Source organism: Gordonia sp. WA4-43 (genome assembly GCF_020520305.1).
Taxonomy (GTDB): Bacteria; Actinomycetota; Actinomycetes; order Mycobacteriales; family Mycobacteriaceae; genus Gordonia; species Gordonia hongkongensis.
This window is the reverse complement of the sequence record NZ_CP084736.1, coordinates 4,942,568-4,999,142: the sequence shown is the minus strand read 5'-3', so window position 1 is coordinate 4,999,142 and position 56,575 is coordinate 4,942,568. Positions and strand designations below refer to the sequence as shown.

The 56,575-nt window shown below is 66.7% G+C and carries 53 protein-coding genes, 1 tRNA gene and 2 pseudogenes (2 of these 56 cut by a window edge); 19 read left to right on the top strand and 37 right to left on the bottom strand.

Going from position 1 to position 56,575, the window contains the following annotated elements; all coding sequences use genetic code 11:
* Nucleotides 1-919, top strand: partial view of a beta-ketoacyl-ACP synthase 3 gene (locus LEL84_RS22630; protein WP_137808965.1) — the 3' portion only. 101 nt of this gene lie to the left of the window's left edge; only the last 919 of its 1,020 coding nucleotides appear in the window; its start codon lies beyond the left edge, outside the window; its stop codon occupies nt 917-919.
* Nucleotides 920-1,078: 159 nt separating this feature from the next.
* Here LEL84_RS22630 and LEL84_RS22625 read toward each other — a convergent pair whose 3' ends face one another.
* Both LEL84_RS22625 and LEL84_RS22620 read right to left on the bottom strand, forming a co-directional pair.
* The gene (locus tag LEL84_RS22625; RefSeq protein WP_058250851.1) at nt 1,079-1,843 is read right to left on the bottom strand and encodes an ABC transporter permease; all 765 of its coding nucleotides are present in this window, start codon (nt 1,841-1,843) and stop codon (nt 1,079-1,081) included.
* The gene (locus LEL84_RS22620) at nt 1,840-2,907 is read right to left on the bottom strand and encodes an ATP-binding cassette domain-containing protein (protein WP_226512814.1); all 1,068 of its coding nucleotides are present in this window, start codon (nt 2,905-2,907) and stop codon (nt 1,840-1,842) included. Before LEL84_RS22620 ends, LEL84_RS22625 begins: the two co-directional genes overlap by 4 nt.
* 291 nt (nt 2,908-3,198) lie before the next feature.
* Between LEL84_RS22620 and LEL84_RS22615 the strand changes: the two genes are divergently transcribed.
* Nucleotides 3,199-4,215, top strand: coding sequence for a beta-ketoacyl-ACP synthase III (locus LEL84_RS22615; RefSeq protein ID WP_226512813.1), 1,017 nt, complete (start codon nt 3,199-3,201; stop codon nt 4,213-4,215).
* Nucleotides 4,216-4,278: 63 nt separating this feature from the next.
* Here LEL84_RS22615 and LEL84_RS22610 read toward each other — a convergent pair whose 3' ends face one another.
* Nucleotides 4,279-5,166, bottom strand: coding sequence for a DUF559 domain-containing protein (locus LEL84_RS22610; protein ID WP_058250904.1), 888 nt, complete (start codon nt 5,164-5,166; stop codon nt 4,279-4,281).
* Nucleotides 5,167-5,309: 143 nt separating this feature from the next.
* Between LEL84_RS22610 and LEL84_RS22605 the strand changes: the two genes are divergently transcribed.
* Together LEL84_RS22605 and LEL84_RS22600 are read left to right on the top strand one after the other, a co-directional pair.
* Nucleotides 5,310-6,920, top strand: a complete 1,611-nt coding sequence (locus LEL84_RS22605; RefSeq protein ID WP_058250853.1) for a peptide chain release factor 3 — start codon at nt 5,310-5,312, stop codon at nt 6,918-6,920.
* A 28-nt stretch (nt 6,921-6,948) separates the two neighbouring features.
* Entirely contained in the window at nt 6,949-7,677 is a 729-nt protein-coding gene (locus LEL84_RS22600; RefSeq protein ID WP_226512812.1) for a hypothetical protein, read from the top strand.
* A 191-nt stretch (nt 7,678-7,868) separates the two neighbouring features.
* On the opposite strand, the gene LEL84_RS22595 is transcribed toward LEL84_RS22600, so the two are convergent.
* Nucleotides 7,869-8,879, bottom strand: coding sequence for an enoyl-CoA hydratase/isomerase family protein (locus LEL84_RS22595; protein ID WP_078112142.1), 1,011 nt, complete (start codon nt 8,877-8,879; stop codon nt 7,869-7,871).
* Between the two features lie 208 nt (nt 8,880-9,087).
* On the opposite strand from LEL84_RS22595, the gene LEL84_RS22590 reads away from it, so the two are divergent.
* From LEL84_RS22590 to LEL84_RS22565, 6 genes are all read left to right on the top strand, one after another.
* On the top strand, nt 9,088-10,692 hold the full coding sequence (locus LEL84_RS22590; protein WP_068972406.1) for an ABC-F family ATP-binding cassette domain-containing protein: 1,605 nt from the start codon (nt 9,088-9,090) through the stop codon (nt 10,690-10,692).
* 56 nt (nt 10,693-10,748) lie between these two features.
* Entirely contained in the window at nt 10,749-11,534 is a 786-nt protein-coding gene (locus LEL84_RS22585) for an alpha/beta fold hydrolase (RefSeq protein ID WP_226512811.1), read from the top strand.
* A gap of 126 nt (nt 11,535-11,660) precedes the next feature.
* The gene (locus LEL84_RS22580; protein WP_137808850.1) at nt 11,661-12,785 is read left to right on the top strand and encodes an MBL fold metallo-hydrolase; all 1,125 of its coding nucleotides are present in this window, start codon (nt 11,661-11,663) and stop codon (nt 12,783-12,785) included.
* A gap of 34 nt (nt 12,786-12,819) precedes the next feature.
* Nucleotides 12,820-13,581: a crotonase/enoyl-CoA hydratase family protein gene (locus LEL84_RS22575; RefSeq protein ID WP_226512810.1), complete on the top strand. Its 762-nt coding sequence runs from the start codon at nt 12,820-12,822 to the stop codon at nt 13,579-13,581.
* Nucleotides 13,582-13,647: 66 nt separating this feature from the next.
* The gene (locus tag LEL84_RS22570; protein WP_226512809.1) at nt 13,648-14,550 is read left to right on the top strand and encodes a LysR family transcriptional regulator; all 903 of its coding nucleotides are present in this window, start codon (nt 13,648-13,650) and stop codon (nt 14,548-14,550) included.
* Nucleotides 14,551-14,556: 6 nt separating this feature from the next.
* On the top strand, nt 14,557-15,429 hold the full coding sequence (locus LEL84_RS22565; RefSeq protein WP_058250859.1) for a LysR family transcriptional regulator: 873 nt from the start codon (nt 14,557-14,559) through the stop codon (nt 15,427-15,429).
* 58 nt (nt 15,430-15,487) lie between these two features.
* Here LEL84_RS22565 and LEL84_RS22560 read toward each other — a convergent pair whose 3' ends face one another.
* Together LEL84_RS22560 and fabG are read right to left on the bottom strand one after the other, a co-directional pair.
* Entirely contained in the window at nt 15,488-16,747 is a 1,260-nt protein-coding gene (locus LEL84_RS22560) for an acetyl-CoA C-acetyltransferase (protein ID WP_226512808.1), read from the bottom strand.
* A 45-nt stretch (nt 16,748-16,792) separates the two neighbouring features.
* Complete coding sequence (gene fabG, locus LEL84_RS22555) at nt 16,793-17,554, bottom strand: 3-oxoacyl-ACP reductase FabG (RefSeq protein ID WP_068972403.1); 762 nt, start codon at nt 17,552-17,554, stop codon at nt 16,793-16,795.
* A 200-nt stretch (nt 17,555-17,754) separates the two neighbouring features.
* Between fabG and LEL84_RS22550 the strand changes: the two genes are divergently transcribed.
* Nucleotides 17,755-18,945 (top strand): acyl-CoA dehydrogenase family protein, encoded by a 1,191-nt coding sequence (locus LEL84_RS22550; protein ID WP_226512807.1) that lies wholly within the window; start codon nt 17,755-17,757, stop codon nt 18,943-18,945.
* A gap of 45 nt (nt 18,946-18,990) precedes the next feature.
* Here LEL84_RS22550 and LEL84_RS22545 read toward each other — a convergent pair whose 3' ends face one another.
* The 4 genes and pseudogenes from LEL84_RS22545 to LEL84_RS22530 all read right to left on the bottom strand — a co-directional run bounded on the left by LEL84_RS22545 (nt 18,991) and on the right by LEL84_RS22530 (nt 24,524).
* Nucleotides 18,991-20,637 carry a class I adenylate-forming enzyme family protein gene (locus LEL84_RS22545; protein WP_226512806.1) on the bottom strand — a complete coding sequence of 549 codons (1,647 nt, stop codon included), beginning with the start codon at nt 20,635-20,637 and terminating at the stop codon, nt 18,991-18,993.
* 61 nt (nt 20,638-20,698) lie between these two features.
* Complete coding sequence (locus tag LEL84_RS22540; protein ID WP_226512805.1) at nt 20,699-21,463, bottom strand: SDR family NAD(P)-dependent oxidoreductase; 765 nt, start codon at nt 21,461-21,463, stop codon at nt 20,699-20,701.
* 351 nt (nt 21,464-21,814) lie between these two features.
* A complete protein-coding gene (locus LEL84_RS22535; protein ID WP_211538219.1) occupies nt 21,815-22,948 on the bottom strand; it encodes a thiolase family protein in 1,134 nt (377 codons plus the stop codon).
* Between the two features lie 161 nt (nt 22,949-23,109).
* A pseudogene (locus tag LEL84_RS22530) lies at nt 23,110-24,524 on the bottom strand (MFS transporter).
* Between the two features lie 370 nt (nt 24,525-24,894).
* Between LEL84_RS22530 and LEL84_RS22525 the strand changes: the two are divergent.
* Together LEL84_RS22525 and LEL84_RS22520 are read left to right on the top strand one after the other, a co-directional pair.
* On the top strand, nt 24,895-26,091 hold the full coding sequence (locus LEL84_RS22525) for an acyl-CoA dehydrogenase family protein (protein WP_068972399.1): 1,197 nt from the start codon (nt 24,895-24,897) through the stop codon (nt 26,089-26,091).
* 55 nt (nt 26,092-26,146) lie between these two features.
* Nucleotides 26,147-27,304 carry an acyl-CoA dehydrogenase family protein gene (locus LEL84_RS22520; protein WP_058251440.1) on the top strand — a complete coding sequence of 386 codons (1,158 nt, stop codon included), beginning with the start codon at nt 26,147-26,149 and terminating at the stop codon, nt 27,302-27,304.
* A gap of 74 nt (nt 27,305-27,378) precedes the next feature.
* Here the strand turns inward: LEL84_RS22520 and LEL84_RS22515 are convergent, their stop codons facing one another.
* Nucleotides 27,379-28,245: a type IV toxin-antitoxin system AbiEi family antitoxin domain-containing protein gene (locus LEL84_RS22515; RefSeq protein WP_226512804.1), complete on the bottom strand. Its 867-nt coding sequence runs from the start codon at nt 28,243-28,245 to the stop codon at nt 27,379-27,381.
* A 227-nt stretch (nt 28,246-28,472) separates the two neighbouring features.
* Here LEL84_RS22515 and LEL84_RS22510 point away from each other — a divergent pair, with 227 nt between their 5' ends.
* The 3 genes and pseudogenes from LEL84_RS22510 (at nt 28,473) to LEL84_RS22500 (ending at nt 32,592) form a co-directional block, all read left to right on the top strand.
* Nucleotides 28,473-29,285 (top strand): SGNH/GDSL hydrolase family protein, encoded by an 813-nt coding sequence (locus LEL84_RS22510; RefSeq protein ID WP_413466995.1) that lies wholly within the window; start codon nt 28,473-28,475, stop codon nt 29,283-29,285.
* 32 nt (nt 29,286-29,317) lie between these two features.
* A pseudogene (locus LEL84_RS22505) lies at nt 29,318-30,649 on the top strand (ABC-F family ATP-binding cassette domain-containing protein); the annotation flags it as partial.
* A 134-nt stretch (nt 30,650-30,783) separates the two neighbouring features.
* Nucleotides 30,784-32,592, top strand: a complete 1,809-nt coding sequence (locus LEL84_RS22500; protein ID WP_119297048.1) for an ABC-F family ATP-binding cassette domain-containing protein — start codon at nt 30,784-30,786, stop codon at nt 32,590-32,592.
* A gap of 90 nt (nt 32,593-32,682) precedes the next feature.
* Here LEL84_RS22500 and LEL84_RS22495 read toward each other — a convergent pair whose 3' ends face one another.
* The gene (locus LEL84_RS22495; RefSeq protein ID WP_119297042.1) at nt 32,683-32,919 is read right to left on the bottom strand and encodes a hypothetical protein; all 237 of its coding nucleotides are present in this window, start codon (nt 32,917-32,919) and stop codon (nt 32,683-32,685) included.
* A 9-nt stretch (nt 32,920-32,928) separates the two neighbouring features.
* Nucleotides 32,929-33,294, bottom strand: coding sequence for a sulfate permease (locus tag LEL84_RS22490; protein ID WP_119297043.1), 366 nt, complete (start codon nt 33,292-33,294; stop codon nt 32,929-32,931).
* 209 nt (nt 33,295-33,503) lie between these two features.
* Here LEL84_RS22490 and LEL84_RS22485 point away from each other — a divergent pair, with 209 nt between their 5' ends.
* Nucleotides 33,504-34,517, top strand: a complete 1,014-nt coding sequence (locus LEL84_RS22485; RefSeq protein ID WP_225984160.1) for a DNA-processing protein DprA — start codon at nt 33,504-33,506, stop codon at nt 34,515-34,517.
* A gap of 113 nt (nt 34,518-34,630) precedes the next feature.
* Here the strand turns inward: LEL84_RS22485 and LEL84_RS22480 are convergent, their stop codons facing one another.
* The 5 genes from LEL84_RS22480 to LEL84_RS22460 form a co-directional block, all read right to left on the bottom strand.
* Nucleotides 34,631-36,772, bottom strand: coding sequence for a DEAD/DEAH box helicase (locus LEL84_RS22480; RefSeq protein ID WP_119297044.1), 2,142 nt, complete (start codon nt 36,770-36,772; stop codon nt 34,631-34,633).
* A complete protein-coding gene (locus tag LEL84_RS22475; RefSeq protein ID WP_119297045.1) occupies nt 36,748-37,632 on the bottom strand; it encodes a DUF1837 domain-containing protein in 885 nt (294 codons plus the stop codon). Before LEL84_RS22475 ends, LEL84_RS22480 begins: the two co-directional genes overlap by 25 nt.
* Nucleotides 37,633-37,794: 162 nt before the next feature.
* Nucleotides 37,795-41,352, bottom strand: a complete 3,558-nt coding sequence (mobF, locus tag LEL84_RS22470; RefSeq protein WP_162909124.1) for a MobF family relaxase — start codon at nt 41,350-41,352, stop codon at nt 37,795-37,797.
* Between the two features lie 59 nt (nt 41,353-41,411).
* Nucleotides 41,412-41,759 (bottom strand): hypothetical protein, encoded by a 348-nt coding sequence (locus LEL84_RS22465; protein WP_040560571.1) that lies wholly within the window; start codon nt 41,757-41,759, stop codon nt 41,412-41,414.
* Entirely contained in the window at nt 41,741-41,998 is a 258-nt protein-coding gene (locus LEL84_RS22460) for a hypothetical protein (RefSeq protein ID WP_006214177.1), read from the bottom strand. The genes LEL84_RS22465 and LEL84_RS22460 overlap by 19 nt, the downstream gene beginning before the upstream one ends.
* Before the next feature lie 553 nt (nt 41,999-42,551).
* Between LEL84_RS22460 and LEL84_RS24950 the strand changes: the two genes are divergently transcribed.
* Nucleotides 42,552-42,887 (top strand): DNA cytosine methyltransferase, encoded by a 336-nt coding sequence (locus LEL84_RS24950; protein ID WP_225984242.1) that lies wholly within the window; start codon nt 42,552-42,554, stop codon nt 42,885-42,887.
* 744 nt (nt 42,888-43,631) lie between these two features.
* On the opposite strand, the gene trxA is transcribed toward LEL84_RS24950, so the two are convergent.
* The 12 genes from trxA to LEL84_RS22395 form a co-directional block, all read right to left on the bottom strand.
* Nucleotides 43,632-43,955 (bottom strand): thioredoxin, encoded by a 324-nt coding sequence (trxA, locus tag LEL84_RS22450; RefSeq protein ID WP_006214176.1) that lies wholly within the window; start codon nt 43,953-43,955, stop codon nt 43,632-43,634.
* Between the two features lie 94 nt (nt 43,956-44,049).
* Nucleotides 44,050-44,664 (bottom strand): CueP family metal-binding protein, encoded by a 615-nt coding sequence (locus LEL84_RS22445; RefSeq protein ID WP_179861205.1) that lies wholly within the window; start codon nt 44,662-44,664, stop codon nt 44,050-44,052.
* Nucleotides 44,665-44,778: 114 nt separating this feature from the next.
* Nucleotides 44,779-45,720 carry a cation diffusion facilitator family transporter gene (locus LEL84_RS22440; RefSeq protein ID WP_006214174.1) on the bottom strand — a complete coding sequence of 314 codons (942 nt, stop codon included), beginning with the start codon at nt 45,718-45,720 and terminating at the stop codon, nt 44,779-44,781.
* A gap of 2 nt (nt 45,721-45,722) precedes the next feature.
* A complete protein-coding gene (locus LEL84_RS22435; RefSeq protein WP_040560570.1) occupies nt 45,723-46,112 on the bottom strand; it encodes an ArsR/SmtB family transcription factor in 390 nt (129 codons plus the stop codon).
* A gap of 136 nt (nt 46,113-46,248) precedes the next feature.
* Nucleotides 46,249-46,839 (bottom strand): LysR substrate-binding domain-containing protein, encoded by a 591-nt coding sequence (locus LEL84_RS22430; protein WP_197464198.1) that lies wholly within the window; start codon nt 46,837-46,839, stop codon nt 46,249-46,251.
* Nucleotides 46,840-47,161: 322 nt separating this feature from the next.
* Nucleotides 47,162-47,308: a hypothetical protein gene (locus LEL84_RS22425; protein WP_156491183.1), complete on the bottom strand. Its 147-nt coding sequence runs from the start codon at nt 47,306-47,308 to the stop codon at nt 47,162-47,164.
* Nucleotides 47,309-47,352: 44 nt separating this feature from the next.
* Nucleotides 47,353-47,426, bottom strand: a tRNA-Cys gene (locus LEL84_RS22420).
* 15 nt (nt 47,427-47,441) lie between these two features.
* Entirely contained in the window at nt 47,442-47,960 is a 519-nt protein-coding gene (locus LEL84_RS22415) for a carboxymuconolactone decarboxylase family protein (protein ID WP_040560569.1), read from the bottom strand.
* Nucleotides 47,961-47,973: 13 nt separating this feature from the next.
* Entirely contained in the window at nt 47,974-48,339 is a 366-nt protein-coding gene (locus tag LEL84_RS22410; RefSeq protein WP_061873197.1) for an ArsR/SmtB family transcription factor, read from the bottom strand.
* Nucleotides 48,340-48,380: 41 nt separating this feature from the next.
* A complete protein-coding gene (locus LEL84_RS22405; protein ID WP_225984161.1) occupies nt 48,381-49,058 on the bottom strand; it encodes a hypothetical protein in 678 nt (225 codons plus the stop codon).
* A gap of 64 nt (nt 49,059-49,122) precedes the next feature.
* A complete protein-coding gene (locus LEL84_RS22400) occupies nt 49,123-49,428 on the bottom strand; it encodes a metal-sensitive transcriptional regulator (protein ID WP_006214168.1) in 306 nt (101 codons plus the stop codon).
* 10 nt (nt 49,429-49,438) lie between these two features.
* Nucleotides 49,439-51,340 carry a heavy metal translocating P-type ATPase gene (locus LEL84_RS22395; RefSeq protein WP_413466896.1) on the bottom strand — a complete coding sequence of 634 codons (1,902 nt, stop codon included), beginning with the start codon at nt 51,338-51,340 and terminating at the stop codon, nt 49,439-49,441.
* Nucleotides 51,341-51,508: 168 nt separating this feature from the next.
* Between LEL84_RS22395 and LEL84_RS22390 the strand changes: the two genes are divergently transcribed.
* Nucleotides 51,509-51,661: a hypothetical protein gene (locus LEL84_RS22390; protein ID WP_226514407.1), complete on the top strand. Its 153-nt coding sequence runs from the start codon at nt 51,509-51,511 to the stop codon at nt 51,659-51,661.
* 85 nt (nt 51,662-51,746) lie between these two features.
* Here the strand turns inward: LEL84_RS22390 and LEL84_RS22385 are convergent, their stop codons facing one another.
* The 7 genes from LEL84_RS22385 to LEL84_RS22355 form a co-directional block, all read right to left on the bottom strand.
* On the bottom strand, nt 51,747-52,346 hold the full coding sequence (locus LEL84_RS22385) for a YdhK family protein (protein WP_226512802.1): 600 nt from the start codon (nt 52,344-52,346) through the stop codon (nt 51,747-51,749).
* A gap of 97 nt (nt 52,347-52,443) precedes the next feature.
* Nucleotides 52,444-52,773, bottom strand: a complete 330-nt coding sequence (fdxA, locus tag LEL84_RS22380) for a ferredoxin (RefSeq protein ID WP_006214165.1) — start codon at nt 52,771-52,773, stop codon at nt 52,444-52,446.
* The gene (locus LEL84_RS22375) at nt 52,770-54,047 is read right to left on the bottom strand and encodes an MFS transporter (protein ID WP_100244661.1); all 1,278 of its coding nucleotides are present in this window, start codon (nt 54,045-54,047) and stop codon (nt 52,770-52,772) included. Before LEL84_RS22375 ends, fdxA begins: the two co-directional genes overlap by 4 nt.
* 3 nt (nt 54,048-54,050) lie before the next feature.
* A complete protein-coding gene (locus LEL84_RS22370) occupies nt 54,051-55,196 on the bottom strand; it encodes an FAD-dependent oxidoreductase (RefSeq protein ID WP_006214163.1) in 1,146 nt (381 codons plus the stop codon).
* 47 nt (nt 55,197-55,243) lie between these two features.
* A complete protein-coding gene (locus tag LEL84_RS22365) occupies nt 55,244-55,597 on the bottom strand; it encodes a metal-sensitive transcriptional regulator (RefSeq protein WP_006214162.1) in 354 nt (117 codons plus the stop codon).
* 66 nt (nt 55,598-55,663) lie between these two features.
* Nucleotides 55,664-55,915, bottom strand: a complete 252-nt coding sequence (locus LEL84_RS22360) for a YHS domain-containing protein (RefSeq protein WP_006213356.1) — start codon at nt 55,913-55,915, stop codon at nt 55,664-55,666.
* Between the two features lie 53 nt (nt 55,916-55,968).
* Nucleotides 55,969-56,575 carry the 3' portion of a heavy metal translocating P-type ATPase gene (locus tag LEL84_RS22355; protein WP_040560307.1) on the bottom strand. It continues 1,664 nt past the right edge of the window, so only the last 607 of its 2,271 coding nucleotides appear in the window; the start codon falls outside the window, past its right edge; the stop codon is at nt 55,969-55,971.

Here is a 56,575-nt window from a genome sequence, read left to right as displayed (position 1 = left end):
TATCCGCAACCGCCGATGGATCAGCGGCGACGAGTCGGCGCGTTCGATGGCCGCCGCGGCCGCCGAGCGGGCCATCGCGAACTCCGGGGTGGCGAAGGAGAAGATCGGTGCGCTGATCCTCGCCACCAACAGTTGGAAGACCAAGATCCCGCACGGTGGCCCGAGCGTCGCCTCCGACATCGGGCTCAACGGCATCCCCGCCTACGACGTCGCCGCCGGGTGCGGCGGCTTCGGCTACGGACTCGGCGTCGCCGCCGACACCGTCCGCGCCGGCAGCGCCGAGTACGTCCTGCTCGTCGGCGTCGAGACCATGTCGGTGGTCATGGATCCCACCGACCGCAACACCGCGTTCATCTTCGGCGACGGAGCCGGGGCCGTGGTCGTCGGGCCGAGCGCGGACAACGGCATCTCTCCGACCGTCTGGGGCAGCGACGGCGAGAACGCCGAGGCGATCGGCCAGAACTGGGACATCCCCGAGTACATGGACCGCGCGCAGGCCTACCAGGACAAAGACCCCGAGACCGACCCGGTCGGTCGGATGGTGGTGACGATGGCGGGGCCCAAGGTGTTCCGCTGGGCGGCCGTCACCCTGCCCCGGGCCCTCGCCACCGTGCTGGAGACCTCCGGCGTCGGCGTGGAGGACATCGAGGTGTTCGTGCCCCACCAGGCCAATGCCCGCATCAATGACCTGATGAAGAAGAACCTCGGCTTCCCCGACGACCTGCCGATGGCGAACGACATCGAGAACACCGGGAACACCTCGGCGGCCTCGATCCCGCTCGCCATGGAGGAGATGCTCGCCACCGGCAAGGCGAGGGGCGGACAGACCGCGCTGCTCCTCGGCTTCGGCGCCGGCCTGAGCTACGCGGGTGCGGTCGTCACCCTTCCCCCGGCCCCGGCGATCACCAGTTTCGACTGACCCCCGGCTCCCTAATCCGAAGGAACGACAAAGCCATTGCTCCCTGAGGTGCGAGGAGCGTTAGCGACGAGCCACGAAGGGCTTGGCGACGAATCTCACCAGGACCCTTCGTGACGCTCGCAAGCTCGCTCCTCAGGGAGCAGGGGGCGGGCTCACGCCTCAGGCGTTCTCCTTGCGGAACACCGAAGTGCCCCACAGGGTTCCGAGTCCGGCCAGGATGAGCGACGCGAGGACGCCCCAGAGGACCTGAGCACTGGCGAGGTCGCCGGAGAAGGTGTCGCGCACCGCGTCGACGATCCACCGGAACGGCATGAAGTCGCTGAGACTCTGCAGCCACGACGGCCCGAGGGTCATCGGAAGCAGGATGCCCGACAGCAACAGGACCGGCATCATGACCATGTTGATGAGCGGCGCCATCACGTCCTCGCTCTTCGTGGTCAGTGCCAGTGCGTTCGACGCCGCGGCGCACGCGCCACCGATCAGCATCGTGATGATGATGCCGAGGATCACGCCGATCACCGAACCGCGCATGCCCATCAGATAGCCCAGCACCACCAGGATCAGCGCCTGCACGAGAAGTTGCAGCATGTCGCGCATGAGTCGACCGGTGAGCAGGGCGGTGCGGCTGGCCGGGGTCACCCGTTCGGCCTCGATCACACCCTCGCGCCATTCCCCGATCAGGCTGAATCCGGCGAACAACGCGCCGAACAGACCGAGTTGCACGAGCAGACCGGGGACCAGGAACGTGTACGGATTGTCGGCGCCGCCCGGGAACTGCGCGACGAGGGGCTTCAGCAGCGGCCCGAAGAGGACGAGGTAGAGGACCGGTTGCATCACCCCGATGAGGACCCAGGCCGGGTTGCGCAGGTTCATGCGGATCTGTCGGCGGAACACGATGGTGCTCTCGCGGAGGAACGTGGTCATCGGCTGACTCCCTGCTGGTTGAGTTCGGCCGACGGGGCGTCGGCGCTCGTCGAATCGGTTTTTTCCGAACGGATCTCGTTGCCCCGCTCGGTCTCGGCGTCACGCAGCGACCGACCGGTGAGGGTGAGGAAGACGTCGTCGAGGGTCGGGCGGATCACCTCGATGGAGTCGAGGGTGATGCCCGCGGCGTCGAGGTCGCGCAGCAGTCCGGGGACGGCCCGGCCCGCGCGCGGCACCCGGCTCCGGACATGCCGGCCGTCGATCTCGATCCGGCCGTCCCCGCGGCCACCGGTGACCGAGGCCAGTTTGTCCGCGGCGGTGGACACGGCCGCGGAGTCGGCGACCTCGAGTGCCACCAGATCGCCGGACACCTGCGCCTTGAGGTTGTCGGCGGTGTCCGCGGCGACGATCCGGCCGTTGTCGATGATGATGATCCGATCGGACAGTTCGTCGGCCTCGTCGAGGTAGTGCGTCGTCAGGAAGACCGTCGCGCCGCGCTCGGTGCGCAGGCGCCGGATGTGGTCCCAGAGATTGGCCCTCGCCTGCGGGTCGAGGCCGGTGGTCGGCTCGTCGAGGAAGACCAGGGACGGTTCGTGGACCAATCCCATCACGATGTCGAGCCGGCGTTTCTGCCCGCCGGACATGTTCTTGGGCTGGCGTTCCCAAAGGCCGTCGAGCTGGAGCTGGGAGAACAGGGCATGGCCGCGGCGGGTCGCCTCGGCCCGGGACAGCCCGTAGAGCATGCCGTGATCGACGATCTCGTCGCCGGCCTGCGCCTGGCTGAAGGTGCCGCCGGCCTGCGAGACGTAACCGATGCTGCGGCGGACCGAGACCGGATCGGCCACGACGTCGTAACCGTTGACGGTCGCGGTTCCCGCCGTCGGCCGCAGGAGGGTCGTCAGCATGCGCAGGGTGGTGGTCTTGCCCGCGCCGTTGGGTCCGAGGAACCCGACCACCTCCCCTTCGGCGATGTCGAGGTCGACGCCGTCGACGGCCCTCACCTCGCGCTTCTTCTTTCCTTTCCCGGTGCTGAACACCTGGACCAAACCGCGTGCGTGGATCATGCGGACTCCCCTTCTCGATGCCGTCGAATGGTGTGCTGACTCGTGCGTTCGGCGTTGCGCGCACGTCATCGTGTGCTGATCGTCGTGACCGCGGGCCGCTTCCCGACGCCCCGGCGGTGTTCGATCGATCTGCGGACCAGCATTCCCCTCATGGAGGACGACTTCGGTCCGCATTCCGCGACTCCGTAACGATTGCGGGCGGGGTCCCGCTACTTCCCAGTAAGAGGCGGTGTGAGTACCGTCGTATGTCGGGTCACATATTCGCCGGGCACGTTTTGGGAAGGGTTCACCATGGCGGTCATCGCAGACACCACTGGCATCAACAACATCGGCATGCTCGGCATCGGCGCGTACCGCCCCGAACGCGTCGTCACCAACGAGGAGATCTGCCAGCACATCGACTCCTCCGACGAGTGGATCTACACCCGAACGGGAATCAAGACGCGCCGGTTCGCGCGTCGCGACGAGAGCGTCATGGAGATGTCGGTCAACGCCGGCCGCAAGGCGATCGCCAATGCGCTGCTGCAGGGCTCGGACATCGACGCCGTCATCCTCGCCACGAACACCCACCTGCTGCTGACCCCGGCCGGAGCCACCAAGGTCGCGACCGAACTCGGCTGCAACGGCGTGCCCGCCTTCGACGTCACGGTCGGCTGCGCCGGCTTCGGCTACGGCATGGCACTCGCGTCCGACATGATCCGCGGCGGCAGCGCCACCCACGTGCTGGTCATCGGCGCCGAGCAACTCTCGGTGACCATGGACATGACCGACCGCACCAACTGTTTCATCTTCGGCGACGGCGCCGGCGCAGTCGTCGTCGGACCCACCGAGCAGCAACAGCTCGGCCCGGTGATCTGGGGCTCGGACGGCTCCCAGTTCAACGCGATCCGCCAGGACTTCGACTGGGTCACCTTCCTCGACAGCGACCGCACCCAGCGTCCCTTCCTGCGCATGGAGGGCACCGCGGTGTTCCGCTGGGCCGCCTTCGAGATGGGCAAGGTCGCCCACCGCGCCCTCGAGGCCGCGAAGCTCGGTTCCGAGGACCTCGACGTCTTCGTGCCGCACCAGGCGAACGCCCGTATCAACGAACTCCTCGCCAAAAACCTCAAACTCCGCGACGACGCGGTCGTCGCCAAGGACATCGAGTACACCGGCAACACCAGCGCCGCCTCGATCCCGCTCGCCATGGAAGACCTGCTGTCCACCGGCAAGGCACAGCCTGGCCAGACCGCACTACTCCTCGGCTTCGGCGCCGGACTCTCCTACGCCGCGCAGGTCGTCACCATGCCGCCGGTTCCGTTCGAGTAGGGCGCCGTATCGAGTCCGGGGGCAATCTGATCCGCTCAGCGGCTCATGATGCCCCCGGATTTGTCATGCCGGCCGGTCGTGCTGCAAGCCGAGCGCCTGGCGGACACGTGCCACGACGTCGTCGGGCCGCTCCCGCAGATCACTCCACGTGAAGTTGAGGACGGTCCAACCCAAAGCGATGAGGTCGTTTCGGCGTCGGCGGTCTCGCTGGAACGTCTCCGCGTCGCGGTGGAACGCCATCCCGTCGATCTCCACCGCCAACAGCCGATCCGGGAACGCGAGGTCGATGAAGTACCCGCCGGCCGGGTGACCGCACGACCAACCGCTCACACCTCCGGCGCTCAACACGTCGACAGCCAGCCGCTCCGCCACCGAGCGCGCGCCGGATTCGACGCCGTCGACGAGGGCCGCGATCGCGGGTCCATCCTCCTTGCCACGTCGACGATCAGCGGCGACGCGCAGCTGGCGCAGCGAGACCTTGCGAACGAGCAGCGCGTTGTCGAGGACTCCACTGTCGCGCTCGAGTGCGGCTTCCAGCACGGACAGCGGCAAGGCTGTCACGAGCAAGTCCTTGCGGGTCACCACCTCCGCGTCCGCGAGGCAGCGGCGCCGGACCCGAACGCCCTCGACCGGAGTGCCATGCCGCGATCGCGGTGCGGTGACCGTGAACTTCTTCGGCGGCTCGTCGAGGAGCCCGTGCCACCACGCCGCTCCCGATCCGGACAGCGCCGCACCTCGGCCCACGCTCGCGACTGCCAGTCGCGCACGGGTGGCCGGCGTCGTCGGATGATCGGCGAGCGAATACACCCCGCGCGTGTGCGGCATCCAGTCTCCGCAATCGACTCGACGCCGGACCGCGGACCGCGTGAGGCCGAATTCGAGCGCATCCGCCATGGTCAGTACCCCGTCACGGGCGAGAACGCGGCGCCGAAGGCCCGGTGGAAGCTGCACGACCATCAGACGCACAGCAACGGTGACGGGTTCCCAGTTTTTGGGCGGGGGGCACAAGGTGCCGCATACCGGCACAACCTGCCCCGGCACTCCGCCGCGAGCGAGTTTGGCCGCCCCCTGCACGCCCGGTAGCCTGGAACCTCGTGAGTTCCGAGGTGATCAGTCGCGAAGTGACGCGTCGTCGTACCTTCGCCATCATCTCCCACCCCGATGCCGGCAAGTCGACGATGACCGAGGCGTTGGCGCTGCACGCGCGGATGATCAGCGAGGCCGGCGCCGTCCACGGCAAGGCCGGACGTAAGTCGACCGTCTCCGACTGGATGGAGATGGAGAAGGCGCGCGGCATCTCCGTCAGTTCGACGGCGCTGCAGTTCAACTACTCGGCCGCAGCCCAGGCCGACCCCGAGATCCCGAGCGTCATCAACCTCGTCGACACCCCGGGTCACGCCGACTTCTCCGAGGACACCTACCGCGTGCTGACCGCGGTCGACGCCGCGGTGATGCTCATCGACGCCGCCAAGGGACTCGAGCCGCAGACCCTCAAACTCTTTCAGGTGTGCCGCCACCGGGGCATCCCGGTCATCACGGTGATCAACAAGTGGGACCGGCCGGGTCAGAGCCCCCTCGAACTGATCGACGAGATCACCGAGCGCATCGGCCTCACCCCGACCCCGCTGTTCTTCCCGGTCGGCATCGCCGGCGACTTCCGTGGTCTCCTCGACCGGCGCACCGGCGAGTACGTGCACTTCACCCGTACCGCGGGCGGCGCGAAGATCGCGCCCGAGGAGATCATGTCCGCCGACGACGCGCTGGCTCGCGAGGGCGACGAGTGGACCTCGGCACTCGAGGAGAGCGAACTGCTCACCGAGATGGGCCAGGACCACGATCAGGAATTGTTCCTCGCCGGGCAGACCTCGCCGATGATCTTCGCGTCCGCGATGCTGAACTTCGGTGTGCGGCAACTCCTCGAGGTCCTCGTGGAGCTCGCTCCCCCGCCCGGGCCGCGGGCCGACGTCGAGGGCAATCCACGGCCGGTGACCGACCCGTTCAGCGCGGTGGTCTTCAAGGTGCAGGCCGGGATGGACTCCAGCCACCGGGATCGCCTGGCGTACATGCGGATCGTGTCCGGCGAGTTCGAACGCGGCATGGTCGTGACCCATGCGCAGACCGGAAAGCCGTTCGCCACCAAGTATGCCCAGGCCGTCTTCGGCCGCGACCGCTCGACGGTCGACACCGCCTACCCCGGTGACGTGGTCGGGCTGGTGAACGCGACCGCGCTCGCTCCCGGCGACACTCTCTACGACGGCCCCAAGGTGCAGTTCCCGCCGATCCCGTCCTTTGCGCCCGAACACTTCTCGACCCTGCGTGCCACCACCGCAGACAAGTACAAGCAGTTCCGCAAGGGCATGGACCAGCTCGAGAGCGAAGGCGTGGTCCAGGTCCTGCGCAACGACACCCGCGGTGATGCGTCGCCGGTGCTCGCCGCCGTCGGCCCGATGCAGTTCGAGGTCGTGACCGCGCGGATGAAGGCCGAGTACAACGTCGACACCATCATCGAGCCGCTCGGTTACACCCTCGCCCGTCGCACGGATGCCGACAGCGCGCCCGAACTGAATCGGCAACGCGGCGTCGAGGTCTTCACCCGCACCGACGGCGCCGTTCTCGCGCTCTTCAGCGACAAGTGGCGCCTGCAGTACATCGAGAAGGAACACCCCGACCTCACTCTCGAACCCCTTGTCGCGGCAGCGGACTGACCGGTCGACGAGCACACGGCGCCGGCCGGTGCGCGCCGCCGTGCTGATGTGCGCGGCGGTGGCGTCGCTCGTCACCGCCTGTGGCTCCGACGCCCCGCACCAGTCCACGCCCACCACCTCGACGCCGGTGCCGACCGCACGCCCGGTCGACTCGACGCTCTGCACCGAGAAACCACCGCAGGGCAACGTCGACCGCAGTGGCCAGAACTTCGAGTTCCGTCACGGCAACATCAGAATCGCGGTCGCGGACACGCCGGCGGACTCCCGGCGCGGACCCGCGGTGGGCGCCACCCCCGCCGACGAGCCCAACTGCTATGAGTTCGACCGGTGGGGCCCGGCGCGGCCCGACGTGCCGCCGGACTCGCTGCTCTTCGTGTTCAAGGACGCCGGCACCGGCGGCGCGCAGATCGAATTCCTGATCAGCGAACTGACCGGCGGCCTGTTGCCACCGGTGGGCGCGACACGTCCGACCGTCGGGCCGTTGACACGACCGATCAACGCCCAGATCGGGGTCTCGATCAACGGCGACTACCACCACTCGTCCGCGTGCCAACTCAGCGTGAGCGGCATGTCTGGCTCACTCGCCGCCGGCTCGTTCACCTGCCCGACGGCGACACGGGTCGAGGCCAACCCGCTCGCGCCCGACGACGACGTCCGCTACGACCTCGACGAGTCGTCGGCGACGAAACAGCCGGATTCCGAGGGCAACTCGACCGACAGCGTGTCGTTGTCGGGGTGGTTTCAGCTCACGCCCTGAGATCTGCCGGTCGAGCAGCGTGGACCGAGCGTAGTAAGGACGCCACCCCCCGCTGGTCGAGCAGCGTCGACCGAGCGTAGCGAGGACGCCGCGTCCGTCGAGGCCACCTCGGCAACCGACCTCGCAAACCCGACCAGTGGCTTCGACAAGCTCAACCAGCGGGGAGGCGACTCAACCAGCGGGGAGCCGGCTCAACCAGCGGTGGCACCGACGATCCGGGCCACGACGGCGGGATCGACGTCGTCGATGCGCGCCGGATCGAATTCGGGATTGCGATCCTTGTCGACGAGCACGGCCCGCACCCCCTCGCGGAAGTCGTGGGTCTTCGTGATCTCCTCTGCGGCATGCAGTTCCCGGTCGAAGCACTCGTCTATCCCCGACCTCGCCCCGGCGCTGATCATCGCCGCGGTGACCCACAGACTGGTGGGTGAGGCACCCTCGAGCAGACCGACCATCTCCTGGGCCCAGTCGTCGCCGACCGCGCCGCGCAGGCCGCCGAGGATGGCGTTGACGTTGTCGTCGGCGAAGTACTCGCCGATCTTGCGCAACGGCACGTCGCTGGTGTCCTCGGTCCCCGACGTGGCCAGCGCGTCGGCCAGCGGGGCACCGGAACGGATGCTGTCGGCGACCGCCGGCAGGTCGGCGGAGGACACGAAATGCGTTGCCAGTCCGACGGCGACCGCGTCCACACCGCGGATCCGGGCGCCGGTGAGTCCGAGCCACATGCCCACGCCCTCCGGGAGCCGCGGCAGGAAGTAGGTCGAACCGATGTCGGGGAAGAACCCGATCGCGGTCTCGGGCATGGCGATCATCGCCTTCTCGGTGACGACCCTGATCTCGCCGTGCACGCTGATCCCGAGACCCCCGCCCATGGCCGCCCCGTCGATCAGGCTGATGTAGGGCTTCGGGTAGTCGGCGACGAGCTGATCGAGCCGGTACTCGCCGGCGAAGTAGCGGCTGATCGAGGCGTGGTCGCCGTCGATGGCGTGCTCGCGGATCGCACGGATGTCGCCTCCGGCGCAGAACGCCCGGTCGCTCGCCGAGGTGACCAGGACGGTGTCGATCGCGTCGTCGTCACCCCATTCGCCGAGCGTGACGTACATGTCGTCGATCATGCTCTGGTCCAACGCATTGAGAGCCTTGGGCCGGTCCAGGACGATCTCGCCGACGCCGTTGGACACCGAGGTGCGGAGAAATGACATACCCCAACCGTAGCGGTGAGCCCGGAACCGACTCGTCGGCGGTTAATTCCGTTGGCAACTCCGAGCGCGTCCGCTACGGTGGTCACCACTTGCCCCCCAGACCCGCCAGGAGTGATCCACCGCGATGAAGAACTGAAGTGGCCCCGGCCGTCGGCACCGCCGACGGCCGGGGCCCTGTCGGTGTACCCGACCCACTTCAGGAGCGCTCATGCCGTCTTCCATCGTGCTGTCCGACGTCTCGTTCGCCTGGCCCGACGGGACAGTCGTCTTCGAACACCTCGACCTCGCCCTGGGCGCCGAGACCTACTCCCTCATCGGCGCGAACGGTGCGGGCAAGTCCACCCTCCTCGGCCTGATCGCCGGTCGATCACGCCCGGCGTCGGGCAGCATCACGATCGCAGGCGACACGTCGACGACCGATGTCGCTGTGGTCGTGCAGGACCCGCAGTCCGACCCGTCGTCGACCGTGGCGCAAGCGCTCGGCATCGACGAGATTCGTTGTGCGATACGACGAATCGAGAGCGGTTCGGTAGATCCGCAGGACTTCGACGCAGTCGGGGACGACTGGGGCGTCGAGGAGCGTGCCATCGGACTCCTCGAGCAGATGGGACTGCCGCCCGACCTCGACCGCACGGTCGGCGCCATGTCCGGCGGGGAGGCGACCCTGCTGGCGATCGTCGCCGCACTCATCGCCGACCCGACGATCCTGCTCCTCGACGAACCGACCAACAACCTGGACATCGACTCCCGCGCCCGGCTTTTCGACGCCATCGAGTCGTTCCCTGGCACGGTGGTCGTGGTCAGTCACGACCTCGAACTCCTCGAACGTGTCGATACGACAGTCGAGCTGTACCGAGGTCGGGTGCGGCTGTTCGGCGGCCCCTACTCCCGGTACCGCGAGATCATCGACGCCGAACAAGACGCCGCCGAGGCGGCGGTTGCCACCGCCGCCGGCGATCTGCGCAAGCAGCGCCGCGAGATGACCGAGGCGTTGATCAAACTCGATCGGCGGGCCCGGACGGGCGCGACGGCCGAACGCGAGAAGCGGGTGCCGAAGATCGTGGCACACAACCGCCGGAGCGAGGCGCAGGTGTCGGCGGGCAAACTGCGCAACGCCCATCGTGACGACGTGGCCTCTGCGGCAACACGTCTCGACGAGGCCCGCGAGGACATCCGCACCGACCGCACCGCGCGGATCGTCGTGCCGACGCCGGACGTGGCCCCGCGCGCCCAGATCGTCGTCGATGACCGCCTGCGCTTGGACGGACCCGAGCGGGTGGCTCTGGTGGGGCCCAACGGTTCCGGGAAATCGACACTGATCGCGGAGTTGATCGTCTCCGAATCCGTCGTCGTACCGTTCGCCTTCGTGCCGCAGCAGATCACCTTCCCCGACCCGACCGTCTCGATCGCGGAGCACCTCGCGCGGACTCACCCGGACATCTCGACGCAGGAGGTGCGGGCGCATCTCGCGCGGTTCCTGTTCCGGGGTGCGCGCGCCGATCGCGCACTCGCCGAACTGTCCGGCGGCGAACGGCTGCGCGTCGCACTGGCCGACGCACTGCTCGGTGACCCGACACCCAAGCTGCTGATCCTCGACGAGCCGACGAACAACCTCGATCTCGACACCGTCACGCAACTCGTGGACGCACTAGAGGCCTGGACCGGTGCACTGCTGGTCGTCTCCCACGACGCCGGTTTCCTCGACCGCATCGGCATCGGTCGGCGCGTGTCACCGGTGCCCCCACCGGGCGAACCGGCGGGAACGCCGGGGCAGATCGGTGCCGAACAAACCGACGTCGAAGCAGACCGCTGACGAACAGTCGGTGACGCCGGCGGCGTCGAGAACCGTTCGGCGGCATACTGCGTGCGATGGCCGAGCCCGCACCCGTTCCCGTCGACGCGCCGGTGGTCGAACCCACGCCCGTCGTCCTCGTCCACGGTTTGCGCGTGAGCGGCGCGACCCTGCACCGGGTCGCGGCGGCTGTGGCCGGTCCCGACCCGAGGCGCGCGGTCGCCACCCCCGACCTCCCTGGCCACGGGCAGCGCCGCGACGAGACGTTCACGATGTCCGGCGCGGTGGACGCCGTGCTCGCCGAGATCAGCGGGTTCGGCCGGCCGGCGGTCGTGGCCGGGATGTCGATGGGCGGCTACGTGGCGATGGCGGTCGCCGGACGCCATCCGGAAGCCGTCGCGGCCCTCGTCCCGATGTGCGCGACCGCGCAGCCCAGTCCGCTGCTGGCCGCGCCGTTCGAGACGTTCGGTGCGGTCACCGCGTTCCTGCCGCGTCAGGCGGCGATCATCAGTCAGGTGGCCACCCGCCTCGCCGTGGGACGTCAGGTGTCCGCCGACATGGAGATCGGCGGACTGGCACTGGGGTCGATCGCCGACGTCGTCGCCGAGATCAAGCGGTTCGACGCGCTCGGCGAGGTCCGGCGCTACCCCGGCCGAACGATGTTCGTCAACGGTAGCCAAGACCAGTTCCGGGTCCACGAACAACGTTTCGTCGAGGCAACACAGCACGCGTCGCTGACCATCGTCCCCGGGGCGAGCCATCTCTTCCCGCTCATCCAACCGGAACTCGCCGGGCGACTGGTTCACGACGTCGCGGCGAGCTGCGACGGCGCCGCGGCCGGACTCGCCGACCTGGATCCATAGGTCCTACCTCAGGATGTCTGAGCCGCCCCCAGCTTGAGCGCGATCGCCTCTCGTGATCGGATGACTGTTGATCACTGCAACGATCATCAGCGGTGTCACCACGCGACGGACCCGGCGGGAGGCTGGATGGGCACGATCGAGGTCACCGGCACGCTGCAGAAGCAGGCCTGGGCCGACAAGGTGTTGCCCCCGGTCGAGGAGGTCCGGCCGCAGCTGTGGTCGATCCCGGTCCCCATGGGATCCAATCCGTTGCGATACGTCCTGGTCTACGCCCTCGGATTGCCCGACGGCGGTCTCGCACTGATCGACGCCGGCTGGCCGTCCGACAAGTCGTGGGACATCCTCGTCGCAGGCATCCACTCCACCGGCCACGACCTCGCCGACATCAGGTCTGTCGGCGTGACCCATCTGCACCCCGACCATTTCGGGCTCGTGCCGCGTCTACTCGAGCACGTGGACGCCGAGCTGTGGATGCATCGCAACGATTCCCGGTACCTGCGCCACTACTCCGATGCCGAGGTGGAGACCCAACTCGGCCAGGCGCGATCCGAACTCCGCGCTCTCGGCGCACCGACCGAGGTCGCCGACGAGGGGCTGGTCGGTTTCATCCGCCTGCCCGACGGGCGGACCGTCGACCGCGAGCTGACCGGGGACGCCCCGCTCGACATCCCCGGCTGGGATCTCCGCGCCGTCTGGACCCCGGGCCACACCGCGGGGCACCTCTGCTTCGCCGACGACACCGCCGGCATCGTCTTCACCGGCGACCACCTGCTGCCGCGGATCAGTCCGAACATCTCGACCAATCCCATGCAGACCGACAGTCCCCTCGCCGACTACCTGATCTCGCTGGCCAACACCGAGAAGATGCGTGACCACGAGGCGCTGCCGTCCCACGAGTACCGGTTCCGAGGCCTCGGCGACCGTGTCACCGGTCTCCTCACGCATCACGAGGAGCGGCTCGATGAGATCGCCTCGACCGTGACCCGGTATCCGGAGAGCACGGCCTGGGAGATCACCCGGTCGGTGACGTGGTCGCGGCCGTTCGAGGAGCTGTCCCTCACCCTCAGCCGACTCGCGTTGCGGGAGACCCACGCCCATCTCGTCGTCCTGCAGGAACGCGGCGTCCTCGACGCCCACGTTCCCGATGAGACGGCGACCGATCCGACCACCCCGGAACCGATCCGCTGGTTTGCCGCCGGCGAGCCCACACCGGCTGAGCCGCAACAGATCTCCACATCCGAGAACACCTGACCGCCCGTCCCGTCCACCAACTCCAGGAGTCCCCATGAGTGCCGTGCTCACCGAGTTCGCCGACGGCGTCGCCGTCATCACGATCAACCGCCCCGAGGCGAAGAACGCCGTGAATCTCGAGGTGTCGGAGGGTATCGCCGCCGCGATCGACGAGCTCGAGTCGCGCGACGACCTCACCATCGGCATCATCACCGGTGCCGGTGGCACGTTCTGCGCCGGGATGGACCTCAAGGCCTTCGCCCGCGGCGAGAAGGTCGCGCTGGACGGACGCGGGTTCGGGGGCCTCACCGAGGCCCCGCCGACCAAGCCCCTCATCGCCGCCGTCGAGGGCTGGGCGCTGGCCGGCGGATGCGAACTCGCGTTGTCGGCGGACCTCGTCGTCGCAGCAAACGACTCCAAGTTCGGCATCCCCGAGGTCAAGCGCGGACTCGCCGCCGCCGCCGGTGGCCTCCTACGCCTCCCGAAGATCCTCCCCTACCAGCTCGCCATAGAACTCGCGCTCACCGGCGACCCGCTCACCGCGGCACGCGCCCACCAGTTCGGCCTGGTCAACCGGATCACCGAACCCGGCGAGGCACTCGCCGGGGCCCGCGAACTGGCCGCCGTCATCGCCGCCAACGGCCCCCTTGCCGTCCGCGCCACCAAACAGGTCACCTCCATGGCGATCCGCTACACCGATCCCGAACTCATCAAGAAGCAGTGGGACTTCCTCGGTCCGGTGTTCGTCTCCGACGACGCCAAGGAAGGTGCGGTCGCCTTCGCCGAGAAACGCGCGCCGCGATGGACCGGCAAGTGACAGATCCGGGCGCAGTACTCATTCGGCCCGCTCGCTCCGCTCCCGGCGCCGGATAGAGTGACCGGGGTGGACCTGCACCTCGTGACCTACTTCGTCGCCGTGGTCGACCACGGCGGCATCACGAAGGCCGCCCAGTCGCTCTACATCTCACAGCCGTCGCTGTCCCAGGCGATCCGCACGCTCGAGAGACGTCTCGGCGTCACCCTGTTCGACCGCACCGGACGACGCCTCGAACTCACCGAGGCCGGACGCAAACTCGACGTAGCCGCCCGGCGCATCCTGGCCGACGTCGACCGCGCCAAGGCCAAGGTCGACGCGGTTCGGGAACTGCGCGCCGGTCGCGTCGACATCGTGACCTACGCGGCGTTCAGTGTGGACCCGGTGGTCAACATCGTTCGACTGTTCCGGGAACGGTTCCCACGCTTGTCGGTTCGAGTCGTCTCCGCCGACAGTCCCACCGGGGTGTTGTCGGCGTTGCGATCCGGGGACGCCGAGATCGGGATCATGGACTCGGCCGCCGAGCACGCGACCTTCACCGCCATCCCGATGGCCGAGCAGGAACTCATCGTCGCGGCGCCGACGACGCTCGCCGACGTTCTGCCCGAACCGATACCGCAGTCTGCGGTGCGCTCGCTGCCACTCGTCGTCGATCACAGCGACCCGATCAGCGCGGAACTCCTCAGCGGACTCCTCGACGACAACGCCAAGAACGTAGTGGTCGACTGCCAGTTACCGTCCGCGGTGTGGAGTCTGGTCAAGAAGGGCACGGGCGCAACGGTTCTCCCACGCACCGTGGCCGACCGGCAGCTTGCCGGACTTCGTCGGCTCGCGCTCGACCCACCACTCACCCGACCGTGGGGTCTCGTGCTGCGATCCGGGCTCCCCTCGCCGGCCGCCCTCGCCTTCATCTCCGCGGCGAAGGTCCACTGCGGGATCGCGCCGGACCCCGCCGAACCACGGGATTGGTGACACGCCATGGAATTGCGACAGGTCGAGTACTTCCTGGCGGTGGTCGAGAACAAGGGCATCGGCGGGGCCGCGTCGGCTCTCGGTGTCGCGCAACCCACCGTGTCCCAAGCACTCCGGGCGCTCGAACGCGAACTCGGAGTCCAGCTGTTTCACCGCATCGGTCGCGGGATGGTCCTGTCGGCGGCCGGGCGCACGATGGTCGGTCCCGCGCGACAGATCGTGCGCGACATGGACGCCGTCGACGATCTGCTCTCCGCCTCGGCGGACGAACTCACCGGCCACCTCGAGATCCTGGCCTTCGCCGCGACCGCGGTCGGGCCCGTCGTCGATCTCGTCGCCCGGTTCCGGGCCGCCTATCCGCGGGTTTCGGTGCGACTCGGCGAGTTACGCGATGAGACCAGGGCCGCGTCGGCCATCGAGGACGGTCATTGCGAGTTCGCCGTCGCCCACCTACCCATCGCCGGCGACGACCTCGAGGTGATCGTGATCGGCGAACACGAACACGTGCTCGTCTACCCGCCGGGCACCGACGTACCCGAGGGCCCGATCCCGCTGAACAATCTGCCGGCGATCCCGATGGTGTTCGTGCCACGCGGCTACTCGGTGGCCGACGAGTTCGAGGAGGCGATCCGCGTCGGGGGCGTCCGCCCGCCGCTGGCCGTGCTGTCGGAGATCCGCGAGGAACGGCTCCCGATGGTGGAGTCCGGAATCGGTGGCACTCTACTCGAACGATCGGTGGCGGAGTCGGCCGATGAGCCGGTCGTGATCCGTGAGATCGAACCGAATGTGGTGCGACCCTTCGCCATCGCATTCCACCCGCCGTCGCTGTCGGCCGTCGGTCAGGCCTTCGTCGACCTCGTGCGCGAAACTGCGGGGTGACGGGTGGAACACCGGGCCCCACCGGTGCGGATCAGGTGGGGCCCGGTGAGTCTCGGGGTCAGCTGACGCGTTCGAAGACCGCGGCGAGGCCCTGGCCACCGCCGATGCACATGGTCTCCAGGCCGTAGCGGGCCTCGCGCCGGTGCAGTTCACGCGCCAGGGAGGCCAGCATGCGTCCGCCGGTGGCGCCGACCGGGTGGCCCAGCGAGATGCCCGAGCCGTTGACGTTGGTGCGGTCGAAATCGCCGCCGGCACCGAACCGGCCGAAACCCCACTCGCGGGTGACGGCGAGTGCCTGCGCGGCGAACGCCTCGTTGAGCTCGATCACGTCGATGTCGGCGAGCGTCAGACCGGCCTTGGCAAGCGCCTTCTCGGTCGCGGGGACCGGCCCGATCCCCATGGTGCGCGGCGGCACACCGGCCAGACCCCATGACACCAGCTTCACCAGCGGGCGTAGACCCAGCTTCTCGGCGACCTCGGGGGTGGTCACGAGCGCCATCGACGCGGCGTCGTTCTGACCGCTGGCGTTGCCCGCCGTCACCGTCGCGTCCGGATCCGTCTTGCCCATGATCGGCTTCAACTTCGACAGCGACTCGACCGAGACATCCGGGCGTGGATGCTCGTCGGTGTCGATGACCCGGTCACCAGACCGGGCGCCGGGAGCGGAGCGAGCGGGCCCACTCGCACCGGAAGCCACGGTGACCGGGATGATCTCCTCGGCCAGTACGCCATCCTTCTGGGCGCGGACCGCTCGTTCGTGCGATGCCACAGCCAGTTCGTCCTGTTCTTCCCGGGAGATCTCGTAGTCCTTGCGCAGGTTCTCGGCCGTCTCGATCATGCCGCCGGGCACCGGGTAGTTCTTGCCGCCGGCGGTCGAGCGCGCCCGGACGAGGCTGTCGTGCATGGCAATTCCGGTCCGGGCCCCACCCCACCGCATGTCCACCGAGTAGAACGACGCGTTGCTCATCGACTCGGCACCGCCGGCGACCACGACGTCGTTGTCCCCCGAGGACACCTGGTAGGCGGCCTGGATGACGGCCTGTAGTCCCGACCCGCAACGACGATCGATATGCATGCCGCCCACTGTGATCGGCAACCCGGCATCGAGTGCGATGACTCGTCCCAGGGCGGGCGCCTCGCTGTTCCCGTTACAGTGACCGAGGATGACGTCCTCGACCTTCTCCGAGTCGAGTCCGGTCCGGTCGAGCATCCCCGTCAGCGCGGCGACCCCGAGATCAACGGCGGTGAGATTCTTGAACATCCCGCCGTAACGGCCGATCGGGGTACGGACCGGTTCGCAGATGACGACGTCGCGCATGGGTGACCTTTCGGTGTCAGAGGAGGCGTGGAGCAGGGCCGGCGGTCACATGAAACGGCCGCCGGTCACCTCGAGGACGGTGCCCGTCATGTACGACGACATGTCACACGCCAGGAACAGCGCGACGCTCGCGACCTCACCGACCTCGCCGGCGCGCCGCATCGGGATCTCCGCCATCTTCTGGTCCCACGCTTTCTGCGGCATCGCCTCGGTCATCGCCGACCGGATGAGGCCGGGCTGGATCGCGTTGACCCGCACGCCGTGATGGGCCATCTCCTTGGCCGCGGCCTTGGTGAGGCCGACGATGCCCGCCTTGGCGGCCGAGTAGTTGGTCTGCCCGACCATGCCGACCTTGCCCGACAGCGACGAGATGTTCACGATCGCACCACGCTTGGCCTCGCGCATGATCGCCGCCGCCTTGCGTGTGCCGTTCCAGGTGCCTTTGAGATGCACCGAGATGACCTGATCGAAATCGTCTTCGGTCATGGTGCGCATCGTCGCGTCCCGGGTGATCCCGGCGTTGTTCACCAGCACATCGAGTGCCCCGAACCCGTCGACCGCGGCCGCGAGCAGCGCGTCGACCTCCCCCGCGTCGACGACGTCGCACCTCACCGCGCGGGCCACGTCGCGGCCGCCGAGCTCGTCCGCGGCCGCCTGCGCGGCGTCGAGGCTGAGGTCGCCGAGCACGACTCGCGCGCCGGCGTCGACGAACGAGCGGGCGATCTCGAAACCGATGCCCTGGGCTCCGCCGGTCACGACGGCGGTACGACCCTCCAGCAACGCGGCGGCGGGCGGGTGCGATGACATGTATCGGAGTCCTTTCGAGGGCGGCGGGGTGACGGTCGTCGGGCAACCGGTCGCGAAGCGCCGGGCCCGCGGGAGTGCCGCGGGGACAAATCTATCGAGGTTCCGCCCCGATCGTCCCCTCCGCGCTCATACGCAACGGCTATCGCAGCGATCCCGGTTTCGTATTGGACCCCTCGCCCGCCGGCCGCGAGAGTGACAGCATGACCGGAGTGATGCATTCAGCGCGGACGACCTCCTCCGAGGTGGGCGACGAGGACTTCGCCGACATCCTCGCCGCGACGCGCGAGTTCGTCCGCGAGGTGGTGGTCCCGCGGGAGCAGGAGATCCTCGACACCGACGCCATCCCCGACGACATCCGCCAGACAGCGAAGGGCATGGGCCTTTTCGGCTACGCCATCCCGCAGGAGTGGGGCGGTCTCGGACTCGATCTGACCCAGGACGTCGAACTCGCGATGGAGCTCGGGTACACCTCCCTGGCGCTGCGGTCGATGTTCGGCACCAACAACGGCATCGCCGGCCAGGTCCTCGTCCACTTCGGCACCGACGAGCAGAAGTCGGCGTGGCTGGAGAAGATCGCGTCCGGCGAGGTCGTCGCCTCGTTCGCGCTGACCGAACCGGGGGCCGGGTCCGATCCGGCCGGACTGCGCACGAAGGCCGTCCGCGACGGTGACGACTGGGTGATCACGGGCGAGAAGCGGTTCATCACCAACGCACCGCTGGCCGATCTGTTCGTCGTGTTCGCGCGTACCCGCCCGGCCGACGAGAACGGCACCGGAATCGCGGTGTTCCTCGTCCCCGCGGACGCCGCCGGCCTCAGCGTCGGCGCCAAGGATCGCAAGATGGGCCAGGAGGGCGCCTGGACCGCGGACGTGCACTTCGACGCCGTGCGGGTGCCGGCGTCGGCACTGGTCGGCGGCAGCGAGGACGTGGGCTACAAGGCCGCGATGATGAGCCTGGCCCGGGGCCGGGTGCACATCGCGGCTCTCTCGGTGGGCACCGCGCAGCGTGCGCTCGACGAGTCGGTCACCTGGGCCGCCACCGCCACCCAGGGCGGTACCGCGATCGGCGAGTTCCAACTGGTCCAGGCCATGCTCGCCGACCAGCAGGCCGGGGTGATGGCCGGGCGCGCACTGGTGCGCGAGGCCGCCCGGGCGTGGGTCGACGACACCGACCGCCGCATCGCCCCGTCGGCTGCCAAGCTGTTCTGCACCGAGATGGTCGGGAAGGTCGCCGATCTCGCCGTGCAGATCCACGGCGGCAGCGGTTACATGCGCGATGTCGCGGTGGAACGCATCTACCGCGAGGTGCGGTTGCTGCGCCTGTACGAGGGCACCAGCGAGATCCAGCGACTCATCATCGGGCGCAACCTGGTCAAGCGCGCGCAGCGCTGACCACACGCGCGTGCGCCGGCGCCTCGGGCGCCGGCGCTGACCCTGTCAGGCGTTCGCCAGGCGCTCCCGCAACGCCACCTTCTGGACCTTGCCGGCCGCCGAGGTGGGCAGCTCGTCGACCACGTACACGTCCCGGATCTTCTTGTAGGGCAACACCTGCGCGGCGACGAAGTCCGACACCGCATCGGCGTCGATGACGTGACCGTCCCGGGCGACGAGGAAGGCCACCGGCTCCTGCCCCACCGCACCCGCCTCCCGGGCGACGACCGCCGCCGCACCGACGTCCGGATGCGTCACCAGGATCTCCTCGAGCTCGCGTGGATACACGTTGTAGCCCTTGTAGATCAGCATGTCCTTCGCACGGTCGCAGATGTAGAGGTACCCGTCGGCGTCGCGGTAGGCGATGTCACCGGTGTCGAGCCACCCGTCGACGAACTGCTCGGCCGTCTTCTCAGGGTGATCGAGATAGCCGTCGGTGACCTGCGGTCCGCGCACCCACAACTGTCCCTTCTCCCCCGGCGCGAGGACCACGGCCGGATCGTCGACGGCGCGGATCTCGATCTCGGTGTCGAACGTTGGCAGGCCCACACTCCCGAGCCGGTATCGACCCCCGGACGTCAGGGGCGCCGAGGACACCAGGCACGTCGCCTCGGTGAGGCCGTATCCCTCCACGATCGCCGCTGCCGGGAACGCCTTCTCGAGCTGCTCCAGGGTCACGTGATCGATCGGCGCCGCGCCGGAGGAGACCACCCGCACCGAGGTCAGGTCCCGTGTGGAGACGTCGGGGTGCACGGCGAGCGCATGCCACATCGCGGGACTCCCGGTCACGTACGACGCCCGATGCGCCTCGATGAGGGCCAGCATCCGCCCGGGCTCGAAACGACCGGCGAACACGTGCGTGGCGCCGCACAGCAGGAGGAACGACATGTTGATGAGGGCGTGCGCGTGGAACAGCGGGGACACGACGACCGTCGCCGCATGCCCGGGGACCACCCCCGGGTTCTCCGACGACCGGGGAGTGAGGGTCAGGAGACCGTCGGTTCCCACCGCCACGGAATGACCTGCCCGCCAGGCGATCATCTGCGTGACGTTGCCGAGCACGTTGCGGTGCAGGACCCGAACGCCCTTCGAGACACCCGTGGTGCCGCCGGTGAAGGCGAGGTGCGCGACATCGTCGCTCGTGGTCGAGACCGGCGGGGCCGTCTCCTGCCCGACGACGAACTCCGCCAGGGAGACGGAGTCGATGCCCTCCGGCGCATCCGCGGCCCCGTCCACCGTCACCACCGTCGTCAGCGCCGTCCCGACGGCGGCGGACAGAAGACGTGCGGACTGCTCGACCTGCGTGAAACCCACCACCGCACCGGTTTCCGCGATCTGACGCCGCAGACCCGGTACGGGCTGCAACGGATTGACCAGGGTCACCGTCGCACCGGCCCGCAGTGATCCGTAGTAGGCGACGACGAACTCGATGCTGTTGGTCAAGTACAGCAGGACCACATCGCGATCGCTCACTCCGACCGCACGCAGGGCCGACGCCACGGCGGCCGAGCGCACGTCGAGCTCGGTGAACGTGAGCGTCGTCGCGCCGTCGACGACGGCCGCGCGCTCGCCGTAGAGGGCGGCCATACTCGCCGGCAGCACCGCCATCGTGGCGTCGGGATAGCTGAGAGTGGTGGGCGCCGTGTCAGACATCGCGATGAATCCTCTCGAAAGGCGTTGTGGGGGACGCAGAACGGACGTGCCGGGGTTCGGGTTACCGCGGCGCCATCCGGATCGCCCCGTCGAGGCGAATGGTCTCGCCGTTGAGATAGGTGTTCTCCAGGATCGACGCGGCGAGTTGACCGAACTCCTCCGGCCTACCGAGCCGCGCCGGACTGGGAATGCTCGCGGCGAGCGCATCGCGCACGTCGTCGCGCAGCCGGGCGAGCAACGGCGTGTCCATCGTGCCCGGCGCGATGGTGTTGACGCGGATGAGCTTGCTGGCCAGGTCCCGTGCGGCGACCAGCGTCATCCCGACGATGCCCGCCTTCGACGCCGAGTAGTTGATCTGCCCGATCTGTCCCTCGTACGCCGCGACCGACGCGGTCATGATGATGGCGCCCCGCTCCCCGTCGACGGGCTCCTGTCGAGCGATACGTTCCGCGCCGAGCGAGAGCGCATGGAACGACCCGACGAGGTTGAGCTTGATGACGAACTCGAAGTCCTCCACCGAACCCGCCTTGCCCTCCTTGTCCAGGATGCGCATGCGCCGGCCCGCGCCGGCACAGTGCACGAGTCCGCGCAGGCCACCTCGGTCGTCGGCGGCATCGAGTGCGGCGGCGAACTGTTCACGATCGGTGATGTCGGCGGCCGCGAACGACGCTGCGGCGCCGAGTCCGTCGGCCACGGCCTGACCGTCCGAGGTCGGCAGATCGATCAGGGTGACCAGGCCACCGGCGTCGACGACGCGCTGAGCAGTTGCGAGCCCGAGACCGGATGCGCCGCCGGTGATCGCGACCGACAGTCCATTGAGTTTCATTGTTATTCAGTACCTTTCGATGAAATTGTTCCGTGCCCCCTGAGGGGCGAGCTTGCGAGCCCGGCCCCGGCTCCCTGAGGTGCGAGCGAAGCGAGCCCCCGTTGCTCCCTGAGGTGCGAGCGAAGCGAGCCCCCGTTGCTCCCTGAGGTGCGAGCGAAGCGAGCCACGAAGGGCTTCGCAACGTGTCTCACCAGGCCCTTCGTGGCTCGTCGACCTCGACGCGCTCCTTCGTCGCTTGCTCGGCCCGGCGGCTATCGCTCCTCACACCTCAGGGAGCAATGGGATGGGGTCGCTTCTTTCGGATCAGGGAGCAGGGAGCAGGAGGGCCAGCGGTGCTGCGCTTCTTTCGAATCAGAGCAGTTCGAGGATGGTGGTGTTGGCCATGCCACCGGCCTCGCACATCGACTGCAGTCCGTACCGGATTCCGTTGTCGCGCATGTGGTGGACGAGCCGGGTCATGAGGATGGCGCCCGAGCCGCCGAGCGGGTGACCGACGGCGATCGCACCGCCGAGCGGGTTGAGACGCTCGATGTCGGCACCCGTCTCTGCCTGCCACGCAAGCGGAACCGGGGCGAACGCCTCGTTGATCTCGAAGGCCCCGATGTCGTCGATCGACAATCCCGAGCGCTTGAGCGCCTTGGCCGTGGCCGGGATCGGCCCGGTCAGCATGATCACCGGGTCATCGGCGGCGACGACCGCGGTGTGGATGCGGACGATCGGCGTGAGACCGTGCGACTTCGCGGTCTCGCCGGACATGATCAGCAGGGCACCCGACCCGTCGGAGATCTGCGAGGAGTTGCCGGCGTGGATCACGCCGTCCTCGCTGAAGGCCGGCTTGAGCTTGGCGAGCGATTCGAGCGTCCCACCGCGGCGGATGCCCTCGTCCCCCTCGAGTACCCCCGGGATCGGCGCCAATTGGGCGTCGAACGCACCGCGGTCGGCCGCCTGCGCAGCGAGTTCGTGCGAGCGCAGCGAGTACTCGTCGAGGCGGGTGCGGTCCAATCCCCATTTCGCGGCGACCATCTCGGCGCCGATCCCCTGGCTGAACTTGTCGACGCCGTAACGGTCGAGGACCGTGGGCGGCTGATGCTCGCCATTCGGTGCGGCGCTGCCCATCGGGACCCGGCTCATCGACTCGACCCCGCCGGCGATCACGACATCCTGCTGGCCGGACACCACCGCCGCGGCCGCCATGCTGACCGCCTGCTGGCTGGACCCGCAGGCGCGCGTCACGGTGGTTCCGGGGACGCTCTCGGGCCAGCCGGCGGCGAGCACGGCCGTCCGGGCGACATTGCCCGCCTGCTCGGCGGCTTGGCTGACACATCCCCAGACGACGTCGTCGACGACGGCCGGATCGATGCCGGTCCGCTCGACGAGCGCCTCCAGTACATGGGCGGACAGGTCGGCGGGATGGATACCGGACAGGGCGCCGCGGCGGCGGCCGATGGGCGCGCGGACCGCGTCGACGATCACTGCATCACGCATGGGGACTCCTCGATGTCAGGGCAAGGGATGAAGTTGTGTCCGACGTGCACCACGCCGGCGGACGCCGATCGCCCGTTGTGACGAGCCGACCACCGGGGCGCTTGGCAGACAAGTCGATTCACACTCACAGTCGATGAGGCCCTACCTATGGGACGCGCACGTCACGAGGTGGCGCCTTCGACGGCCGGCGCGTGCGGACGCAACCGAGCACGATCGCGCTCGGGATCGGCGAAGACCAGCGCGAGCACCGCGCACACCGCGGCGACGATTCCGAGCACCTGGAACGCGGTGGCGTAACCCTCGGCCGGCGTGGCGGCCGCGTCGACGATGACACCCGTCGCGTACGGCGCGACGAGACCGCCGATCGCCATGATCGCCAGGAAGACACCCAGCGTTCCGGCGGTCTGCCGGGGCGGGCAGATCTCGGCGACGGCCGCGTTGAACAGCGGGAACACCGTGGCCGCGAATCCATAACCGATCGACAGGATCGCGACCGCGACGATCGGTGTGCCGACCGAGGGCAGCAGGAACAGCAGGACGCCGGAGACGAGAACCCCGACCGACGGCACGACGATGCGCAGCATCCGCGAGGTCGCCCCTTTCGAGATCATCCGGTCACTCGTGATCGAACTCAGCACCATCAGGAGCAGGCCGACGATCGAGGGGAACGCGAACATCGACCCGGACTGCAGGCGGCTGTAGCCCAGCCCCTCTTCGAAGTACGACGGCAACCACGTGAGCACGACACTGACCAGCGCATATACGCTCATCACGACGAGCGCGCCGGTGACGAAGGTGCGTGAGCGGAAGATCGAGATCCACGGCGTCGCGGGTTCGGCGTCGGCGCTCGCGGTGGTCTTCCCACTAGCGATGTACGGGCCGTTGCGCCACGTCGAGAGCCAGATGACACACCAGATAAGACCACCGGCGGCGAGGGCGATCAGTGCCCAGCGCCACCCGAAGCTCACTGTGATCACGGCGAGCAGCGGAGCGATCGCGATCTTCGAGATTGACGCGGCACCGGCGAGGAGGGCACCGGGCAAGGCGCGCCGGGCCGGCGGATGCCAGGAGTAGGCCGCGGTGTGCAGGAGCGCCGAGCTCGGACCTTCGGCGAGACCGAGGAACAGCCGACTGAGGACGAGGACCGCGAACGACGCCACGACCACCATGGGGAGCATGGCCGCGGCCCAGCACAGGGCCAGGAGGACCAGCGACCAGCGACCAGCGCAGGGTCATCCAGCGGTTGAGCAGTCCCGCGAAGAAGCCGCCGATCGTGAACGTGAGGAAGAACAGGCTGCCGACGAGACCGATCTGCGAGGAGCTCAGACCCAGCTCCTCGCGAGGGTTGCGCGATGATGCCCAGCACCGCCTTGTCGGCGTAGTTGATCACGTAGAGGCTGACCAGCAGAGCCGTGAGACCCCAGGCGCCGGCGCGTGATTCGCCGCGCGGGCCGAGACCACGCGGCGTCTGGGCCGCTTCGAAGTCGACGGTGTGGGCGGGACCATCGGGTCCCGTGCGCGCCGCTGACCCGGGCTTGTCGCCGGCTCCTGATCCGGAGGCGGTGGAGACCGTCATGGCATTACCTCTTCCAGCCGAGTGATCTGGGTTGCGATGCGCTCCGTCAGTGTTATGGCTCACATCCGTTCCGATTCAAACCAGGGTCGAACCCCTCTGACAACGTTCGCTCGGCGAACGACCTGACTGTCGCTGCCTATGTGTTGAGGACACGGCGATGCGAGAGGGGTCATCGGCGATGGCTATCGGATCGATAGGCGCCGGTGGCGCACCCGAGAGCCATTGGCTCGCGCTATCGCTCCCTTAGTTCACCGCGACTACTTCGCCGGGCCGCCGCCGGGCATGCTGTGAGACGGACGCGTGGCGAGTCGCGCACCACGTCCGCCCGACGGTGCGAGCGCACCCCGACCGACTTCGGAGAACAGCCACCATGACCCGCCTCGCGCAGACCCTGGGCCTCACCGAGATCCAGACGGAGATCCTGGCCAACGTCCGCTCGTTCGTCGACAAGCAGATCATCCCCACCGCTCAGGAACTCGAGCACGCCGACGAGTATCCGCAAGCCATCGTCGACGGCATGGCCGAGATGGGCCTCTTCGGCCTGATGATCCCCGAGGAGTACGGCGGACTCGGCGAGTCGCTGCTGACCTACGCGCTGTGCGTCGAAGAGCTCGCACGTGGATGGATGAGCGTCTCGGGGGTGATCAACACCCACTTCATCGTGGCGTACATGATCCGCCAGCACGGGACCGACGAGCAGAAACAGCGCTTCCTCCCCCGCATGGCGACGGGCGAGGTGCGCGGCGCGTTCTCGATGTCCGAACCGGAACTGGGGTCCGACGTCGCGGCGATCAAGACCAGCGCGAAGCGGGACGGAGACGACGGATACGTCATCAACGGCCAGAAGATGTGGCTGACCAACGGCGGGTCGTCGACTCTCGTTGCCGCTCTTGTCCGTACCGAGGAGGGCAACGAGAAGCCGCACAAGAACCTCACGACGTTCCTGGTGGAGAAGCCGGCCGGCTTCGGCGAGGTACTCCCAGGCCTGACCATCCCGCGCAAGCTGGACAAGATGGGCTACAAGGGCATCGACACCACCGAACTGATCTTCGACGGTTACCGCGCGCCCGCCACCGACATCCTCGGCGGCGAACCGGGCCGCGGTTTCGCGCACATGATGGACGGCGTCGAGGTCGGGCGCGTCAACGTGTCGGCCCGCGCCTGCGGAATCGCCCAGCGCGCCTTCGAACTCGCGGTGAAGTACGCGCAGCAGCGGTCCACCTTCGGCAAACCCATCGCCGAGCACCAGGCCGTTGCGTTCTCGCTGGCCGAGATGGCGACGAAGGTCGAGGCGGCACACCTGATGATGGTCAATGCGGCACGACTGAAAGACTCCGGCGAGCGCAACGACGTCGCCGCCGGGATGGCCAAGTACTTGTGCAGTGAGTACTGCGCCGAGGTCACCCAGGCCAGCTTCCGCATCCACGGCGGTTACGGCTACTCGAAGGAATTCGAGATCGAGCGCCTCATGCGCGACGCGCCCTTCCTGCTGATCGGCGAGGGCACCAGCGAGATCCAGAAACAGATCATCTCCAAGGGGCTCCTACGCGAATATCAGGAGCGATGACCACTTGAGGTGAATGTCGTCAGACCCGTCCGCCCACAACAGTTTCGAGGGACCAATGCAGCGTCGCATCTTCACCGAGGACCATGAGTCCTTCCGCAAGACCATCCGTGACTTCATCGCCAAAGAGGTCGCGCCGGTGTACCACGATTGGGAGAAGCAGGGCCATCCGCCGCGTGAGTTCTACAACAGGCTGGGCGAACTCGGCGTCCTGGGCATCGAGGCACCCGAGGAGTTCGGGGGCGGTGGCGTCTCGGACTTCACCTATTCGATGGTGATCGCGGAGGAGACATCGGCGGCCGGTGTCACCTTCGGCAGTTACTCGGTGCACTCGAACCTGATCCTCCCCTACCTCGTCGAGTACGCCACCGACGAGCAGAAGCAGCGGTGGTTGCCCGGATTCTGTTCCGGCGAACTCATGTTCGCGATCGCCATGACCGAACCCGGCACCGGGTCGGACCTCGCCAACATCTCGACCACCGCCAAGCTGTCCGAGGACGGGTCGCACTACGTGCTCGACGGCGCGAAAACGTTCATCACCGGCGGCGCCTTGGCCGACCGCATCCTGGTCGTCGCCCGGACCGCACCGTTCGACGAGTCGAATCGTCGTGCGGGCCTGTCGATCCTGGTGGTCGACACCTCGTCGGAGGGTTTCGCCGTCGGACGCAGGATCGAGAAGATCGGCCTCAAGGCCTCCGACACCGCCGAGCTCTCGTTCAGCTCGGTCAAGGTGCCGGTCGAGGACCGGCTCGGCGAGGAGGGTGCCGGCTTCTCGTACCTGGCGCACAATCTCGCGCAGGAACGACTCACCATCGCCATCGGGGCGTCGGCCACCGCCGCCGCGGCCGTCCAGCACGCGATCGCCTACACCAAGGAGCGCGACGTCTTCGGCAAACCCGTTGCGGCGTTCCAGAACACCAAGTTCGTCCTCGCCGAGTGCTCCGCCGAGGTCGAGGCCATCCGGCAGTTCGTCGACCGCGCACTCGAACTCCACAACGAGGGTGAGCTCACCGTCCCCGATGCTGCTCGCGCGAAACTGTTCGCCACCGAGACCGCCGGCAAGGTCATCGACAAGTGCCTGCAGTTGCACGGCGGGTACGGCTATGTCCTGGAGTACCCCATCGCCCGGCTCTACGCCGACACCCGCGTCACGCGGATCTACGGCGGCACCAGCGAGGTCATGAAGACGATCATCGCCAAGGATCTCGGCCTGTAGGTGGTCCAGAGCTCTTCCAAAGTGCGGGATTCGTAACGGTTTCCAGTACGAATCCCGCACTTTGCGGAGGGTGATCAGACGGTCGCTCGTCGCACCTGCGACGCGACGTATCCCGGGCGTTCCACGAGATCCGCCCAGGTGAAGTTCAACACCGTCCAGCCCAGGGCGATGAGGGTGTTGCGGCGGGTGCGGTCGTGCTGGAACGCTTCGGCGTCCCGGTGATGAGCCATACCGTCGATCTCGACCGCCACCTTCCTCCCGACGAAGGCGAAGTCGATTTCGTAACCGGACACCGGGTGGTTGGCGACCCAACCCGCTATGTCGTGCTCGGCGAACAGTTTCACGGTCAGCCGTTCGGCAGCCGAACGGGCACCAGAACCGACGAGCACGAGCATCTTCGCCATCTCGGTTGCACCACGGCAGCGGCGCCGCCGCTGGTAGGTCTCGAGGAGAGCGTCAACCGTGACCTTCTTGTTCTGAAGTGCCCGGTCGAGTACGTCCATCTTTCCTTCAACGGCGCCTTCGAGGACGGACAACGGCACCGCGGTCACCGTGAGTCCCTTCTCGACCACGACGTCGGCCGCGTCGAGGGATCTCCGGATGACCACCGTCCCCTTCTCCGGCGAACCGTGCCAGCTTCGGGGAGCGGTGACGGTGATCGTCGTCGGCCGCTTGGTCACGAGGCCGTGCCACCACGCCGCCGCGAGTCCGCTGAGAACGGCGTCCGCGGAGACCTGCAGGGTCGCCAGTCGGGTCCGGGTCCGTGCGGTCACCGGATGATCGGCCAGGCGATAGACGCCGGAACTCGCACGAACCCACTCACCGGACTTCACCCGCCGGGCCACCGAGGCACGACTGAGACCGTGCTCGCGGGCCTGCGCCGCGGTGATCACGCCGTCGCGCGTGAGGATGAAGGTCCGCAACGCAGGTGCAGTAGCCATGTGGTTGTAGACGCACCCGGGATCGCGCCGGTTCCACTTCCCGCAGAGTGCGGGATTCGTGCCGGTTTCCAATACGGATCCCGCACTCTGTCGTCGGACCCGAGGTCGTGCCTTAAGATTCCCTGAGCAAACTCGGTGGGCAGTGGAAGCGGTGTTCGGTGGTAGGCAGGTTTCGGGGCGGGGTCCAGATCTTGGCGACGGTGCTGGTCACCGCGTTCGTGGTGTCGATGATGGCGGCGGTGGCCGCGCCCGCGCAGGCGGCCCCGACGCGCTACACCGGCGGTACCTACGTCGCTCTCGGTGATTCGCGTGCGTCCGGCAGCTTCTACACCCCGACGCCCGCCTACTTCGGCGGATGCAAGCGGTCGGCGTTCAACTACCCCACCCTCGTCGCCGCCGCGACCCTGCCGCGACGCTTCATCGACGCCTCGTGTGCGGGCGCGCAGTCGGCACACCTGCACCGGGCCCCGCAGCACACCAGCGGTGGCACGAAACCCATTCAGCTGCACCTGGTTCCGCGCGACGCCCAGCTGATCACCGTGAGCATCGGCGGCAACGACATGCGGTGGGGCGCGATCTTCGGCCAGTGCCGTACCCCGGCGTTCACCGACCGGCGCTGCCGCCACAACCGTGCCCTCGAGAACGAGGTCCGGTGGCGGATCGAACTCATGGAGAACCGCGTCACCCCCGCTCTGCGCGCGATCCGGAACAAGGCGCCGCACGCCCAGATCATCGTCGTCGGCCTGGGCGGCTTCATCGGGTTCACCGGGTGCTGGCCGCTGGTCCCGCTGAGTGACCCCGACGCCCGGTGGATGCGCAAGGTCTTCAACCGCGCCAACGGCGCGCTCTGGCGGGCGTCGACCAAGGTCGGCGGCACCTTCATCGACGCCAACCGAGGATCGGCGGGACACGATGCCTGCAACCTCATCAACCCCTGGTACGAGAGCGCGCTGTCGAATCGGATCGCGCTGCCCTTCCACGTCAACCAGGCCGGCGCCGTCGCGTTCGCGGCCATGATCAACGGGGCCATCCGCCGTTAGGCCGAGACCGGTCACCCACTAGCGTTTGTCGGGTGGCTCATCTACTCGGCGCGGAAACCCTAGGCCTCGAATACCCGACCACCAAGGTCTTCGAGTCGGTGTCCCTCGGGGTCAACGAGGGCGACCGGATCGGCATCGTGGGCCGAAACGGCGACGGTAAGTCGAGCCTGCTGGCGATGCTCGCCGGACGGATGCAACCCGATTCCGGTCGCGTCACCGTCCGCGGCGGCGTCCGCATCGGCGTGCTGGACCAGGTCGACGTCTTCGACGACGACGAGACCGTCGGGCACGCCGTCGTCGGCGACCGTCCCGAACACGAATGGGCGGGTGACGCGAAGGTCCGCGACGTCATTGGCGGGTTGCTCGGCGACGTCGAATGGACAGCGCCCACCAGTTCGTTGTCGGGTGGTCAGCGCCGCCGCGTGTCGCTGGCACGCCTCCTCGCGGGCGAGCATGACGTCCTCGCGCTCGACGAGCCGACCAACCACCTCGACGTCGAGGCCATCACCTGGCTCGCCGACCACCTGAAGCGACGCTGGCCGGCCAACGCCGGCGGACTGCTGGTGGTCACCCACGACCGGTGGTTCCTCGACGAGGTGTGCACGGTCACCTGGGAGGTCCACGACCGCATCGTCGAACCCTTCGAGGGTGGCTACGCGGCGTACATCCTGCAGCGGGTGGAACGGGACCGGCAGGCCGCCGCCATCGAGGCACGACGACAGAATCTCGCCCGCAAGGAACTGGCCTGGCTCCGCCGCGGCGCGCCGGCCCGGACGTCGAAGCCGAAGTTCCGCATCGACGCGGCCAATGCCCTCATCGCCGATGTCCCACCGGTCCGCGACACGGTCGCCCTGCAGTCACTGGCCACCGCTCGTCTGGGCAAGGACGTCGTCGACCTGCTCGACGTGTCGGTCTCCTACGGTGACCGCAACGTCCTCGACGGCGTCGAGTGGCGGCTGGCGCCCGGTGAGCGCACCGGCATCCTCGGGGTCAACGGCGCGGGCAAGTCGACGCTGCTCGGCCTCATCGCCGGAACCGTGGAACCGACCGGCGGCCGGGTCAAACGCGGCAAGACGGTCAAGGTCGCCACCCTGACCCAACGCCTCGACGACCTCGACCGGTACCTCGACGACCCGGTGCGGGTGGTCATCGCGCAGTTGCAGACCACGTACACCTTCGGTTCCGGATCGAAGGCACAGGAGCTGTCGCCGTCACAGCTGCTCGAACGGCTCGGCTTCGACGGCGCGCAACTCTCGACCCCGGTCCGCGACCTCTCGGGCGGGCAGAAGCGGCGGCTGCAGTTGCTGCTCATCCTGCTCGACGCGCCGAACGTGCTGATCCTCGACGAACCCAACAATTCGATGGGTTGTTCGTTCCGGACACCTCGATTCTACCGTCGTGGCAGGGCAACGTCACGCCCTGATGCTCGACGTCGGCTCCTTGGGAGACGGTATGGCGTGCCGTGTCGCACCGCGCCGGTCGGGAGGGGTGGTCGCTGATGGCTACACCGCTTCTGGGGGCCGAAGGGCTGCACTTGGAGTACCCGACGCGGGTGGTCTTCGACTCGCTCTCGGTCGGGATCGAGGAGGGCGACCGGATCGGGATCGTCGGTCGCAACGGTGACGGCAAGTCGAGCCTGCTGGGGATGCTCTCGGGGCAGATCGAGCCGCAGGCGGGTCGGGTGACCCGGCGCGGCGGCGTGCGGTTCGGCGTGCTCGGTCAGAGTGACGACCTCGATCCGGAGGCCACGGTCGGGTACTCGATCGCCGGCGACGCGCCGGAGCATGAGTGGGCCAGCGATGCCCGCATCCGCGATGTGATCGGCGGGCTGGTCTCGGATATCTCCTGGGATGCGGTGATCGGCCGACTCAGCGGAGGGCAACGGCGGCGCGTGGCCCTCGCCGCCTTGTTGGTGGGTGACTACGAGCTCATCGCGCTAGATGAGCCTACGAACCATCTTGATGTGGAGGGTATCGCTTGGCTGGCTGAGCACATGAAGCGACGCTGGCCCAAGAACAGCGGCGGACTGCTGGTCATCACGCACGATCGCTGGTTCCTCGATGAGGTCTGCACCGAGACGTGGGAGGTGCACGACGGCACGGTCGAGCCGTTCGAGGGCGGCTACGCCGCCTACGTGCTCCAGCGGGTCGAGCGAGATCGGATGGCCGCTGCGGCCGAGAGCAAGCGGCAGAACCTGATGCGCAAGGAGCTGGCGTGGCTGCGGCGAGGCGCTCCGGCGCGCACGTCGAAGCCGAAGTTCCGGATCGACGCGGCCAACGAGCTGATCGCTGACGTGCCGCCGGTGCGCAACCCCATCGAGTTGCAGCGGGTCGCTGTCGCACGTTTGGGCAAGCAGGTCGTGGACCTGGAAGACGCGAGCGTGAGCTTCGGGGACCGGACGATCCTCGATGACGTGACCTGGCGGATCGCCCCTGGTGAGCGCACCGGCATCTTGGGCGCGAACGGTGCGGGCAAGTCGACGCTGCTCGGACTGATCTGCGGCACCCTGGAGCCGACCGAGGGACGGGTCAAGCGGGGTAAGACGGTGCAGGTCGGCATCCTCGATCAGCAGTTCTCCCAGCTCGCCGATATCGGCGGTGACCGGGTGCGCGAGGTCCTGGCCCGCACCAAGACCACGTTCCAGATCGACGGGAAAGACCTCACCCCGGCGCAGCTGCTGGAACGGCTCGGCTTCGCCCGCGAACACCTCTCGGCACGCGTCGATGACCTCTCCGGCGGGCAGAAGCGGCGGCTGCAGCTGCTGATGCTGCTGCTCAGTGAGCCGAACTTGCTGCTACTAGACGAGCCTACGAACGACGTTGATGCGGACATGCTCGCCGCGTTGGAAGACCTACTGGACTCCTGGCCGGGCACGCTGATCGTGGTCTCGCACGACCGCTACCTGCTGGAGCGGGTCACGGACCAGCAGTACGCCATCTTGGACGACGGGCTGCGGCATGTGCCGGGCGGGGTGGATGAGTACCTGCGGCTGCGAGCCGCGCAGGAGCAGCAGGCCGTGACCCCGTCGCCGATGAGCGCCCAGGCCGCCGAACAGAAACCATCGTCGCCTTCGTCTTCGGAGTTGTCGGGTGCGGAGCGCCGGGCGGTGCAGAAGGAGATCGGCGCGATCGAACGCCGGCTGGAGAAGCTGTCGGGAAGCATCGACCGCATCCATCAGCGTCTCGCCGACCACGATCAGAGCGACTACGGGGGCCTGCAAGGCCATACCGATGAGCTGCGCGAGGCGGAGGGCGAGGTCGCCGAGCTCGAAGAGCGGTGGCTGGAGCTGTCCGAGTCGATCAGCTGACGGGCCAGGGCTCCCGCCCCGCAGACAGAGGTTCGCGCCTGCCGCTTCGTGAGCGACAGGCGCGAATGCTGATCCCGATGACCGGGGTGATCAGGCCTGCGGCGGTCTGTGCTCGTTTCTTGTTTCGGCGGGGGTGGGTTCTCGGTAGGTCTCGGGAACCTCTTCGGCGCGACGACTGGCTCGTGATTCTCCGATCTCCTGCAACGTGAGACGGATCAGCATCTCCGACAGCTTGTGCAGATCGGGTGGTTCGCGATGCACCGCCCTGATAGAGAAATGTCGTTCGTCGTACCGACGCCGCGAGGTCTTCTTCACGTACTTACCCATCGTGCACTCCTACGCCGAGACCGTCGGTTCGGCGATAACGTGCTCCCGAGAGTTACGCTCCGTGCGCCGCTCGGTGTGCTCGTGGATGCGCACGCGGGCAAGCAGAACCAGGCTGACGGGGCCGATCCAGAGCAACTTGAGCCCCGACCAGATCGCGACCAGCACGATGAGGTTGAGCCAGCCCGGCCCGCCGTCACGGATGATGACGGTCAGTAGGCTCGCGGCGTAGAGGTACGGGATCGCGAGCAGCATCGCCGGGATGCCCCACTTGAGGCCGCGACGGGTGCGGACCTTGTCGAGCACGATGTTGGTCGGCATCCGGCGGCGCATGAAGACGCGGATATGGATGCTGGCGAACCAGATGAGTCGGAACATGATGCCTCCAAGCACGCAACTGTGATGAGGCAGTACGTGTGGAGTGTCCCGAAGGACGGCCCCAAAAGGGGGCCTACATGGTGAGGGGCGAATCTGCCTCTGTGCTTCTCACTCTACGCCGCGCGTACGACGCGCGGTAGCCCCCGCGGGCCGTGCTCGGTCGCTGGCGGTGCACCTTGCCGGTGACCGTCTGGGAAGGGACACAGATCATGGCGAAGCTGGCAGAGCAGGCGAAGGGTGAGCGGCAGGCACGGATGATGCTGTCGATGATCGCCGAGCCTGACGACGCGGCCACCGGCCGCATCCTGCACCGACTCGGCGGGGTCGAGACGCTCCGGCTGCTCGAAGACGACCAGGCCGCGGTGCCGGAGATGAACCGCGCCGATGCGATCGCCTGGCTCAACCGCGTCGCCCCGCGCATTGAGGGCGACATCTCGGCACGAGTTGCGGAGGCGGAACGAGCCGGTATGTCCACGCTCATCCCGACCGATACGGACTGGCCGCACGCGCTCAACGACCTCGGCTCCCGCGCCCCGTACCTGCTGTGGACACGCGGGGCGACCTCCTTCCTCGCAGGCGCTCTCACGGATCGGGTCACGATGACCGGCTCCCGGGCGGCCAGCGAGTACGGCGTCCAGGTCGCCGGGCATCTCGCCGGAGACCTGGCCCAACAGGAGCGCACCATCGTCGCCGGCGGCGCCTACGGCATCGACGCCGCAGCACACCGGTCGGCACTCGCCGACGGTGGAGGCACGATCGCGGTACTGGCCGGCGGCATTGACCGTCCCTACCCGCGCGGGAACTCGGACCTGCTGGCCCGGATCGGCGATCTGGGGGTGCTGGCCAGCGAGGCTCCTCCGGGGGCGACGCCGACCCGGTGGCGGTTCATGGCCCGCGCCCGTCTGCTGGGTGCGCTCTCGGGCGCGACGGTGATCCCAGAGGCAGGCTTCCGGTCGGGATCGCTGCTGGTGGCAACAGAAGCCCACCGGCATAGCCGCGCCGTCGGAGCGGTCCCCGGCCCGGTCACGTCGGCGGCGAGTGCGGGTCCGCATGAGCTCATCAAGCGCGGACGCGCCGAGATCATCACCGATACCGCGGACGTGACCGCCCTGCTGGATTCGCTGGATGATCCAGGCCGGCTGCTGAACCGCCAGGCAGCCTATCGGCCGTTCGAGACTCAGGAGCCCGCTTCTTTCGGGTTGCCGACAATTCGTCAGTTCTAGGATCGCCACGCTGAAAACGTCGAGACCACACGGGCGAGAAGCCGTCTCTGTGGAGCGCAGTCATCCCGGCAGAGGTGCCCTTCACTCGGTTGATGGGTTGAGTGCAGCGGAAACTAAATCGTTGCCACTACTTCTCCGAGAAGCGAACGTTCAAAACTAGTAAGCGGTATTCTCTCTGTGCCACGCAACGCCTGAATTGCTTCAAGCATCTCATCGAGACTTCGGGAGTTCCCAAGTCCGCGTACCAACTGTCGCGATATCTCAAGAGGCAGGCCGTACTCCTCCAACGTAGTGAGATGCGGAGCGGAGAACATGCTCTCAACTCGGGCCGCGAAACCGTCGAATGACCCAGATTCCAATCCGCGCTCCTCAAGAATCTCGCTCACGACTACATCGAGCGCCCTCAACGCAGTGGGAAAATTGTGGTCTAGCCAGTACCGCACGAAATCGAACGCCGCCTCAATCTTCTCGTCAACGCTGGAAGATTGATCATGTTCGTTCTCAACAAACCCCGCGATAATGTCCTTCATTCGGCCTTCAACGAGAGACGCTTGATTGACTTGATAAGCGAGTTGCTGCGCGCTGTATGCGCCGTGCCCACGATGATACGAAGGAGGAATGTAGTTCCATATCAGTTCGCAGACTGCCCGAAGCTCCGCCCATTTTGGGTAGGAAGTAGACCACTGCAGCGGCTGAAGCCGTGACGTGGGCAGCGTGCGAATATGCTTCGCAAGCTCGGTTGCAGCTTCCGGTTCCACACCCTTTATCGAGCGCAGAACCTTCAGGCTAAGGCCCGACTCTTCTAATACAGGTGACACCCGCTCCCTGGTCTCGTCGCTCCAATCTCCTTCGTCGATCTGCACGAGTAGTGAACTCGGGGCAATATCGCTTTGGCTGACTCCAGGAATGTCAATCTCGGGAAACTCTCTCGTCGGGGCATCATGAAAGAGCACGATCTCACCCACGAAATGCTTAAACATTCTGCCAACACGGCCACGTATGTTGGCGAATGTGAAGTAGTTGTATGCCCTATTAGCAACTTTGCGATCAAGAATTATGATGCGTTTTGCTCGGGTATTGACTCCTTCGATCAGAGAGTTCGTGCAGACAAGCGTGTCAAGATCACCGTCTTCGAATCCCTGTACCATCTTTTGTGCGAGCCAACGAGGAAGGCGTCCATGATGCACACCCACTCCACGTCGCAGCGCTCTTGAGACAATCCAATCCGGATGGTAGTTCTCTTCGATCCACTCGGCTACTTCCGGTAAGCCCCGACTAACGGTCGCGCCACTTGACCGCTGTTCGATCAGCGCTTCCAAAACCTTTCGCGTCTTTGCTGGGCTTTGGCAATATACCAATGTGGGGTCACAGGACGAACCAATCAGTTCGGCTACTATCGCGAGGCGTTCTTCGTCGTTTGAAGCCTTGAGTTTTCTGGTGTCAGCAGCAACGGTGGAGAAATCAGTTCTGATGAAAGAAGCACGAAGGTTAGAAGGGAGGACTGATGCGAGGCCCTCCACGACTGGACCCGCAAAGTAAAACTGGGCGCCAGTCTTAGCGAGTCGCAAGAATGCCTGATTCAACATTGATGCGCGTTGTTCTAGAGTGCCTTCGCTCTCCTCCGCAAGCTTGTAGAACTCGTCAATGAAGAAGAAATCAACCGCAGGGAGTTGAGGAACCGCGAGCAACCGCTCCTGTGTCATGACCAGGATGTTGCGTTCACTCAACTCCTGGTTCGGGTGGGTGACAATCTTGTACTCACGAAATTGGGAGAGGCGTCGGCGGGTCTCATCCAGAAGTGCGATTGTAGGAACCACGAGTACCAGGTTCTTGTACCTGCCAGTTTGAACTAGTGCATCTATAACCACACTCTTTCCAAAGCTGGTTGGCGCCGAGAGAATTACATTCTCTCCTTCAACCAGGCGGTGAAATACTTGAGACTGAATGCGGTGGAAGACGGTCTCAGAGGCTGGGTTGGGTCGGTTCATTTCCATGATGACCGCATCCCGAAGAGAGTCATGGTCTGCACCTTGAACGGCATAGGGGTACAGTCCGTGCAGCATTGCTAAACTTCGAAGGATTTCGCCCTCGGGTCCCGTCCTACTGATTTTCTCAAGCGCTCGAATTACAAGATCCGTGCTTTCAGATCCGATGCCATTAATTGAAGTGAAAGCAGCAATATCGGATAGGATCTCAAACGCGTCGTCAACCTCACCGCGTAGCAGAGATGTCAGTTCTGCGTGAGAGCCTGCCATGCTTTCAACCTCCCATCGAAAGCGGACGTGAGTTCGGCCTTGGTGTCCATTGGGAAGAAAAACACGTGTGCCCTGATCTGACGAGGAAGTGTCCAGTTCTCGTACCTGTCTCGCAGACTCTTCCAGTTGTTCATGACCTCGGTTCGTAGATCAGCGAGGTACTCCTCAGTGCTCTCCTTGTGCCTGCCCGCAGCTTCGCTGTCATAGGAAATGAAGATAGGAACTACGACACTCTTGAATGTTCTGTCCAACGAGGTCTTTCGAGACAACAGCGCGGTGATCTTGTCCCGGTGAGGATAGTCGTCAGGAATCTTGTCGGTTATGGCGGCAAATTCGTACCGCAGGTAGTCGCGACTGAGATGTAGCTTCAGCTCATCATATATTGCGCTGGCTGCACCGTAGCTGTCTTTATAGAGCTTCGATTCGCCAAGCCAGAGTTCCAGTTCCCCGGAGGCTCCTGTATCGACAATGTGGGCACAGTCGAAACCTTTGACAGTGTCGTTGGCAGCGTCTTTGAAGTAGATCCGGGATATAAGTCTCGAACTTCCATAGAACTTGCGCAGAATCATGTGAAGGAGGAGTTCACCAATTTCTCCTCTTCTCTCAAAGTCAATGGTGGCGTAGACACGACTGAGAGCCTTCCCGAGCAGTGCTGTGCCAGTAGCGTGGTTGTACCCTTCCAGTTCTTGCGTAGGAAGAATCCAATCTGCTGCCCAATTGATCAGATCGACGCTGAGGTCATCGGAGCGCCATGTTCCATCTTCGAAACCGGCGCAAAACGTTGCAGATGGTAAGAGACTGTCGGTGTGATCTACGACGAGTTCAAGGATCGTCTCAGGAACTGGGAGCTTCGTAGCCATTGCCGACAGTTACCTCCGTGGATAGCTGAAGACGCTCAACGGAGGTGCCCATGAGGTCGAAGTTGCTGTCATAGCTACGCGTGCCGCAGCCATGCGGTTGAGTCACATCCTATCCTCTTCGGCTGTAGCCAAGAGGTCCTCTGGCGTGAGTGTCACCAGATGTCACAGGGATCGTTCTTGCCTCCTGACGCTGACAGAACGTTGGGCGACAGAGTCTCCGGTCTGAGGAGTATCCGCAGCTACCCGACGTATGGCTGCCGCTGCGCGGGCGCGGTCAATCTTCTGCGCCGCGCTCTGGGGTGCCGGGCCGAGTGGGGTGTCGTCGCTGATTTGATAGCGGTCGCGGTAGGCCGCGATGGTCCGGGCGTCACGTCGCCAGCGTGCCTGTTCGCGGTCACCGGACGGCGGGTCACCGAGCGGCTGGGTCCACGGTTCGCCGGTCTGGCGGGCGGTGTCGAGGATCGCGTCGGCGCGGGTCTCGATCAGCTCTCGTCGCTCGGTCAAGGCCTGGAGCATGTCTGCCGCGATCGGGCCCTGCACGTGCGGGATGAGGCCGGCGATCAGCCGCGGGGTCTTCCTCATGCGCCCCGACCCGGCCGGCTGGGCGGTGGCGCGTGCGAGACGGTAATGCATGACCTTGGCGATGTCCTCGGCGTCATCGAAGCCGCGAGCAGCCACCAGGCGCGGGAAGAGCGTATCGACGTCGTGGTGGTTGGCCTCGGCGCGGCGCAGCTCGGCAGTCAGCGCTCCGAACGCGACCGAGCCCAGCGTGGCGTCGGCCTGTTCTTCGGTCAGGCCCGAGTCGCGGATGAGGGCGGCCCAGCGGTCGTGTTGGGCGGCTGCGGCGATGGTTTCGTACTCGGCGGCGAGCTGGGCGATCGAGCCCCACTGGTCCTGCTCGGCGGTGATCGTCTCGTGCGCGGAGAGCTCGGCTCCCGAGTGCTGCAGCACTCCGTAGAGGACCGAGCGGCCGGTGGCTTCCTCGTTGTCCGAGGGGTGCGGTGCGGCGTGGTCGTCGGGGCGGTCGAGGACGACGTAGGCGTGGTTGGACTCGCGGCCGCGGGTCATCGCGACGTAGACGTTCTCACGGGTCGAGGACGGCTCGACCAGCACATGCGCGGTATCGACGGTGATGCCCTGCGCCCTATGCGCAGTGACGGCGTATCCCAGATCGACGTGCTCGGCCACGTAGTCGGCCGGCAGCACGATCGACCCGAACCTGCGGCCGGGCTTGCGGATCGTGATCGACCCGTCATCGCGCACGTCGGTGACCTGCCACCGCGCGCCGTTGCGCACCCATCCCCGGCCCGTGCCGGTGCGCAGGCGTCGATCGTTGCGGCGGGTGATGACCGTGTCCCCGACGCCAGCGGACGTGCCCTCGGCCAGTGCGACCTCCCGGCCGGGTTTGATCTTCCCGGCCAGGATGAGATCGGCGCGGGCCCTCGCGTTGAGCGCGGTCACGTCTTCACGGGTCTCGGCGATCAGCACCGAGGCCCGTCTGGCGTCGCGGTCGGCACGCCAAGCGGTGTAGGCGGCATCGATCATGTCCTCGGCATCGCCGTCGCTGATGCGGCCGTGACCTGCGTAGGTGTCGATCACGCGGGTGCGGCCGTGGCGCAGATCGAGGGAGGCGGTCTTCTCCCATTCGTGGACGAAGCGGTGCACGTCCACGAGCTCGGGGGCGTCGTCGCGGTCGGCCACGAGCATCCCGAAGCTCCCGCCCGCATCGACGGATTGGAGCTGTCCGTAGTCGCCGACCAGCAGCACTTTCGCGCCCGTCTCGGCTGCGAGGCCGGTGATGCGCTCCAGCGACAGAGTGCCCGCGAGGCTGGCTTCGTCGATGATGACGAGCTGCCCGGCCTGGAACGTCTCCCCGCGGAGAAGGTGGTTCTGCCACCACTTCGCCGTGTTCTCGGTCGCGATCCCGAGATCATCGCCGAGGACCTGCGCCGCCACGGCAGAGGGAGCCAGCCCGACCACGGTCCCGTGGCCGTGCTGCTTCTCCCATGCCCGCCGCAATGCCGACATGGCGGTGGTCTTCCCGGCACCTGCCGGGCCGACCAGCACGTCGAGAACACGGCCGGAGACCGCGATCTGGGTGAGCGCTGCGGCCTGGTCGTCGCCGAGCAGGCGCCCTTCCTGGTCGGGCTTCGCGGTGATCTTCTCGACCGTCTCGACCTCGACGGTCGGGCCGGTCAGGGTGCGGGAGCGTTCCAGGAGACGGTCTTCGGCCTCCAGCAGCACCGTGGAGGAGAACACGGTCGAGTGGCGGGGCCGGAACACGCTGGTGCCGTCTGGGCGGCGGAACGCGGCCGGGCTGGTGGCGAGCTCGGGCGGCGTCAGCCGCAGTGAGGCCTGCTCGGCGGCATCGGCGATCATCCCCACGATCGCCTCCCGGTCGCTGGCGGTCGCGAATCGCCATGCCATCGACTGCCGGCTCGCTTCGGAGTGCAGGTTCCATCGCCGCCAGGTCGAGCGTTTCTCGCCGACGACCTCGACCACCGCCTGCCCGAGCTCGGAGATCACCTCCAATGGCACATCATCTGCCCGCAACGGCCGCACCTGCTGCGCCTCGGCGAGAAGGCTGCCGGCCCAGCCGGTCGCGTCCTCACCCAGCAGTTGGCCGGCCCGGTCGCGCCAGCCAGCGGTCAGGTCGGCCAGGGAATGGACCTGCTTCTCGGGCCGGGTGGCGAGAGTGGCCTGGGCGCGCAGGCGCACGATCGTCCGTGCGGAGGGCCGGCGGCCGTGCTCGGCGGTGTAGGCGGCGATGAGCCGGTCGGTTTCGGCGTCGATATCGCGGGCGCGGGAGGAGAACTCCTCGACCAGCTCCTCGCTGACCCCGGTGATCTCCCACGCCGGGTTGCGGTCCCGGCCCCGATCCCGTGCCTCCCACTCCACGCCGAGCGTGCCGGTGAGGCGGTCGGCCAGGACCGCGTTGTAATGCTCCGAGAGCGCGACGACCGCCGCGTGCATCGGGCGGCCATCCAGTGACCGCCATCGTCCGTCCAACGCGGTCTGGACCTTGTTGGAGATCACGACGTGAGTGTGCAGCTGCGGGTCCCCGGAGCGGCTGTCGTAGTGATCGAAGGCCGTGGCGATCAGTCCGGTCACGTCGACCTGGGCGACCGCGCCGTCGGCGGCGGTGTAGCCGGTGCGGGTCGCGGCGACCTCGCGCTCCATGAAGTTCACGACCTCGGCGATCGCCTCGTGATGCGCCTGGGCGATCAGGGCCTGCGTGCCGGCGTCGGCCACGCCCCACAGCACGGAGACGGACTTCGGCACCGAGAACGTGTAGTCGAACCCCGCGACCGCACGGCGGTTGCCCCGCTCGATCTCCTCGGCCTCGATCTGGCTGATCTGCTCGGCACGCTCACCCATCCCCAGGCCGGGGTCGAGGTCGGCGGCGCGCTTCTCGATCCGGTCGGCGACCGAGACGTACCGTGGGAAGGCCCGCCCGAGCGGGTCGCCGCTGACGGGATCGCGGCCCATCCCGATCAGCAACTGCAACTGCGACTCCGAGACCTCATCGCCGAGAGCGATCCGCCCGTCTCCGAGGCCGCGAAGGGCCGACCCGATCCAAGTGCCCGGTGGTGTTCCCTCTTCCGTGTAATACCTGGTCAACGGGGTCGAGAGGGAGCGGTCGCCGTCGGCGGCGGCGATCGTGCGCATCAGGTACTTGTACCCGTCGCCCGCGCTCATCACCCGCATCGAGACCGTCATGCAGACCAGGTGGACAGACTCACCACGGCATCGGTGTGAGCCTCAATGCCGGAGGTTGGCTACAGGGCCGGCCCGTCGTCGGACGGGCCGCGCCGCCGGGGAGCCTGCACGGTGGGCTCGAAGGTCGAGCGAAAGGGGTTCGGGAGCTGTCGGCGTGTTGCACTGGGGTTGCGCAACTGGTCGATCTCGCGCCGTTGCGCCTGGAGTTGCTCGTTCAGACCGTCCATGCTTGTGCGCAACTCGGCGAGCTGCTCGCTGATCTTCGCGTTGGCTTCGGTCAGGTAGTGCATGATCGCGGCCTCGTAGCGCTCGGCATCAGAGGGTTGCAGCTCCGCGTTCACCACAACGAACTCAGCGAGAGCAAACGATCCGTTCCCGGCGGCCTCACTCATGCGACGGGAGGCCATGCGGGAGAACATTGCCGTGCGAGCGGCCCAAGGGGGAACTCGCCACCGTAGATGTCGCCGAAGGCTTCCTGGATGAGCTGGACCGTCTCCGGAGTGAGCAGCAACGGGTTCTCGCTCTCGATGACGGAGGCCATCGCCATGCAGCTCTCAGCAACCGCGTGGTGCGAGGCAGTCCTGCCCTTGATCTCCTGCGTGAGGTTCGGAGGCTCCAGCTCGTGCGGCTTCTGCTTCGTGAACACGTTCCAGAGATCGACTCCCGTGCGCTCATGGTAGGCGCCGTAACGACGTAGATCGTCAGCGATCTTGCCTCGCTCAGCTCCGTGATCGCGAGCTCCACCCGTTCCACCATGACCTGTCTCCTGTCCCTTCGCTCGGCCCGCCGCGGGGCCTGTCGATCTCCAGGTGACCGCGCGATCCCGCCGCCGCGAAGCCTTGTCAACCTGGGTTGACACCTTGATCTGCAAGAGGTGTGGACCAACTCTGAGCGGTAGGTGATCAGGCTGGCGACGAGAGAACGCCGAGCCAAAAATTATGCCGTGGGAAGCCCGGTAAGGGTCGCGCAGGTGACAGGGAGGTGAGTGGGAAGCGCTGGAGAAGTTCGGCGCCGGAGACGGACTCGCTTACCTGGCAGCAACCAGACCGGTAGGGCAGGCAACCGCTCAGCACCGGGAAAGCCAATCACCCGGAGCAACTTGTGTCTGCACGTCGCACTTCCCCCCGTTTCCTCGCCGCGAATTGGCTCGACCTTCAGCGGGTACGGAGGGCTCGACCTTGCCGTCGAACACGCCACTGGTGGGGGATACGGTCTGGTTCTCCGAGATCAACACCTCGGTCGCGCAAGTCTTCTCTCACAATTGGTCGGATGCCCCAAACCTCGGCGACATCTCCGTCATAGACTGGAGTACCGTACCGCCGGTCGAAATCGTGATAAGCGGCTTCCCCTGCCAGGGCGTCTCAATCGTCGGCAAGGGTGCAGGCATCGCGCCAGGTACTCGCTCGGGGCTCTGGTCGTGCATGGCACGCGCAATCGAGGAGCTGCAACCCGCGTGCGTCGTGATCGAGAACGTAAGGGGTTGCTCTCGGCCCCCGCTACCCGACCCGCGAAGGGGTATCAAGTGGACCCGTTGACCGTGATCCTACAGCCGCTGGCCATGCAACCGTTTGCGACTTGGCATCCGACCCGTGCGGTCTGGGGGACGCATCAGCCCGACCTCTTCGGACGGCAGGCGCCGTACTCGGAGACCTGGCCGACTTGCGGTATGACGCACGATGGATCGGCCTACCGGCTTCACTTTCCGGCGCTGATCACCATCGCTTCCGTATCTTCATCGTCGCCTACCGCAGGGGCGCTGTTCCGGACGCCGCTAGCAACGGACTCCTCTCGGGGCGGAGAGACGATGGAGACGGTCAGAGCCCGCGGCGGCACTATCGCACTGAGTCATCAGATAATCGACCTCGCACTTAACGGACCGGGCGGCTCGACCATCAACTCGAACGCAGCGGAGACCCTGTTCGCGCTAGTCGACAGCATCTTCGTCGCTGGGGGCGATACGCCGACGCCGTCGCACGATGGGAGCACATCACCCGACGCGGCGCCCCTGCCCCCGCAGTTCTGAACGAGGACAGAGGGCCACGTTCGTCGCCGGAGTTCGTGGAATGGCTTATAGGTCTGCCAGTCGGATGGATCACCGACCCGATGGGTGATCTGACTGCAAATCAGCAGAACACCGCGTTGGGTAACGGGGTCCTGCCACTTCAAGCGCTCCTTGCCCTGCGCAGTCTTGGACTACGTATGGAACCACGCTGATTTGGGCGATCGTCAACTGCCGCGCAACGATCGGCGGAGTTCGGGAACAGTTCGACGGCCGAGCCTCAGATAATACCGTCGAGGCGCTGCTCGATCTGCGGCTTCGGCATCGCCCCGATGATCTCGCGCACGATCTCACCCTTGTCGAAGACCTTCATCGCAGGGATCGAACTGATGTTGTAGCGCGAGGCGATGTCGGGGTTCTCGTCGACATTGAGCTTGGCGATGAGAAGCTTTCCATCCTGCTCGGCAGCAATCTGGTCCAGGACCGGCGCGATTGCACGGCACGGGCCGCACCAGGCTGCCCAGAAGTCCACGAGAACGGGAACGTCGCTCTGGAGCACAACCTCATCGAAGGTCTGGGTGTCGACGGTGGTGACTTCGCTCATGGGACTGATTTCCTTCCTGTTACACGTTGCGTGCGATAGACCGCACGCACACCACAACACCCTACCCCCTGGGGGTATTCCCGTGGTGCTGGTTTCAGGCCAGTCGCATCGTGGTCAAGCAGGTTTGCGCATCGTCGTCGACGCTCGAAAGTTTGGAGGTGGCGGTCTGGCCGTCGTGGGTGATCGAGATCGACGTCTCGATGCCTCGGGGCAGCCAGATCCCGACGAAGCCGTTGTCGAGGGTTCTCATCTCCTCGTCGACGATCGTCTCGCCGGTCGTCGCATCCGTCACCGTGACGGCCACGTCTGCGTTGCGCAGCTCACCCAGGCATCCGGTCGGGCTGTGGTAGTAGCAATCATGGGTCTGCGACCGATACGGGGCGACGGATACGTAGATCTCGTTACTTGGCAACCGCACCTCTGCCGTGTGTTCGTGCTGATCGGTGAGCGTGACCGCCTCCGCAGTGATCGACGTGGTCAAGGTCTCCGTGCGTTCGTCCAGCGGGATCGCATCGAGCGTTTCGACCAGCTCACGCACGTCGAGGCCATCGAGACCGTTCTCGGCAAGGATCTCGGCTCCGCTGGCCGAGGAGGCTGAGGGTGAGTCGTTGGCGGCCGTGCATCCGGTGAGCAGGAAAGCGCCGACCACGACGGTGATTGCAGCGGTTTTCGTTCCGCCGTACTTCGGGAATGGCCTGAAGTTTTTCATGGGATTCCTTGCCGTGTCTGCCGTGGTGCCAATTGGCCATACTACCCCATAGGGGTAGTGCCTACCTGCGTGACGCGGAAGCCCCCGGAACGAGCCCGGGAGGGGGCACTGCGTTCAGTCGTGCTTGCTGATTTCCGGTTCATGTTCGGCAATGTGCTCGGTCTCGATCTGGAAGGTCGAGTGATGGATGGAGACCTCGAAGTGTCCTGCGACGCAATCTTTGATCTCGTGGAGCGTCTGCGCGGCATGACCGTCGGTGAAACACTCGTCGTCGACGACGACGTGGGCGGTCAGGGTCGGCAGGCCGGTCGCCACAGTGGAGGCGTGCAGGTCATGGACATCTTTGACATGGTCAAGTTCGAGGATGTGCGAACGCACCTTGTCGAGGTCGAGGCCCTTGGGAGTGAACTCCATAAGGACGCCGGTGGTCTCGCGCATGAGCTTGAACGCGCGAGGCACGATCAATGTGGCGATAAGCAGTCCGGCGATGGCATCGGCCTGCATGAACCCGGTCGTGGCGATGACGATCGCCGCGATGATCACTCCGAGCGACCCGAGGGCATCATTGAGAACTTCGAGGAACGCGGCACGCATGTTGAAGTTCGAACCGCGGCTGGAGGCGAGGATGGTGATGGCGATGATGTTCGCGACCAGGCCGATGATGCCGAATATCAGCAGTTCGCTTGCGGGCACCTCCGGCGGCTCGAACAGTCGCCGGATGCCTTCGATGGCGGCGTAGGTGCCCACCGCCAGCAGCAGTGCCGACTGTCCGAGGGCTGCGATCACTTCGATACGCCGGAACCCCCAGGTGCGCTTGGAGTTGGCGGGCTTGAGCATCAGCGTCGCGGCGATCAGTGCGACCAGCAGCCCGGAGGCATCGGTAATGGCATGGGCGGTGTCGGTCAGCAGTGCGAGGCTGCCGGTGATGATCGAGCCGATGGCCTGGGCGACGACGATCGTCGCGGTGATCGAGAATGCGATCCAGAGTTTCTTGCGGAAATCTCCGGGGTGACCGGTCTCGCTGGCGGCGGGGCCGTGATTGTGTCCTGCGCCCATGTCTACTTCTTGTCCGTATCTGTCGCGTGGTGGGTATGTGGGAGTCGCAGGTGCGTGCAGAGCAGGGCCTGCGTGCCGGTGGCATCGAGGAGGCGTTCGGCAGCGGCGATGAGGGTACGCAGGAGCTCGGACTGTGCCAGCGAGTACCAGGTGGAGCGCCCTTCCGGGCGCATCGTCGCCAGGCCGCACTCGACGAGGAAGCCGACATGCTTGCTCACCGTGGACTGGGCCAGGCCCATGTGCTCGACCAGGTCCCGGACCCGGTGCTCCCCGGAGGCGAGGTGCTGCACGATCGCTAACCTCGTCGGCTCCGCAAATGCCTGGAACAGGTGGGCGTACGCTACTGTCGCCACTTCGTCGAGGGTTGCCCCCTCCTCTTGAATCATCGTCATAGGGCGATCATATCGCGCTAGAGCGATATTGTCGAGTGTGATCTGTTGCTCCGACACGGAATGAAACTCAGGGGTCCCGTCGCACCCGAGGATGGGCTACCTGGGGGATGGTCGGTCGCATAGCTGCAGTGGGGAGCTACGTCAGCTGACCATCGGCCCCGGTGGAGAGCAGGCGGGGTGGGGAGCCGATGTCGATGAGTCGGGTGAAGTAGTCCTGTGCGCAGGTGGCGAAGACCCCTACCTGCGGGTGGCTCCTCCTCTGCCCTGGCCAGGTCAGCGCCACGGTCACCCGTGGGGCATCCTCGATGGGCAGATAGACCACCTCCGGCGCGCGGTGATTGTGCGTTGTCGCCTCTGCAGTGATGCCGATGGCGTCGCCGACAGCGATGCGGGTTAACCACTCGTCCGTGTTCGCCACCGAGATCGTGCGCGGCATGCGAGCAGTCGTACTCCACAGCTCCCCGGTGGCCGTCGGAGCGGTCGCGCAGACCGCCACCGGCCCGTCAGCGAGATCGGCTAGGGTCACCGACTCCTGCCGGGCACGCGAGTCGGTACTCGTCACCGATGCAACCAGGCGTTCGGTGAACAGCGGTAACCGCTCCAAACCCGGACCAATGGCACGTTTGGGTGAAGAAGAGCGGATGAGTGCGGCATCGATCGCCCCCGTCGCGCAGGGCCCAGATCGGGTCCGTCGGGCGACTGTATTCGATGAGCTCAGCGTGCCCACGCTTCCATTCCTGGAACAGAGGCAAGGTGTGACGGCCAAAGCCGGCCCAGGCGCAACGGCACCAGGATGCGCAGTGAGGCCGTGGTGCGATCTTCCAGGTGAAAAGGTAGGTTTGAATCCGGTTCCGAGAAGGGCACATGGGCCTGGGTCCGACGATCAGACTCTGTTGTGAGCCGCGGCCCGCCCTCGCCCTCGCAACGTTCAAGTGAGTAGATCCTGGAACGGCCGAACTTCAGACGGATGCCGTAGCCGCCGTTGGGTCCGTCAGGCAGAAACTCTGCCCCAATTCTTCGAGGGCGGCCCGCACACGCTCCTGCTTCTTCTACGACAAGTCGTGTCGCCCCTTCTCGAAGTCGCGCAACTCTTCCTTGGTCACGTTGGCTTCACGGGCGATATATTGGGCGCTCACCTTCACGAGGATGCGCGCGGCGCGTGTCATGTCACCGTTGAAGATGTGCTGGCTCTCCATCACTCGCCTCCAACGACGTGTGTCCTATTGGGCTCAGCGGGAAGTGGAGGTGCCTACGGGATTCGAACCCGTGTAAACGGTTTTGCAGACCGCTGCCTATCCTCTCGGCCAAGGCACCAAGTCGCCGGCGAAGTCAGTCGCCCGGCGTGAGGCCAGCAACCAGGTTGAAGGCGCCGGTGAGAATGTTCAGCGACACGACCCCGACGACATCAGAGATCTCACGGTCGCTGTACCCGTATCCCCGAAGCTCGTCAATCTGCTCGTCGGTGATCGACGTAGGCTCACGGTAGACCTGGAGGCCGAGCGCGATCATCGCCGCGACCGGGCCGGTCATCGCCGTACCCTGCTGGGCGAGTGCGATCTCGTCATCGCTGACCCCGAGCGATCGTGCCGCGCTGATGTGCGAGGCCAGGCACATTCCGCATCCCTGCTTCGACTGCACGGCGATCGAAACGAGCTCGCTGACCTTACGGTCGAGCTTGGCGCGACGCATGGCTTTGCTCAGCTGCAGATAGCCGCCGAGCACCGCCGGGGAGTGCGCCATCGTCGAGACCATGTCTCCGACCTGGCCGTGCCGCTCGACGAGATCGCCGAGCAAGTCTCGTGAGGCCCCCACTGCGGTCTCAGGGGTCAATCGGGAAAAACGGGGCATGATGCCTCCTCTGTCAGTTCGGTCGCGAGTTCGAGGTGGGAGAACCCGCACGAGTGCGTTCCTGCTGCTGATGTTCGGCATGGAAGATCGCAGCCTCAGCCAGCGCCCCGGCATGCACACCGTTCAATAGGTAGAAGTCGCCGGACTCGCGTCGCTGCCGACTCACGATCCCGGCCGACTCCAGGCGGTGAAGCTCGTGGGAGGTCTGGTCGACGGGAAGGTCGACGATGTCCGCCAGGTGATTGGCAGAGACCTCGATGTCGCGAATGGCGAGGATCATCTTCACACTCACCGGATTCGCCAGCAACGCGAAGACTCCGACCGCCGCATTCAGATGCGGTGTGTCATACGTGGCGTGCACGTGCTCAACCTTTTTCATAGTCATCAATACTACCCCATACCCCTATAGGGTATCAAGGGTTATTCAATCGATGTGACGGACTCGGAAACGCGTGGCCGGGTGCGGCGGATCGGGGTGAGGCCAGAGGCGACGGGTCCGCGCAGGAGCACGTGTCCAGTCGGGAGGGTCAACCGCGTCCAACGGCCGGCGGTTGAGATCGTGGCCCCGTTTCCTCGGCTGAGGAACCCGAAGACGTAGGCGGCGAACGCAACGCCTTGTGGCAGCGATGCGAGTGCCGTGTCCGGGGTGCCCCAAACCGTGCCCCGGATCTTGCGGACGACATCGTCGCCGGGTTTGTCGGGAAGTGCTTGGGCGACGGCCTCGATGCCGGCACGGGCGCTGCGCATCAGCGTCAGGCTGGACACATCCGCAATAAGTCTCCACCCGTGTTGCGGGGGTTCGACGCTGGTCCAGGCGGGTGCCAGCGCGGTTTCCGGCAACGCCAGGGTAAGAGGGACGGCGGTCGCGGTCAACGTTTCCACGGTGACGTCGCACTGCAGCTGAGGGTCGGAGCGGAGCGTGCGAAGGACGAGGATCGTAGGAGTGCGGTCGAGCGGACCACGGGGCGTTAGCGCGGCTGCGCTCATGCGCAGCAGCCCGGCCGCGGCCTGCAAGCGCACGCCATGGGCACCGGCCTGCGCGGCCCGCTTAGCGAAGGTGAGCGCGTCGCGGGCGGACGGCGCGTCGGCAAGGATCAAGCGCGCTGGCATCCTGAGGGTTTGTGCCCGCCGTGTCCTGGAACGCGGTGATCGGGGTCCGGGTTCAGGAGCGAACGAGCCGGTTGATGGCGTCGGTGGCTTCCTGGATCTTCTCGACGGCCGCCTCGTCGCTGAGCTTGGCGGCATCAAGCACGCAGTGCTTGAGATGGTCGTCGAGCAGACCAGTCGCAACCCCCTGGAGGGCACGGGTCAGAGCGGAGACCTGGGTGAGGATGTCGATGCAGTACTTCTCCTCATCGATCATCTTCGCGATCCCACGCGCCTGTCCTTCGATGCGCTTCATGCGGCCGAGATAGCGCTCCTTGTCGCTGATGTAGCCGTGCTGGTGGGAATCGGTATCGACAGACATGGGCATGTCCTTACTTCTGGCGCTCCAGGACGGAACGCGTGCTGGCTTCGGGTGTGAGGTCGATGCGCCGCAGCAGCTGGGCGTTGAGCGCGACAACCACGGTGGAGGCTGACATCAGGATCGCGCCGATCGACATTGGCAGGACGAATCCCACCGGTGCCAGGATACCGGCCGCCAACGGCACCGAAAGAAGGTTGTAGCCGGCGGCCCACCACAGGTTCTGCTTCATCTTGCCGTATGCGCGTCGCGACAGCTGGATGATCGAGAGCACGCTGCGTGGGTCGGAACTGGCCAGGATCACCCCGGCCGAGGCGATGGCGACATCGGTGCCCGCGCCGATCGCGATGCCGACATCGGCCTGCGCCAGAGCCGGGGCGTCGTTGACGCCGTCGCCGACCATCGCGACCCTCTTGCCCTCTTCCTGCAGCTGGGAGACCTTCGCGGACTTGTCCTCCGGGCGCACGCCGGCGAAGACGCGGTCGATGCCGAGCTCCCGTCCGACCTCGTTCGCGACCGCCTCGGCATCGCCGGTGATCATGACGACCTCGACACCGAGGGCGTGGAGGGCGTCGACGGCGTCGCGGGATTCTGGCCGGACCTCGTCGGCGAGCCTCAGCCCGCCGACCACCTGGCCGCCGCGGAGAACGTGCAGAATGATCGCGCCCTCGGAGCGCCATGCCTCGGCCGTGCCGACCTCGTGCTGACCGGTCTCCTCGAGCAGCCGGGGCCCGCCGACGCGGACCTTCTGGCCGGAGACGGTCGCGGTGACGCCGACGGCGGGCGAGGATGAGAAGCCGCTGGCCTGCTGGAGGGCAAGGCCCTTGTCCTTGGCGGCGGTGACGATGGCCTTGGCGAGCGGGTGCTCGCTGTCGGCCTCGGCCGAGGCAGCGAGGGCGAGGACCTGGTCGGCGTCGAGTTCGCCGGTCGGCTCGACGCCGGTGACGGTGGGCTCGCCCTTGGTCAGCGTGCCGGTCTTGTCGAACAGCACCGCGTCGACCTGCCGCATGGACTCCAGCGCCAGGCGGTCCTTCACTAGGACGCCTCCGCGGGCGGCTCGCTCGGTGGCGATGGAGACGACCAGCGGGATCGCCAGGCCGAGGGCGTGGGGGCAGGCGATGACGAGCACGGTGATGGTGCGCACGACGGCCTCGTCGGGCATGCCGATGAGCGTCCAGACGACCGCAGTGACCAGCGCCGCGCCAAGAGCGAACCAGAACAGCCAGGCCGCGGCCTTGTCGGCGATCCGCTGGGCGCGGGAGGATGAGTTCTGCGCCTCGGCGACGAGCCGGTTGATGCCGGCCAGGGCGGTGTCGTCACCGGTGGCGGTAATCTCCACCCGCAGGCCGGAGTCGGTGGCGACGGTGCCGGCGGTGACGGTCTGGCCCTCGCCGCGAGAGACCGGGCGGGACTCGCCGGTGATCATGGACTCGTCCATGTCGGCGCGGCCGTCGACGATGGTTCCGTCGGCCGGGACGCTGCCGCCGGGGCGCACGATGACCACGTCGCCCACGTCGAGGTCGGCTGGGGCCACCTTGACGACGTTCTCGCCCTCGACGCGCTCGGCCTCGTCTGGCAGCAGTGCCGCCAACGAGTCGAGCGCCGAGGTGGTCTGGGCCAGGGAGCGCATCTCGATCCAATGGCCCAGCAGCATGATGACGGTCAGCAGCGCCAGTTCCCACCAGAATTCGAGCTCGTGATGGACGAGCCCGAGCGTGGCGGCCCAGGAGGCGAAGAAGGCCACCGTGATCGCCAGAGCGATGAGCAGCATCATCCCGGGCTTGCGGGACTTCAACTCGCTGACGGCACCGGTGAGGAAGGGCCTGCCGCCCCAGACGTACATGACGGTGCCCAGTGCCGCGGCGACCCAGCCCGCCCAGCCGGGGACCTCGTAGCCCAGCAGCATGGCGAACATCGGTGAGAGGGCAACCGCGGGGATGGCGATGACGAGGTTGATCCAAAACAGCCGGCGGAACTGGCCAACGTGGTCCCCGTGCCCGCCATGGCCGCTGTGATCTCCGTGCCCACCGTGCTGGGCATGCTCATCGTGGCCGCCGTGCTCGTCGAGGCCCGTGTGGCCTGAGTGCTGCCCGTGGTCCATGGCGTGGCCCTGATGCCCGGTGTGCTGACCCTCGCGCGTGCCGTGCGCATCCGCCGAGGCGTGCGCGGACACAGACCCGTGGTGATGCTCGCCGTGGGCGGGTGTATCGGTTTCGTGGCCGTGGTGCTGGTGTGAGTTCGGGTCCGTCATGATTCCTCTCCTCCGTCATCGAGCCAGGCCGATTGCCGCTCACCCGGTGGCCGGGCAAGCGAACGTCGGCTCAGGACGCTGGTTGGATCTCGCTCTCGACGACCCACTTGTGGTTCGTCATCTTCATGCCGTCCGTCTCGTAGTCGACCATGTAGACCGTCTCATCGGTGGACGAAGCGATGGTGGCCTTTACGCCTTCCATGCCTTCCATGTGCTCGGCGAGCAGAGTCACCTCTGTGCTGTCGGCCAGAAGCTCGTCGCCGGCATCCTCAATTTCTTCCTGCACGACCCACTTGTGATCAGTGACGGGGTCGCCGCCACCTGCGGGCGTGTAGTTCACGGAGTACGTGTACGTGTCGAATGCGCCGGAAATCGTTGCTGTAGCCCCTTCCATGCCTTCCATGTGGTCGGCCGTGAGCTGCACCTCGGTACCGACAGGGTAGGTGGGCTCACTGGCTTCGGCGATACCCTCGGGTGCCGGTCCGCCGTCCATCGGGTGCTCCATCTCCTCATCACCGCTTTCTGCGTTGTTGCCGCCGTGGCCCTGATGCTCCTCAGTAGCCGAAGGGTCGGTCTGCTGGTCGTCGTCTGCTCCGCTGGCGCAACCGGCGAGCACGAGCGCCACTCCGAGCGCTCCCGCTGCCAGTCCTGTTCGCAGTCTCCTCTGCATGTCATTTCCTTTCATCAATATGCCTACCATATACCCCTAGGGGGTACTAGTCAAGGCTTGTGTGTTGTGTCGGTATGGATCAATCGGAAGCCCCTTCTCAGAGGGTCTGCTCGTGTTGGATGGGCAATGCGGCGATGAGGGGATGGTCGAAGCCCGTCGGTCCGATCTTCGCGGCTCCTCCGGGAGAACCCAACTCGTCGAAGAACTCGACGTTGGCCTTGTAGTAGTCAGACCATTCGTCGGGCAGGTCGTCTTCGTAGTAGATGGCCTCGACGGGGCAGACCGGTTCGCAGGCTCCGCAGTCGACGCATTCGTCGGGGTGGATGTAGAGCGAGCGTTCGCCCTCGTAGATGCAGTCGACAGGACATTCGTCGATGCAGGCGCGGTCCTTGACGTCCACGCAGGGAAGCGCGATCACGTAGGTCATGGCTGCTCCTCTCGGTCGGGTGCGGATCGGCGGTGAGAGCCGGTGGGAGGCTCGGGGAAGTCGTCAGTCTCTGCCGGGCCTGCGGCCGGGTGCGGGATGCGCAGGCGCAGGACGGTGGCGACGAGGCTGAGGGCGATGATGATCGCACCGAGGATCGTCATCGTCCCCGACAGGGTGAGCACCGGCACGAGCAATCCGGCGACGATGGTGGGCACGCCGAATGCCAGGTAGGCAACTGTGTAGATCACAGCCATCACGGCGGCGCGTTCCGACGATGCCGTGTGGGGCATGAGTGTGCGCAGTACCCCGAGGAACGCTGTGCCGAACCCGGAACCGACGATCGCGACCGAGGCGACATAGGCTGAGTAGGAACCGAGTGCGAGGGCGCCGATGCTCACTGCGGTGCCGAACGCCAGGGCACTGGTCGCATACAGGCTGATGGTGCGGGCGGAACGCCGCTGTAGGACGGACGAGGCGGTGACTCCGGAGATCGCCAGTGCGAAGATGACGATCCCAGCTTGGGTGTGCGTGGAGCCCCCAAGCTCACTGCCGACGAGGTCGGCTCCGAGCGCGAGGAAAAGCCCGTTGGTCGCCCACCCGGCGATGATCACGGGCACTCCGGCGGTGAACATGCGGCGCAGGTGCGGTGGCACGGTGAACCGCGGACGGAGGTCGCCACGTCGTATCCGGGTCTTCGGGGCCAGTTCCGGTGTGCTCCACACGACCGTTGCCACGATGAGGAAGGCAAGCACGAGCGACCCGAAGACGGCAGTTGTCGGTTCGGAGGTGAGATCGAGGAGAAGCGCAGCACCGAGAGCCCCGGCCCCAAGGCCAATCATCGGGCCGATCGTGTTCCACAGGGCTGCGATGTTCCGATGCGACGGGGACTCGAAGTCGATCATCATCGCCGACAGCGCCGGGATCAGCAGACCCGCTGCGAGCCCTTGCAAGGCTCGGGCGACCAGGAGCGCCGCGAGGCTACCGGCGAACCAGAACATGGCCACGCTCAGCGCCAGCGCCAAAGAACCGGCGGCCACGACCGGACGTCGGCCGACGTGGTCGGAGAGTGGTCCGAGGTAGAGCAGCGCGGCCAGGAGGGTGAAGGTGTAGACCGCGAACACGAGTGTGGTGGCGACGGGGATGAGTCCGAGCCGTTCGGCGATCTGGGGGTAGAACAAGGACGGCGCGCTGGCAGCGGCCATCATGAGAATGGTCGCTGCCAGCGAGAGCACGAAGCCCCGCCGTGGGATCTGCCTAATACAGTCTCCCGCCATCGCCTATGCCCGCACGCCGTGGAGCTGCTGCCCCCACTGGTAGACGGTGCCGACTGCGTCGATGCCAGTGACGCCGACGACGATGCCGTCGGTCTCGTGGCGGACGATGAACTCCTCACCGGCTTCCAGGTGGGCGTCTGCGCCGGCTGTGTACCCGACTCCGGAGATCATCTGACCGTAGACCATTGCCATGTAAGGGCTGCGTGGCAGGTAGGCGCCCGGATCGTCGCTAATGCCGAGGTCGTGCAATGCGGCCTGCGCGGCATGCGCACCCTGTGCGGCGGCGTCTTCCCAATGGTCGATGCGCCAGGCGCCCAGTGCCTCGTCGTGGTGCGTGGCCACACCTCCGGCTGCGTAGACGTGTTCTGCCGCGGCGCGGAGGTGATCGTCGACGTCGATACCGTTCGTCCACGGTGACGGGGCTGCGGGCGTCGTGCCGAGCGCGAGGAGAAGGAAGTCAGCCACGACGGGATTTCCGTCGTTGAGGGTGATGGTGACACCGGATTCTGTTTCGTCGACATGCTGGAGAGTGCGACCGAATCGGGCCTGCACCTTGGCGGCATGGTCGGCGGCGAGGCGCTCAGCCACGGGCGCCCCAAACGCTCCGACGCCGGGAACTGAACTGCGGGAGACCAGCGTGACCATGCGTCCGTCGGCTTGCAGAGACGAGGCTGTCTCGGCTGCGATGATTCCACCGCCGTAGATCGCTACCCGCGCGGGTCGCCCCAGTCCGGTCAGCAGCTTTCGGATGCCCAGGGCATCCTCCACGGAGTGAAGAGCGGTGACCCGCCCTTGTCCGGCGTCTTCGCCGCCGAACACGTCAGCGGGCAGGGAGCGAGGCATACTCCCGGTCGCGACGATGAGCGCGTCGTAGGAGACCTGTGCGCCGGAGGTCAGCTGGACCTGCTTCGCCGAGGTATCGACTTTGAGCACGGTGTCGGCGATGACCTCGATCTGAGGCAGCGGGAGCTTGATCATCTCCGGCGGTGTCGGACCGAACGCGATTCCCTTGATGAGCATCCGCGTATAGGGCGTCTCCCCGGTGCGGGTCACCAGCGTCACCCGGACATCGTCGCGTGAGGCGAGAGTGCGGGCGGCTGCGGCCCCGGCTGCTCCCGAGCCGAGGATGAGAACGTGCTGTGGGGTCATAGAAGAACTCCTGAACTGCTGGTCGTGATCGAACTGATGCGCCGGCGTCAGGAGCGCACGAGGCGGGCGATGGCCTCGGACGCCTCGCCGAGCCTCTGCTCGCTCACTGGTCCGCCGGCGAGTGCGGCGTCGAGGACACAATGCTTGAGGTGATCGTCGAGCAGGCCGAGGGCGACATTTTCGAGTGCCCTGGTGACTGCGGAGATCTGGGTGAGGATGTCGATGCAGTAGCGGTCCTCGTCGACCATCCGATCGATGCCGCGGATTTGGCCTTCGAGGCGCCGCAGACGATTGCGGTACTTCGTCTTATCGCTGATGTATCCGTGGACGGACGCGTCGCCGTCGCCTCCTGCGGGGCAGGTGTCGAGGTGGGTTTCGGTGGTGGGAGTCGTAGTGGTCATGTCGGTTCGCTCCGATCAGGTGGCGGGGTGCCGCAGCGGTGCCGCGGCACCCCGCACGCTGGTGGATTACGCCATGTTGGCGGCGTACTTGGCCGGGTCCGAATCGAACGCAGGCCCACAACCAGCGCAGCAGAAGTAGTAGCGCTCATCCTCGAAGTCGCGGTAGAGGCCGGCGGCCTCGGCGGTCTTCTTGCTGACCGGGGTGCCGACCATGACCGGGCAGGTGGTCATGTCATCGGCGCCCCCGCCAAGAAGGTTCTCGCGTCCACCGTTCTCCACGGCCGGGTTGGTCTCGTTCGTGCTGCAGCAGCTGCTCATTCTCTGGTGTTCCTTCGTTATTGGATTCGTGTGGATGGGTGGGTTCTCGTACGTCACTTCGAGGCGACGCTCGTGAACCCGCGCAGGCGGAGGCTGTTGCCGACGACGAAGACGCTGGAGAACGCCATCGCCGCACCTGCGAGCATGGGGTTGAGCATGCCGAGCGCAGCGACCGGGATCGCGGCGGTGTTGTAGGCGAATGCCCAGAACAGGTTGGTCTTGATCGTCGACAGGGTCTTCCTGGACAGGCGGATCGCGTCGACGGCGGCCCGCAGGTCACCGCGCACGAGCGTGATGTCGGAGGCCTCGATCGCGACGTCCGTGCCGGTGCCCATCGCCAGGCCCAGATCAGCCTGCGCGAGCGCGGGGGCGTCGTTGACGCCGTCGCCGACCATCGCGACGATCTTGCCCTCTTCCTGGAGGCGAGTGACGACGTCGACCTTGTCCTTGGGTAGCACTTCGGCGATGACCTCGTCGATGCCGACCTCGGACGCGATCTGGCGGGCCACGGCCTCGTTGTCACCGGTGAGCAGCACCGGGGTCAGGCCGATCTCCTTGAGCCCGCGGATCGCCTCGGCGCTCGTGGGCTTGACGGTGTCGGCGACGACGAGGATGCCGCGCGCAGCACCGTCCCAGCCGATCGCGACGACCGTCTTGCCC

Excerpts from the sequence above, each read along its gene's own strand:
- fdxA (WP_006214165.1), bottom strand. The coding sequence starts at position 52,773 with ATGACCTACGTGATCGCGCTTCCCTGCGTGGACGTCAAGGACCGCGCC.
- LEL84_RS22425 (WP_156491183.1), bottom strand. The coding sequence starts at position 47,308 with ATGGAGAGCCAGCACATCTTCAACGGTGACATGACACGCGCCGCGCGC.
- LEL84_RS22540 (WP_226512805.1), bottom strand. The coding sequence starts at position 21,463 with ATGAAACTCAATGGACTGTCGGTCGCGATCACCGGCGGCGCATCCGGT.
- LEL84_RS22360 (WP_006213356.1), bottom strand. The coding sequence starts at position 55,915 with ATGAGCAGCTGCTGCAGCACGAACGAGACCAACCCGGCCGTGGAGAAC.
- LEL84_RS22615 (WP_226512813.1), top strand. The coding sequence starts at position 3,199 with ATGGCGGTCATCGCAGACACCACTGGCATCAACAACATCGGCATGCTC.
- LEL84_RS22595 (WP_078112142.1), bottom strand. The coding sequence starts at position 8,879 with ATGTCATTTCTCCGCACCTCGGTGTCCAACGGCGTCGGCGAGATCGTC.
- LEL84_RS22490 (WP_119297043.1), bottom strand. The coding sequence starts at position 33,294 with ATGTTCCGACTCATCTGGTTCGCCAGCATCCATATCCGCGTCTTCATG.
- trxA (WP_006214176.1), bottom strand. The coding sequence starts at position 43,955 with ATGAGCGAAGTCACCACCGTCGACACCCAGACCTTCGATGAGGTTGTG.
- LEL84_RS22400 (WP_006214168.1), bottom strand. The coding sequence starts at position 49,428 with ATGTCTGTCGATACCGATTCCCACCAGCACGGCTACATCAGCGACAAG.
- LEL84_RS22410 (WP_061873197.1), bottom strand. The coding sequence starts at position 48,339 with ATGAAAAAGGTTGAGCACGTGCACGCCACGTATGACACACCGCATCTG.
- LEL84_RS22415 (WP_040560569.1), bottom strand. The coding sequence starts at position 47,960 with ATGCCCCGTTTTTCCCGATTGACCCCTGAGACCGCAGTGGGGGCCTCA.
- LEL84_RS22480 (WP_119297044.1), bottom strand. The coding sequence starts at position 36,772 with ATGGCAGGCTCTCACGCAGAACTGACATCTCTGCTACGCGGTGAGGTT.
- LEL84_RS22495 (WP_119297042.1), bottom strand. The coding sequence starts at position 32,919 with ATGGGTAAGTACGTGAAGAAGACCTCGCGGCGTCGGTACGACGAACGA.
- LEL84_RS22520 (WP_058251440.1), top strand. The coding sequence starts at position 26,147 with ATGCAGCGTCGCATCTTCACCGAGGACCATGAGTCCTTCCGCAAGACC.
- LEL84_RS22565 (WP_058250859.1), top strand. The coding sequence starts at position 14,557 with ATGGAATTGCGACAGGTCGAGTACTTCCTGGCGGTGGTCGAGAACAAG.
- LEL84_RS22575 (WP_226512810.1), top strand. The coding sequence starts at position 12,820 with ATGAGTGCCGTGCTCACCGAGTTCGCCGACGGCGTCGCCGTCATCACG.
- LEL84_RS22535 (WP_211538219.1), bottom strand. The coding sequence starts at position 22,948 with ATGCGTGATGCAGTGATCGTCGACGCGGTCCGCGCGCCCATCGGCCGC.
- LEL84_RS22525 (WP_068972399.1), top strand. The coding sequence starts at position 24,895 with ATGACCCGCCTCGCGCAGACCCTGGGCCTCACCGAGATCCAGACGGAG.
- mobF (WP_162909124.1), bottom strand. The coding sequence starts at position 41,352 with ATGACGGTCTCGATGCGGGTGATGAGCGCGGGCGACGGGTACAAGTAC.
- LEL84_RS22440 (WP_006214174.1), bottom strand. The coding sequence starts at position 45,720 with ATGGGCGCAGGACACAATCACGGCCCCGCCGCCAGCGAGACCGGTCAC.
- LEL84_RS22590 (WP_068972406.1), top strand. The coding sequence starts at position 9,088 with ATGCCGTCTTCCATCGTGCTGTCCGACGTCTCGTTCGCCTGGCCCGAC.
- LEL84_RS22475 (WP_119297045.1), bottom strand. The coding sequence starts at position 37,632 with ATGGCTACGAAGCTCCCAGTTCCTGAGACGATCCTTGAACTCGTCGTA.
- LEL84_RS22620 (WP_226512814.1), bottom strand. The coding sequence starts at position 2,907 with ATGATCCACGCACGCGGTTTGGTCCAGGTGTTCAGCACCGGGAAAGGA.
- LEL84_RS22465 (WP_040560571.1), bottom strand. The coding sequence starts at position 41,759 with ATGGCCTCCCGTCGCATGAGTGAGGCCGCCGGGAACGGATCGTTTGCT.
- fabG (WP_068972403.1), bottom strand. The coding sequence starts at position 17,554 with ATGTCATCGCACCCGCCCGCCGCCGCGTTGCTGGAGGGTCGTACCGCC.
- LEL84_RS22510 (WP_413466995.1), top strand. The coding sequence starts at position 28,473 with ATGATGGCGGCGGTGGCCGCGCCCGCGCAGGCGGCCCCGACGCGCTAC.
- LEL84_RS22370 (WP_006214163.1), bottom strand. The coding sequence starts at position 55,196 with ATGACCCCACAGCACGTTCTCATCCTCGGCTCGGGAGCAGCCGGGGCC.
- LEL84_RS22500 (WP_119297048.1), top strand. The coding sequence starts at position 30,784 with ATGGCTACACCGCTTCTGGGGGCCGAAGGGCTGCACTTGGAGTACCCG.
- LEL84_RS22395 (WP_413466896.1), bottom strand. The coding sequence starts at position 51,340 with ATGTTCGCCATGCTGCTGGGCTACGAGGTCCCCGGCTGGGCGGGCTGG.
- LEL84_RS22375 (WP_100244661.1), bottom strand. The coding sequence starts at position 54,047 with ATGGCGGGAGACTGTATTAGGCAGATCCCACGGCGGGGCTTCGTGCTC.
- LEL84_RS22445 (WP_179861205.1), bottom strand. The coding sequence starts at position 44,664 with ATGAAAAACTTCAGGCCATTCCCGAAGTACGGCGGAACGAAAACCGCT.
- LEL84_RS22585 (WP_226512811.1), top strand. The coding sequence starts at position 10,749 with ATGGCCGAGCCCGCACCCGTTCCCGTCGACGCGCCGGTGGTCGAACCC.
- LEL84_RS22515 (WP_226512804.1), bottom strand. The coding sequence starts at position 28,245 with ATGGCTACTGCACCTGCGTTGCGGACCTTCATCCTCACGCGCGACGGC.
- LEL84_RS22545 (WP_226512806.1), bottom strand. The coding sequence starts at position 20,637 with ATGTCTGACACGGCGCCCACCACTCTCAGCTATCCCGACGCCACGATG.
- LEL84_RS22365 (WP_006214162.1), bottom strand. The coding sequence starts at position 55,597 with ATGACCACTACGACTCCCACCACCGAAACCCACCTCGACACCTGCCCC.
- LEL84_RS22560 (WP_226512808.1), bottom strand. The coding sequence starts at position 16,747 with ATGCGCGACGTCGTCATCTGCGAACCGGTCCGTACCCCGATCGGCCGT.
- LEL84_RS22435 (WP_040560570.1), bottom strand. The coding sequence starts at position 46,112 with ATGACGATGATTCAAGAGGAGGGGGCAACCCTCGACGAAGTGGCGACA.
- LEL84_RS22580 (WP_137808850.1), top strand. The coding sequence starts at position 11,661 with ATGGGCACGATCGAGGTCACCGGCACGCTGCAGAAGCAGGCCTGGGCC.
- LEL84_RS22485 (WP_225984160.1), top strand. The coding sequence starts at position 33,504 with ATGGCGAAGCTGGCAGAGCAGGCGAAGGGTGAGCGGCAGGCACGGATG.
- LEL84_RS22385 (WP_226512802.1), bottom strand. The coding sequence starts at position 52,346 with ATGCAGAGGAGACTGCGAACAGGACTGGCAGCGGGAGCGCTCGGAGTG.
- LEL84_RS22625 (WP_058250851.1), bottom strand. The coding sequence starts at position 1,843 with ATGACCACGTTCCTCCGCGAGAGCACCATCGTGTTCCGCCGACAGATC.
- LEL84_RS22550 (WP_226512807.1), top strand. The coding sequence starts at position 17,755 with ATGACCGGAGTGATGCATTCAGCGCGGACGACCTCCTCCGAGGTGGGC.